The following is a 57671-nucleotide window of genomic DNA, read 5'->3' on the forward strand; positions in this document are numbered from 1 at the left end:
CCGCTGTTGCCGCGCATATTGAGCAAATGCGCGCGCAAATGGTTGATGCAACGAGTATGTTTGATGGGCTTGCTGAGCTACTCCATCAATTGGCATTGACCCAACTGTTGCCTGAGGTCGCTCTCAATGTCAATGAGGCGCAAGCCAAAAACATCTATACACTTGCCCAACATATTAGCCCTGATGTGCTACAGCTATACTATGAAATTGTTGTACAAGCACGTGAAGGCGTCAAGCTTGCTAGTACGCCGATGCAAGCGCTTGAGATGTGCATTTTGCGACTGCTGGCGTTTCGCCCTTTGCCTGTCGATGAAGTGTTGACTGATAACTATGGCAATAATATGGCCTCTATCGCAGCAGCAGAGTCGGTTCCAAATGCTATGACGCATGAAGCCTCAGCCCCATTAGAGGCTTACGATGTTGACTACCATCCACAGCCTCTAGATGAGCCTCAAAGCACTATTGATGATAATGATGTGACACTGTCAGCGGCTACTGGCCCTGAGCCAATTGTTGAGCCTGAACCAATTGTTGAGCCTGAACCAATTGTTGAGCCTGAACCAATTGTTGAGCCTGACGCAAATGATTCTCAGTTAGCAGTACCATCAGATGAAGATCCTCGTACTTTATTACGCTGCGCCCCTCAAGAGCTGACAGGGGGAGTGGAACTCGGAAAAATGGGATTACTGGCTACAGACAGCTCGTGAGGCAGAAGTGTTGGCACAGGACGAGCTGGCACTTGCCCGTCAAGGTACGATGGTAGGTCAATGTAATGGCACAGCCACTTTTTTGACCAGTGTCGATAGTAGACATTTACAAGCGACTTTCCAGCAGTTAGCTGCTAAGCTGCAGCAACAGTTCACAAGTGCAGAGATTGATTTAAAAATTGATAGTAGTATTATGCAAAGCGATAACAAAACACCAGAGCGTCGCCAGCAAAAACGTTTGGAGCAAGCCAAAACGGTTGCTGAGATGAAGTTGCGACATACACCCGTCATGCAATATTTGACTGAGCGCGGTGAAGGAAAAATGGGTAAGGTACAGCTATATTAAGTTTCAAAAAAAGCTGTTATTAACATCATTTAAAAATATAGATATGTTTTAGCAATGGTTTTATATAAAATATCAAGGTGATATTGTGCTATCGCCTTGATATTTTTTTGTTCTTTTGAATAAGCAATTTGCCTTCTTAAAAAATGAAAAATATTTAATAACGATAATATAAATTAAAATTCGTTATAATGGTTAAGTTATATTAAAAACTGAAATGAAGTTTAGGTGAGAATATGTTGGATAATTTACGCGGTATGGCTGTGTTCGCCAGTGTGGTCGGACACGGCTCTTTTAGTGGTTCTGCTCGCGAGCTTGGTATTACTACTAGTGCAGTCAGTCAGCAAATTCGTTCACTAGAGAATGAGCTTGGCGTTGTGCTATTGCATCGCTCGACTCGTAAGCTCAGCTTAACGGAAGCTGGTGAGAGCTTTTATGAGTCGGCAAAGATGTGGTCAGCGCGGCTGAGCAAGGTCGAATCAAAGTTAATCAATTGCGTGATGAGCTAGCAGGTAGTCTACGGGTGTCGACGACGCCTGAGCTTGGCGTAAATCATATATTGCCAGCGCTTTCTACATGGATGGCTGCGCATGATGATCTGAGTGTCACTTATCTCGCAGACAATCATTATATCGATATGATTGATGAACGTATCGACATCGCGATTCGCATGAGTCCATCGATTAATGACTCGAGTCTAAGTAGCTATCCGCTCACCGATGTGCGCCAGTTACTCGTGGCTTCACCCCAATATCTGCGTCAGCATCCTAAGATTAATACACCAAAAGATTTGGCTGATCATCAATTAATTTGTATTGAAATCATGAAAGATGCCAATCAGATTGATATGATTCAGACAGAGACCAACAAAAAAACGCGTGTAAAAATGAACTCACGTATCTACACCAACAATGTCTTCATGGCGACAACCTTAGCTAAAGAAGGTCATGGCTTGGTGAGAATGATGGAAATGGACATCAAAAAAGAGCTTGAGAGTGGAGAGTTGGTAGAGGTATTGACTGGTTATCAGTTGCCGAGCTTTGTACTATATGCCGTTACCTTAAACCGCGACCAACAACCAGCTAAAATCACTCGTTGCCTAGAAGTACTGAAGAAATATTTTCATGCAAACTAAGTGTTATGCAGACTAAATATTGGTTGTTTCAATAATCGGTCAGCAAAAAGCCTATGGATAGAGTTGTCCATAGGCTTTTTTATTACATGCTACATATTCAAGCAAGCTTTAGAATGTTGGCTTTAATAAGTTGATCAATCGTTCAGCGACTTGTGTGCTTTCATCACGGCTCATATTGAGCGGTGGTAGCAAACGTACCACATGGCCACCTGTCACATTGATGATAAGTTTTTGCTCGTCACGGGCACGATCTACCAATTGGCTACAATCCATGTCTTCAGGTAGCGCAATACCAATCATCATACCGGCACCGCGGCTACTTACGCCGTGTTGTCCTAGTGCATTGACGAGACTTTCTCGGATAAACAATCCTTCCGTCACCGCATTCTCCATGATGTCGCTATTTGCAAGTACATCGTACACGCTATGTACCACGCGACTGGCTAATGGCGTACCACCGTAAGTAGAGCCATGACTCCCTGCACCAAATAATCCATTGGCACGCCCACGTACCATACAAGCGCCGACTGGAAATCCATTTCCCAAGCCTTTGGCAGTCGTCAATACATCAGGGCGCGCATTGCTATGCTGATAGGCAAAATATTTACCAGTACGACCATTGCCGGTTTGCACCTCATCAAGCATGAATAACCAGTTATAAGCATCACACTCTGCTTGTAGCTCTTCTAAATAGGTAAAGCCATTGGCCGCAGTATTAAGACCACCTTCACCTTGGATCGGCTCTACAAAAATGGCGCAGATGTCCTCATGGTCTAACGCCGCTTGCTTTATCGCGGCAATGTCACCAAATGGCACACGGATAAAGTCGTCATCTAGAGTATAAAACCCTTCGCGGGCTTTTGGGTTAGCAGTGGCCGATAGTGATAGTAATGTACGGCCGTGGAATGACTGCTCCATCACGATGACTTTTGGGCGTGCAAAGCCTTGTTGCGACGCATACAGGCGTGCAAGCTTTAGTGCCGCTTCATTTGCTTCAGCGCCACTATTGGCAAAAAACACACTATCCATTTGAGCTGACGTACATAGTTTCTCTCCTGCGCGCTCTTGCCAGTCGATACCGAACAGATTGCTGGTATGAACCAAGGTCGCTGCCTGCTGTTGAATAGCGTCGGTCACTTGTGGATGGCAATGTCCTAATCCACATACCGCGATACCAGTTAAGGCATCTAAGTATGGCGTATCGTCTTTTGTATAGAGCCAACTGCCTGCACCGCGGGTAAAGCTGATCGGTTGACGATTATAAGTGGGCATTAGGTAAGTAGCAGACATGTAAAACATCCTTGGTATAATAAATTGAGTAAAGAGGTAGGTTATAGCTCGTCAGAAAAAGGTGTGGTTTCTGCAGGTAACGTGTATTTTTCATTTGCCCAAGCACCTAAGTCGATCAGCTTACAGCGACCACTACAAAATGGCTTATATTTGTTGTCTTGCCAAGCAGTTTGAGTGCCACAACGTGGGCAAGGGTAGGTTTTGGGTGCAGTGTTGGTATTAGAGTCAGTCATAATAAAGGTGGGAGTATCCTTGATGTTATTAGTATCATTTGCGCACGATAGTTATTTATTATCATATAAATTGTGATGAATTGAGGAGTACTAGTTGTCGTTATATTACTATTCAATTAGATTGGCTATATAATAGCATGGGGCAGAATAATGACAAAAGACAAATGCTTTAAGGATAGTAGATGATAGACAATATCGAGTTCACACATCAGCAAGCGCGTGCCTTTCAACCACAACGACTCTCCGCACCGCGCGACTTTATGATTCCAAAAATCATCAGTGATAATAAAGACGAAAAGCCGTTAATCTTGGAGATTGGAGCAGGGAAGGGCAAGCATGCACTTAGCTTTGCCCTGCAAAATCCTGATAAGCATTTGATCGCCATTGAGCGCACACGCAATAAGTTTGATGCTTTCTCAAAGCTGGCTACACTGCAAGACCTATCGAACCTAGATGCGATCCATGCAGATGCGATTGCTTGGACGGTGCATGCGCTAAAACCCAATAGTGTGGCTAAAATATTTATTCTTTATCCCAATCCTGAACAGCATAATCCCAATCAGCAATGGCTAAATATGCCCTTTTTGAGTTTCTACTATCTCGCTTGCAAGTAGGGGGAGAGATAATACTGGCCACCAATATTCAATCTTATATGGACAATGCAGAGCATCAAGCAGCTAAGCTTTGGTGCCTACCAAATAATCGCTACCGAGTGCCTGTCGACAGCCAGCGTACGCATTTTGAAGTGAAGTACCTAGCGCGGCAGGAGGTATGCTGGGAGTTAAGCATCCGTAAGCCAAAATGGTATAAAACCCGGTTTGATAATTGGCAAGCTTAATAATAGGCGAAAAATAGCCTAAGCAGAAAAATATAAATCAGAAAAGCCGTCACTAAAGGACGGCCAAAATTTCGCACTACTAAAAACTATAAATAAGGTTTGACCAAGGTATTAGGGTTGGTATGTGCGTCAAGCACTGTTAAAAAAGTATATGCACCAATAAATTTGCGGCTAATAAACATAAATTCTTTTGGAGGAAGGTTAAATTCAAAAGATTGCATCGCACGAGTAGCTTTAGTGGATAAGCGTGAATGCAATTTGCTATTGGCCCAAATATAGCGATTTTGCTCATCCAAACAATCTGTAGGGATGTCATCGTTTTTCTCAGGATCACTGAATGGCTCGGTAGCCAATAGGAACAATGAGGCAATATCAGAGCGTACTTTATCACTCATACTATCGAAGAAATCATAACCCGTCATCGCTAGAGTCATTGCCTGATGGTTGTGGTGATATCCTGCCCTCAATAGTCCACGGGCAATCGTAAGCAAATTACTATCAAATTGACGAATTGCACCAAAATCTAGCAAAACAAGTTTATCAATATCGTCTGTACTTTCACTAACTCGAACTAAATAGTTACCAAAATTAGGATCCGTCTGCATTTCACCCCAGACAAAAATCTCTTGCATCATAATTTCGATGGCAGCTTGACCAATTGCACTGCGGCGCTCGTGAGGCAATAGCTGTAGTGCTTCAGACACGACAGTGATACCTGGCTCATATGACATACATAGCAGACGTTTTTTTGAATAATTACGATTAATTTTAGGCACGATATAACGTGGATCATTGCTTAAACGATCGTAGAAACGCTCTGTTGTTGCTGCTTCTGCTTCATAATCGACTTCATGGTGGAGTAGGTCCCGTATTTCCTCAAACCAAGCATCGAGAGCGCGCGTTTGGGGGACGATGTTACTTACCTTTAGTAGTCGCTTAAATAGGGCAAGATCAGAGTTGATGGCATCGGCCACCCCGGATACTGAATTTTCAACACGACTTGTTCACCAGTTGCTAATACTGTCGCCCGATGGACTTGGGCAGAGAAGCCGTTCCAATAGGAACAGGGTCAACATCGAGCTCATTTAGTTTTTCACCCAATAGCTGGCGCAATGTTTGCTCAATTGTCGGCCAGGTAAGCGTCGCCGTATCATCATTGAGCGTTTGCAAGGCACGCGTAATCTCTGGTGGCAATATATGTTCACCATAGATGGCTAGCATTTGACCAATTTTGACAACTGAACCTTTCAATTTACCAAGCTCTGATGCCAGATAACTCGCTTGAGCTTCCATAAATGCTTGGTTACGTGCGGTCCGTGCTTCTTTATTCAAAACATGCCAGACACACTATTACCCGCCCAACGACGACCAATATTTAAGGAGGTTTTAGCAATCGACATGCGGCGATCAAACCCTGAGGTTTTTAGACTATCGATTGATTGCTTATTGTTAGAAGGTTTAGACGTATCATTTGCCATAAATATAATCATTCATCCAGTTGGTATTGATTTGCGGGTTCGAGACCTACAATACAAGGGAGATGTGATGCACGGGTATAAAATTGTATCATATAAAGTGCATGGGTTTTATGAGCGCACACAGGCTGTTGATAGTTACTTTGTAAGTCAAAATAATTGCGTGATATTTTACCGATTTAATGTTGAGAGTTGTGCTCATGTCTGGTCTATCATTAAGCCGCCATCTCATTTTTATGAGCATTTCATCAAAAATAGACCTAAAAATGACTGTCAAAAATAAGACCTAGCATGCATGATGCTAGGTCAAATAATGTATAGCGTATCAGTCATATTTGCTTAATCAGACATATGGAGTGAAAACTCACGTTATCTGACAAGGATTAACTCATCAAGCATTTTCACGAGCAATGGCATGATGCCCGATATCACGGCGATATTGCGCACCATCAAAGCTAATCGCAGCAGTGACTGCTAGTGCTGCTTGCTGAGCTTCAGAAATATTATTTGCTAAAGCAGTCACGCACAATACACGACCACCGTTAGTCACAACTTCGTTCTCATTGTCATTCGAGAATGCCGTACCAGCATGAAATACTTTAACAGCATTATCGTTCGTAGTGTCCAGCTCTGGCAAGCCAGCAATCACATCGCCTTTCGATGATGTTTCAGGATAGCCTTTCGATGCAACTACGATACCTAGAGCAGGGCGGTTGTCCCATTTGGCTTCGCTAGGCAGTTGACCTGCCAACCCTTGTGCAACCAAGTCTACCATTGATGACTGCAGGCGCATCAAAATAGGCTGCGTCTCTGGATCACCAAAGCGGCAATTGAATTCAATGACATAAGGATCGCCTGCTTTATCAATCATAAGACCAGCATATAAAAATCCAGTATAAGGGTGTCCTGCGTCTTTCATCGCATCGACGACTGGCTGAATGACTTGTGACATCACTTTGTCATGAACGTCTTTGGTCACGACTGGCGCAGGTGAATAAGCACCCATACCGCCAGTGTTGGGACCCGTATCCCCCTTCAAAAGCACGTTTGTGATCTTGGCTGGTCGCCATTGGCAAGATATTGTCACCATCAATCATGCAAATAAAGCTGGCTTCTTCACCTTGCAAGAACTGCTCGATGACCACACGACTACCAGCATCACCGAATTTGTTGTCCGCTAGCATATCGTCAATCGCTTCATGCGCTTGCTCAATAGTCTCAGCAACAATGACGCCTTTACCAGCAGCAAGCCCGTCAGCTTTGATAACAATAGGCGCGCCTTGCTCATCAACGTAAGCTTTGGCAGCAGTAGCGTCTGTAAATCCTTGATAAGCAGCCGTTGGAATATTGTTTTGTTCCATGAATTCTTTAGCAAAGGTTTTCGAACCTTCTAATTGAGCGCAGTAGGCTGTTGGACCCCATGCTTTGATACCAGCATCACGGCACGCATCAACGATACCAGTGACCAAAGGTGCTTCTGGTCCGACGATGACCATGTCAATATCATTGTTTTGGCAAAATTCGATAACAGCGCTGTGCTCACTGGCATCAGTAGACGTTAAGACAACGTTTTGGCATTTAGGTTCAAGGGCCGTGCCAGCATTACCAGGAGCGATATAGACATTTTCGACATTGTCATCTTTTGCACACTGCCATGCCAGCGCGTGTTCACGACCACCTGAACCAATCACCAAAATATTCATCATACCTCTTGCCCTTAGCATTAAAGTTAATAATGAGCTATTCGTACGCTCGTAGATATATCGGCATATTCTAACAAAAAAACAGTATTGATTACTATGAGTATCCACTTGCCAGCACCTAATCTCGAATGCTAATGCTATGGCATTGAACATCATTGTCTCATTAGCAAAGGTTATCGACATGTCGTTGATTCATGAAATGATGTTGTACGCTTTAGCTCGCGCCGCAGGTGCGTTAAACTTCACTATATTGATGGCATTAAATCCTGATGGCTACATATTCATAAAAATAAGAGTAAAAAGGAGAAAGTCTTTAGACGTCATAATAAAAGAATAAGTCGCGTGACTGGATATATTGCCATTGCATCACAAGTTATAGTCGAACCACTATTAAAGTGTTACAGCGTTAGACTCGTTTAGCCTACTACCGTAGTACTTGCACTCGTCTGCCTTATACCACTTTTAATATTGATTGACTATATAAAGCCCTATATGCAATGACGGTAATTAACACAGATTGATAAACATAAATAGATAAACCAAACCTATAAAAGGACGAAGGACAATGCCAAACTCCCTCAGTATCGCAAAAGAGCGCATTAGCCAGATAAGCGATATTGCTACCAGTTATGTACAAAAAGACAAATCGCTATTTGATCATTTTATCCATAGCTACTATGAGCCGCTGCATCAAGAAACTGCAGAGGCGATCAGTAATGCTGATTTGGCGGGCATGGCGCTACATCACTTTACATTGCTCAAAGCCTATGATTGCAGCAAACCACAACTGGCAGTATTGAATCCCTTAGCAGAAGAGCAGCACTTTCATAGCTCGCACACGGTCATTCAGATCGTGGCATATGATAGACCATTTTTAGTCGATACGATCTTGATGAGCCTTGAAGCTGAAGGTATCGATGTGCATCGTACTTACAATATCATCGTAAGTGTTAAACGCGATGAGGACGGCCAGATTACTTATGTTGAAGGCGCACATGAAAGTGCCACTTCTCATATGTCGTTGATTCATTGTGAAATTGCGTATCAAGATAATGAAAACTTGGAAGCATTACAACAAATGCTTATGTCTAAAATTGACACGCTTGATATTGTCGTTGGTGACTGGAAACAAATGCGTGCGCAGTTAAATGACATTAAAGCTGAGCTGTCTAGCAAACCACTGCCAGAAGTGTTCTACTCACAACAAGAAATCCAAGCATTTTTAGATTGGATATTAGATGACCACTTTATCTTCTTAGGTTATCGCGAGTACCGTTTAGAAGGCGGTCACGAAATCGAAGTCGCCGAACCTACTAATTTGGATTTATTTGCCATTGGTAATAGCGGTCTTGGTCTATTGCGCGGTTCAGAAGAAGACAAAATATCAGAAAGCTTCAATCAACTGCCTAAAGGGCTAAAACAATTATTAACTGAGCCGCGCGTGTTGATGCTGTCTAAATCAAGCCGTGTATCTCCGATACATCGCTCGGTATATATGGACTTTTTGGGTATCCATAAGTTCGATGATAATGGTAAATTGATTGGTGAGTATCGCTTTATCGGTTTGCTGACATCACAAGCGTATCAGCTTACCGTACAGCAAATACCGCTACTACGCGAAAAGGCCAACAAGATTATGGCCATGGCAGAATTGCCACGTGGTGGTCATGCTTATCATAAATTGATGCATGTGATTAATACCTTGCCACGTGATGATCTGTTCCAAGCCAGCGTCGAAGAGCTGTACCCAATTGTCTCAGGTATTAGCCAATTACAAGACAAAAGAGCTTACGCTTATTTAGCCGTATCGACCATTACCAACGTTTTGTCTCGTGCTTGGTTTATATTCCACGTGATAAGTTCAACACTGAGCTACGCATCAAAGTACAAAACGTTCTAAAAGATGCTTATAACGGTCTGTCTTCAGGTTTTACCACTGAATTCAATGAATCTGCGCACGCCCGCGTCCATGTCCATGTGCGTACAGTCCCAGGTCAAGTGAATGACGTTAATATCGCGACACTGGAAGCCAAATTGTCAGCACTTATGCAGTCATGGGATGATAATTATCAAAAATGCTACTCGATAATGTGGGTGAGCAACAAGCCAACGCTTTGACTCGTCGCTTTTTAGACTATATTCCTGCAGCTTACCAAGAGCGTTTTGATGCTCGTACCGCAGTCGAAGATACGAAGCGTCTGGCGGGACTGACCGCAGAAAACCCAATGATTTGGCATTTATACCACTCGACAGGCGATGCACGTAACCAACTTCACCTAAAGCTATACGGTCGCGAGCAGCCTGTTATCTTGTCAAAAGTACTACCAATACTTGAAAACTTTGGTGTATCGGTTATCTCAGCACAAACTTATGAGTTTGATTTGCCAGAGCAGCCTATTTGGATGCAGAGTACGAGCTGACGCTAGAGCATGTCGATACGGTCAATATGCAAGTCGTGCGTGGTCAGTTCGAAGATAGTCTCAAGCAAATTTGGGCAGGCCGTGTTGAGAGCGATTCGTTCAATGAGTTGGTACTAACGACCAAGCTCGACACTTACGATGTCGTCGTATTACGTGCGCTGTCTCGCTATATGCTACAAGCTCGTGCGCCATTCTCCAGTGCTTATATTCAGCAAACTGTTGTTAAAAACAGTGATATCAGTGTGGCATTGGGTAGCTTGTTCGATGCGCGCATGAACCCTGAATATAGTGATGAGACGCGCCAAGAAAAAACAACGAAAATTCAAGAGAAAATCACTGCTGCGTTAGTAGATGTCGATAGCCTAGACGAAGATCGTATCTTGCGCTGGTACTTAGATTTGATCAATGCGATGGTACGTACCAACTTCTATCAAGTAGATTGCGACGGTCAACGCAAAGATCGTTTGTCGTTTAAGTTCTTGGCAGCAGACATTCCAAATCTGCCTAAACCAAAGCTCATGTTTGAGATATTTGTGTATTCACCGCGCGTTGAAGCGGTGCATCTACGTGGTGGCAAAGTCGCCCGTGGTGGTCTGCGCTGGTCAGATCGTATGGAAGATTTCCGTACCGAAGTACTTGGCCTTGTCAAAGCACAGATGGTCAAAAACGCAGTAATCGTCCCTGTTGGCTCTAAAGGCGGCTTTATTGTCAAAACCAAAAGCATGGCTGATGGTCGTGAAGCGTTCCAAGCAGAAGGCATTGCCTGTTATCAGACATTCCTACGCGGTATGCTTGATGTGACTGACAATATCGTTGATGGAACGATCGTCCCGCCAGCCAACACTGTACGCTATGATGAAGATGATCCGTACTTGGTTGTCGCAGCGGACAAAGGCACAGCGACTTTCTCTGATATCGCCAATGCACTCGCAGCAGAGTACAACTTCTGGCTGGATGATGCTTTTGCTTCAGGTGGTTCAGTAGGTTATGACCATAAAGCCATGGGTATCACAGCGCGCGGTGGTTGGGAGTCGGTCAAACGTCACTTCCGTATGCGCGGTATGGATATCCAAAACCGTGATGACTTTACCGTGGTCGGTATTGGTGACATGAGTGGGGATGTATTCGGTAATGGTATGCTGCTCTCAACGCATACTAAGCTCGTTGCTGCCTTTAACCACCTGCATATCTTTATTGATCCTAATCCAGACACGGCGGCCTCATACGCGGAACGCGCACGCTTGTTTGAGCTACCGCGCTCATCATGGGCAGATTATGAAGCATCATTGATCAGTCAAGGTGGTGGGATATTCTCGCGCCAAGACAAGACTATCGCTATCAGTCCTGAGATGAAATCGCTCTTTGATATCAGTGCAGACAGCCTTACACCGAACGATTTGATCAGTGCGTTATTACGTGCGCCTGTCGATCTGATTTGGAATGGTGGTATCGGTACGTATGTCAAAAGTGCAAATGAGACGCATGCCGATGTTGGCGATCGTGCCAATGATTCGCTACGTATCGATGGTAATGAGCTACGTGCAGCCGTCGTTGGTGAAGGTGGTAACTTAGGTCTAACCCAGCAAGGTCGTATCGAATACGCTCAAACGGGCGGACGCATATATACAGATGCCATCGATAATTCAGGCGGTGTAAACTGCTCGGATCATGAAGTCAATATCAAAATCTTACTTGGCAAAGTGGTCGAGCAGGCGATATGACGCTGAAGCAGCGTAATGAATTGCTTGAGAGTATGACTGACACCGTAGCAGAATTGGTACTACGTCAGAACTACTTGCAACCACAAGCCATTGAGCTGAGTCATATTCGCGCCGCAGCCAATCTAAGCGATCATCAGCGCTTCATCCAAATGTTAGAGAGTGAAGGGCGCCTGGATCGTGCAATTGAGTATCTACCATCAGACGAAGAGATTACGAAGCGTCAAAAAGCAGATACCGGTCTGACCAATCCTGAGCTCGCCGTCGTCTTGGCTTATGGCAAAATGTGGGTCTATGACAATCTGTTATCATCTGATTTACCAGATGATCCGTACTTCATTAACGAGCTACGTAAGTACTTCCCAGATGAGCTTGCATCACGCTTTTTGATGAGATGACTGAGCACCGCTTGCATCGTGAAATCATCAGCACTTACTTGACCAACAGTGTGGTCAACCGCTTAGGTATTGAGGCGCTATTCCGTCTGTTTGAGGAAACCGATCAATCCCTAGCGACTATCGTGCGTGGTTATGCGATTAGCCGTGATGTATTCAACGTATCGCGCGCTTGGCAAGCATTAGAAGCACTAGATAACCAAGTTGAAGCAACACTACTGCTGAACCTTGAGCTGCGTCTACGTGATGCGCTTGAGCGCGGTGTGGTCTGGTTCATCAACGCCTTCGGTCAAAACTTGCAAGTTGCTGATATGATTAGCCGCTTTAGCGATAGTGTTGAAAAACTGACTAAGCAAAGTGGCTTTATTGAGCAGCAGTTTGCACAGTATCTGCAAGAAGACACCGAGCGTTTGATGCAAAAAGATCTGTCTGACAACGATGCTACCTTATTTGCGATGCTACCGTATCATGTCGATGCGCTTGATGCTGCATTGCTAGCTGAGCAATATGAGCGTCCTGTTGATGAGATTGCAACCCTATACTTTGAAGCCTATCAAGTGTTGCAGTTAGATTGGATGATGGACAATATTGCCAATTTACCGCAGCAAGACTACTGGGATCGCCGTGCACGCCATGCGTTAGTGAACGAGTTGTCACGTAGCTTGCGCCTACCAATGGATGCGGTACTGTCTAAACCAGATGCCAAGCAAGCATTTAGTGAATGGAAAGCAAGACACGTCGATCAGCTTGCAGCAGTCACGACAGAGATGAATAAGTTAGATGAGCTGCATAGCAACAATGAAGAAGATCAAATTGGTCTGTCAACGCTGTCAGTACTAATGAGTGAGCTGAGTGGTTTAGTCACTAAATAATCAGTTACTCATTAAGAAATAAATATCTGTAAGTTCAAAAAACCACCGTTCTTAATGTTTGGTGGTTTTTATTGTCTAAACAAAATCGTTTAATCGAAAGTAGAGTAGAAAGTAGCAAACTGAATAGCTTAAATTACGAGGCTTTTTCACTGACAACTTTGTGACATCCTTGACCACTAATTCGGCTAAAGCCGCCTGAGAGCTTTTCGACCTTAATTTGGGTTAAGATACGATCTTTTAGCGCCTGTACATGGGATATCACCCCGATTAATTTTCCTTCTTGTTGCAAGTTGGTCAGCGTATCTAGCGCAATATCCAAAGACTCTTCATCCAAGGTACCAAAACCTTCATCCAAAAATAGCGAGTCCACGCGGATATTTTGGCTCGCCATTTGTGACAAGCCTAATGCGAGCGCCAGACTGATGATAAAGCCTTCACCGCCTGAGAGATTTTTGGTACTACGAATCTCGCCACCTTGATAATTGTCAATGACGTTGAGCTCAAGCGGGCTATTGTCATCACGAGCCAGCAGGTAGCGATCACTCATTTTTGCAGCTGAGTGTTGGCATGATTAACCATCAGATCAAAGGTAAGTCCTTGAGCAAAGGTACGATACTTTTGCCATCAGACGAGCCAATCAATTTATGTAGCTGTTGCCACACTTGTAACTTCTCTTTTGGGCATTGATGGCATCAATCTGTGCCTGTTGCGTGCTTTTCTTATCCTCATTGTCTCGTAACTGCTGACTGATTGCACCAATTGACTCAATGCAGCTATTAAACTTCTCTTGGACTTGCGCTTGCTGCTGGATAAGCGTTTCTTTATCGTCTGTTGTCAGCGGATTAGCTTGCTTATCTTCTAATGCTTTCTCGGTTTCTTTCAATAAGGATTGCGCTTGCTTGTGTGCATAATCAATACGTTCTTGCTGCTGTTTGAGTGCATTACGCTCATCCATAGGCAAGCGCGCCGCCAAAAATTCTGCTTCCGTATCAAAGCTGGAGGAGGCAAGTGCCGTTTGGAACTGGTTTTCTAGAACCTGCACGGTATCAGCTGCTGCTTTGATTTGCTGGGTGATCTGCTCTCGTTGGTCTTTTAGCTGCTTGAGCGTGTATTCAGCACTGTCTAGTTGTCTTTGGGCAACGGACTGATCGGTTTTCGCTTGTTCTAATGCCTCGCGCAAACGCTGCTCTTCTGCATCGGGATCTTTGTCGGCGAAGACATTGACTCTGTGTGTTTGTAGCTGCTCAAGCGCCTTTATTTTTTCAATCACGAGTTGAACCAGACTATCAAGCTCCTGTTGGTCTTTATCCAACTGGGTTTGTTTGGTATCGATCTGTATTTCTAGACCGCCTAGTTCTGTCGCTAGCTTTTGCTGATGCTCTTTATAATTATTAAGCTCATTTTTTATGGTTATAAGCGCTGCGTGCTGCTGACGCAATGTCGTGATATGCGTATGATAATCCGCCTCGTTTAGGATAACTTGGCTATCAATACTTTCCATCAGGGGGATGTAAAGTTGGCTTCGAGGCGCGTATCTGCGCGATTGCGTTTGACTGAAACGTGCCAGCCGCGTATCTTTCTAAGAGCTGAATGATGTCATTTTTAAGGGTGGTTAATTCAGAGAAATTATCGTGAATGTGTTTATCTGTATTATTTATACTCACGGATGTTATTTTGATATTCGTCTCAATCCCATTAATATCGCTTGCCAGCTTATGCTGCTGTTGTGCTAATGCGCTAATGTCCTCGCGCATGGTAGCGAGCTTCTCCGCCAAGCCTCTGATAATTGGACAGCGTGCCTTTAAGTGATGCTTTACGTTCGGTCAATTGATGTTGAGTGCTCTTTAACACCGGTATTATATCTACATGTGTCTCAAATTGCTGCAATGGTTGTATCATTGCCGCGATAAAAGGTGAGTAGTTTTCCTTCAGGACTAAACTCACTGACTGCTTGATATCAGCTGCCAGTTTTTGTGCTTGATCTTGTAGTAGGTTTTTCTGATTTTGCTGTCGCTCAAGCTGCTGCTGTTTGGTTGCTTGACTGATACGATGTACAGATAAGCTGTTTTCCAAATCGGATATGGTGGTGTCCAGCTCTATCATTTGTTGCTGAATCTGATCTGCTTCGGTATCTGATATCAAATGCGGGTGGTTTGCGCCATAAGGATGCTCAAGCGATCCGCACAGCGGGCAAGGATGACCGTCTTTTAGATCAGCAATGTGGCTTTCTAGAGTGGCTACTTTTTGTAGTAGATATAACTGTGTTTGTTTGTCTTGCCGCTTGTCTTTAGTGGATTGGATAGTGGATGATTTATTAGTAATGATATCAGCCAGCACTACCAGATCGTCTTGTATTACTGGTAGCTCAGTGTCTATATCTTTGATCTGTGCGCGAAGCTCATTGAGCTTATCTGCTTTTGACTCTATTTGTTCAAGCTGACGATCGAGGCCATCTATCTGTTCTTGTTCGCTGTGTATCTCAGGTAGAGACTGTCTTTCAATTAATTCGGCTTGCTTTTGTTGTAATTCCTCGATCTGAGCTTGCAGAGCTTTTTCTTTAGCCGCTTGATCCTTTTGTAGTGGATACAAGGTTCTAAGATGGCTTTGATACTGGTCTGTATTGTGTTTTTGGTTGGCCTTGTTGATATTTAAATCAGCATTGTCTTGGAGTAGTGCTTTTAAACTGGTGCAATAACTCTTAAAATTAGCAATATCGCCGTCGATGTCATTTAAGTCATTTGCACCATTAAGATTGCGCGCTATATCTGCTAATTGGGATTTATTTTGTACTGCTTGTTGTTGATGGTGATCAATCTCTAGGCGTAAGCGCTGAGTATGGTCCGATAAAGTATTCTCCCTTTGCTGCGCTTCTTTTAATCCCTGCGTTTGCTGCGTAATGTCGATATCTAGCCTACGCGCTTCTCTAATATTAGGTAAGGTGGATCGCAGCGCCTCATCAGCGGCTTGTACGCGAGTTTTTACGGTATCTAGCAGCACGTTCGCTTGGTGTAAGTTATTCTGTGTTTGCGGCAGCGTATCGTTAATTCCTTGCTGTTCATTTTGTAAACGTTTTAGATTATTGCGGTCAGAGGCAAGCTTTCCGTATTGACTATCAATCTCCAACGCCTTATTGGCAGCGGTTAAGCGGGTAGCGTCATGGATAAAGTCTTGCTGAGCTTGCTGAGCCTGCGCTAGATCATTTTGATAAGTGTTCAGTTTTTCTTTTGATTCTGTGACGCTATCTAGCCACTTTATCTTTTCGACCAAATCTTGAATTTCTCGCTGCTGCGTACTCTGGGTGCTTTGATATGACTGCAAATCGGCTCTTAATTGACCTTCTTCTTCGGTATCTAAAAGTGCCAAGCCATCTAAACCATATTGCAGTTTACTCAATATCTCTTCTTCAGTGCGCTTCTTATTATGAACATGTGTTGAAATGGTGGCATAAATATCAGTGCCTGTAATTTTTTCTAAAATATCGGCACGCTCGTCAGCTTTTGCCTTCAAAAAAGCTGAAAAACTGCCCTGAGCCAGCAATATAGAGCGAGTGAACTGCTGAAAGTCCATCCGAGTCAGTTCAATTATTTTATTTTTGGTATGTTTTAGCGTGCTCTCTAACAGCTCATCTTTTTTTGATGAGTCATCAACGTTTATCTTAGCAATTTCATGAGGTGGCGTCTTGCAGATTGCCATCTGCCTTATTATAAGCACGGCGCTGTCCCCAACGGCAGCGGTACTGCTCACCATTTAAATCAATCACGACTTCAGCGAAGCATTCCGCTGTTTGCCGCGTCATTACTTCATTGCTGCTTTTGCTGATACTGTTGATCCTTGGTGTTTCACCATATAGCGCCAGACAAATCGCATCTAAGATGGTGGTCTTGCCAGCGCCTGTTTGCCCAGTAATGGCAAAGATGCCTTCATTCAAAAAAGCAGGATCACTAAAGTCAATGTGCCATTCGCCTTTTAGGGAGTTGAGATTTTTTAGTCGCAGTTCAATCAGTCGCATGAGCAGGTCTTATTTTTAGATAGGTCTATAGAGTGGTTATCAAAGTAGTTGACATGAGCGGCTGTTATTCCGCCTGAGTGTCTTCATGACGCAAGTTATATATGATTTGCTGATAGGCTTCTCGCAGGGCGTTTTTTTGTTCATCTGCGACCTTGTTCAGAAGCAGACAGCGCTCAAACACCTCTTCCCTCATCCAAGTCTTGTAGTGTCTCAGAGGTTTGCTGCTGGTTTAGCACTTTATTATAAGTGCGGGTATTTTTTATTTTTAGTACCTCACACCGCAAGCCATCTACCATCGCCTGGATATGCTCACGTAACTCGCTGACCAGCTCGTCACCTGTGTAAATCACTTCGAGCCAAACAGACTCCGTGTCATCTAAAGACTGAGCAGTACTATCAATTTTCTGTTGGATAGACTGTAGATCACCTGAGACTTGTGCCAGTTTTTGAAACGTGGGAATAGGTAAGGAAGCGATCTGCATCTGACATGATTTGTCAAAATGTAGTCGCTGCGGTGGAGAGGTCATTTTGAGTCAACATCATTTGAATTGAGGTCATCAACCTTGCTTTCTTGCTTTACATGGTGTTCGTCTACATTGCTTTTGTCGCGGCCCTCATTGTTTACTGAATCATCAAAGCCAAACAAATCATCCATAAAACCACTCGTCTGATTGGCTACTTTTTTAGCCGCTTTTTCTACCGATGTTTCAATTGTAGCAACTGTACGGGTGATCTGAGGCGCATTGCTTGCAATGGTACGAGCAGCGGTATTGTTTGACATTGGTTTTTTATCACTAAACTCGTTTTTTACTGCGCCAAACTGTATGAGCAACACTTGTTTTTGCTGGCGCGCCTCACCAAAACCCATGGCAATCGGCGAGCCTGAATAGCGAATGGTCTCACGGCCGCCGACCCGCTGCGGGACATGCAAATGCCCAAGGGCGACATAGTCAAAACCCTCATCAAACATATCAGCGGAGATTTTGCCAAGTGAGCCAACATAGAGATCGCGCACGCCGTCATCATCGGTTGTTTTGCCACCAGCGGCGAATAGATGACCTGTGGCAATGATAGGGATATGCCGTTGATGAGCTTTTATTAATTTGGCCTGCTGTTCTCTAGCAATCGCTGCTACTTCATCATAGTGGGCGCGAATACCTTTGATAACATTGGCGTCTTTGCTATCCGCAGACTCGCCAGCGCTACTGCTACGTACATCACGGTCGCGCAGGTAGGGTACAGCGGCGATAATGCAATGAGGATTGTTATCATCATCACCTAAGACCAATACCTCATCTTCTAAATCATCACAAGCAGTCCCAATCACATGGACATTCAAAAATTTGAGCACATTGCTTGGCGCATCCAAAAATGTCGGTGAGTCATGATTGCCTGCGACGATGATGATATGCTGGCAACAGGAGCGTGAGACTCGCCCCAAAAACTCATAATACAGAGCCTGCGCTCGGTTGCTCGGTGTCATGGTGTCAAAATGTCACCGGCGACAATCAGTACATCGACGTGTTGCTCGCTAATGGTGGTTTCAAGCCAGCCCAAAAACGCTGCAAACTCATCATAACGCATACGGCCATAGAGCCTGCGCCCCAAGTGCCAATCGGACGTGTGCAATATTTTTAAAGGTCTAACAGAGATATATTTAGAAGCAATAGATAGGGGCATAGTTTGGCTTATCATTAAACGTCAGAACATTAATTAGGTAGCTTCCATTCTAGCAAGAATCGTTGAGGTTTTCTCTGTTGCAAAAGAAAACCCTACCAATAGATAATTGACAGGGTCGCTTTGCGGTACAGGTAATAATAAAACACAGAGGATTAATCGATGATGAGGTGCTCTAGATCGTCCCCTGAATTTGTCGCAAGATTTGCAATCATCGATAGCGCATGAGCTTGTTGATCTATGGACTGTTTGACTGCTTCACCTCTTGAGCCTTCACGTAACCAGTTTTTAGCTATATCATCGCTGCTTTGGTTGTGCTGCTGATTTTGTAAATTGTACCAAGCCAAATCATGATGCAAGCTGACCACGTCGCCCATAATAAGCAGGGCAGGCGTCGGCAGCTGAGCGGTTTCTTGCTGACTGACGATGCTGGCAAGCGTACCTGTTAGGACTTGCTGATTGGGCATACTGGCATTAGAGACAATGGCAATTGGCGTATCAGCGCTACGACCAGCGTCAACCAAGCCTTCAGTCAAGCGCGCCAGCGAATGCAGACCATATAAAAGACCACCGTCTCATCGGTGTTCAAGAAGTTTTTAAAGTTGTTGTTGGGCGTGCCTGCCTTCAAGAATCCTGTCACAAAACGTACGGACTGTGAGTGGTCACGGTGAGTTAAGGGTATGCCAGCATAGCTAGCAGCGGCATTGGCAGCGGTGATCCCTGGTACGACCTGATACGGCACACCATGAGCGCGCAGGCTTTCAATTTCTTCACCGCCACGACCAAAGATAAATGGATCGCCACCTTTTAATCGAACCACACGCCGACCTTCTTTGGCGCTATTGACCAATAACTCATTGATGCCAAGCTGCGCGACAGTATGGTTACTGCGTTTTTTACCGACAAACACTTTGTCTGCATCACGGCGGCAAAGATCCAGCACTTGTGGAGATACCAATGCGTCATAGTAGACAATATCTGCTTGCTGCATCAAACGCAGCGCTTTAAATGTCAAAAGCTCTGGGTCACCAGGGCCTGCGCCAACGATATAGACTTCGCCTACGGGGGTGATTTTTTTCTGACTCGTCTGATAGCGTAGGCGTTGTATTTTCCGCAGCATGGGCTTTATCATGAATAGCAGCGGCAGTACTATCTAAATCCGCTTGCAACTGAGCAGCCGCTTCGGTTTCATTACCAGCAAACATCAACTGGCTGACTTGACCCTCAAACGCACGCTCCCAAAATTGGCGGCGTCCCGTCAGCGTTGGTATTTTGGACTTTACCTCGCTGCGAAAATCTCCTGCCAGCTTGGCCAATTTACCATAGCCTTGCGGGATTAAGGTCTCAAGGCGTGCCCGTAATAGCCGTGCCAATACAGGCGCTTTACCATTTGATGAAATGCCGATGACAATAGGGTTACGATCAATAATGGCTGGAAAGATAAAATCGCACAATGGCGGCGTATCGACCACATTGACCGGGATATTTAGCTCAGTCGCATCTGCGTAAATCTCATGGTTAAGCGCTTCATCGTCAGTCGCGGCAATGATCACGCGAGCGCCTGACATATAGGATTTGTGATAGTTTTTTCAATCAACTCGTGCTTATTGTCGCTCAGTAACTCTCGTATTTCGTGGCTGATATCAGGCGCAAGAATCGTAATGCACGCGCCAGCACGGCTGAGCAAGTCCGCTTTACGCAGTGCCACTTCGCCGCCGCCCACGATGAGCACTTTACGGCCTTCTAATTTAAAAAAATAGCGGGAAGGTGTTCATAGTGTCACCATATATTGGATTATTTATTATAAAAGTAGAAAAGATATAAGGAATGCCGCCATTATGAGGTATCACAGACACACTCTCACCTAATGAATTGGCATTAGTATATTCATTTTTGAAATATTAATTGATATTTTTCTGGCTAATAGGAATAGATTAAATGACTTTCTTAAATCAATAAATTATCTAATACTCGCTAACATATCCCAAAATTAGGGTGTGCTAGCATGTCTTAAGATCATTAATCGTATATCAATAATTCACAATATTTAAAAAGAGTAAGCATACTATGAAACTATAAGACAGAGTGGCGATTATATTTGGTGGCACTTCAGGGTTGGGCGCGGCGACGGCAAAGGCGTTTGCTAATGAAGGTGCTAAAGTCGTCGTCACAGGACGCGATGAGGTGGCGGCGCTATTATTTAGGTCGCAAATAGCTTTAGTAGTTGCAAATATGATCGTCAATCATAAAAAAGCCCTCTCTTAAATTAAAGAAAGGGCTTTTTTCATTCAGAAAAACACTAAAATAAAATTACAGCTGCGTGTGCAGACCGCACTCACGGCTTTCTTCTACCTTAGTTGGATCAAAGTAGTCATGCTCGTTTGGCAAGTTGTGCTCATCTAAGTACACGTCCAAATCAGCATCGGTTTTTTCAAACAATGGCGCTACTTTCAATACACCGTCTTTTGATAAGCTAAGTACATCAAGCCCTTGACGGAACTCGGTTTGGTCTTTACGAATCGCGTTAAACCATACGTCAGGCTTTAGCTCAGCAAGGGCGCGGCGGAATGGCTCAAGTTTCACTTGTTCAGTAAACTCGCCATGTTGCGGGTTATCAATGCCTGGGATACCATTCATGGTTGAATCACGGTGTGCAGCGGTTTGTTTTGGGATATAAGTCACGACGTTGAGATCAAGATCACGAATCAATTTGTTGGCAAATTGATAGGTCGCATCGGTGTTATAGCCTGAATCTACCCACAATACCGTGATGTCAGGGCGCTGCTTGGCAACCAAATGCAAGATCGCTGACTCATAAGGACGGAAGTTGGTGGTGATGATTGGGTTTTTGGCTTGCGTCAATGCCCACTCAACGATTTGCTCAGGTGATTTACCTTGCAAATCTTGGTTTGCTTGGTCGATATCTAGGTTTGGGTGTAATTGGCTCATAATACATTCCTTAATAATTGTTAATATAAAAATCGAGTTTAGGTTTTTGAGAACATCGGTAATGCTGAAGCGTCTCGACCATCATAGCTACTGGCTAGGGCAGTGAAGGCTTGGCTAATATCAGATTTAGCATCATGCTCATTGAGTACAAAGCTAGTAGCACCAGCGCGCAGCAAATAAGCGATTTGATCACGACCAAACGCGCCTGCCATGCGAATATCACCTTCATAACCGAGCTGACGCAGAGTCTGTGCAAAACTAAAACCGCGACCATCCACAAAACTTGGGACATGAATGACGATCAAGTCTTGCGTCAATAAAAAGTCTTTTACATCAGACAGATCATCAGCATCGGTGTTGGATGTGATCCACACACCCAATCGGCTGCTGTGCTGCTTGAGGATATCAAATACTTGCGCGAGCAAACCGTTTGCCAGTTTTCCATCAGCATTTAATAAATCTGCTAATGGGACAAGTACATCAACTTTTTCTTGTTTGTGTAACAGCTCAAGTAAGGTCAGGTTTGATAACGCGATACCGTCAGGCAGCTGCGCTGTCGCTAGTGCTTGCCAAGTATCTTCGCCACTGATGTCTGCGCCATGGCTATCGAGCACATGATGATTAGCCATAGACCTTCTCCTTAAAGGGGGCGATACCAACGCGGTCAATCACGTCACCAAAACCCTCAACATCTTGTTCGTTAGTGCCGCGTATATCGAGATACACATCTAAAATGGTTTGTAAGGTGCTGGCCACATCATCCGCTGGCACCGCTTTTCCTAAGATTTTGCCCAATTTGGCGTCATTACTAGAGTTACCGCCAAGGCTAATCTGATACCAGTGCTCGCCTTTTTGTCCACACCCAAGATACCGATATCACCTGTGTGATGGTGGGCGCAGGCATTCATGCAGCCTGACATGTTTAGGCGAATATCACCAAGATCATACAAGTAATCTAAATCATCAAACTGCTTTTCGATTTGCTCAGCGATATTGTGCGTAGTCGCATTGGCCAGTGAGCAATAATCCCAACCTGGGCAGACAATCATGTCGGTTAGGGTGTTGATATTGGCACGTGCTAAATGCAAATCTGACAACTGCTGCCACAATTCATAAAGCTCATTGGTTTGCACATCAGCGAATACCAGATTTTGCTGATACGTACCGCGCAACTCACCAAAGCTATAACGATCAGACAAATCGGCAAGCGCATCCATTTGCGCATCGCTCAAGTCACCTGATGGCACATAACGACCGTCCACCAGTCCGGCTTTTAAAGAGATTACGACCGCACGGTAACCGTCCACCTTATGTGCCACAGTATTCTGGTTATACCAATTGGCAAAGTCTTTATCAGCGTTTAGTTGTTGTTGTAACTCAGACTGTACTGCGAGCGCATCAAATGATTGATAATCAGGCATGCTAAAGTAGCTGGCAGCGGTGTCAAAATTGTCATCCGTCAAGGTCAGCGGACCGTCTTTGGTGTGCGCCTCCCACTCAGCTTCTACCAGTTTGGCAAACTGATCGCCGCCTAAGCTGTCGACCAAAATCTTGATACGGGCTTTGTATTTATTGTCACGACGACCATGCAAATTATAGACGCGCAAAATCGCATCAAGATAACTGAGCAAATGCTCGCGCGGTAAGAACTTGCGAATTGTTTTACCAATAATAGGCGTACGTCCTAAGCCACCACCAACGATCACTTCAAAGCCAAGCTCGCCTGCGTCATTGGTAACGACGTGCAGACCCACATCATGTACTTGCGTTGCCGCACGATCCGCTTCGGTACCGATGACTGCAATTTTAAATTTACGTGGTAAAAAAAGCAAACTCAGGGTGGAAGGTTGACCACTGACGAATGATTTCGCAATAAGGACGTGGATCAGCGATTTCTTCCTTATGGATACCAGCGTAAGGATCGGTTGTGGTATTACGAATACAGTTGCCTGAGGTTTGGATGGCATGCATCTGTACCGTTGCCAATTCTGCCAAAATGTCTGGCACTTCTTCTAGTTTTGGCCAGTTCAGCTGAATATTGGTACGAGTCGTGAAATGCCCGTAGCCTTTGTCGTATTTGCGGGTAATCTCAGCCAATTTGCGTAGCTGATAGCTGGCAAGCAAGCCGTAAGGAATGGCAATACGGAGCATCGGTGCATAACGCTGGATATACAAGCCGTTTTGCAATCGCAGTGGCAAAACTGCTCTTCTGGCAGCTCACCTGCCAAAAATCGTGCGGTTTGGTCGCGAAATTGGGCAACTCGTTCGTCTACTAACGTCTGGTCAGCGTAATTATATTGATACATGACGTAATCTCAGTTTTGTTTTTGGTCTTAAAAGCAGCGATGGCAGCAATCTAATATCTGTGCTCGTAGGTGATAGACTTTACCACAAATCGCAATTTAAACAATTCAGGGTCACATCATATAAGCTTCTATCTATAAACATAAATTCCTTTCAGACATATCCATATCCAAACACAGCATAAATTTTCATAACGAAAGTTAGGTAGCCTATGCTTATCAAATTTAACGCCTGATCACTAGTACGCTACTTCTTATCTATCGACGGCTTTCTTCTCAGTTTTGTATATTTAATCACTTTCGTATTTTTGCTCATCTCTTCCAACCATTCTTTCTAATAAGAGGTTTTAATAACGATATGTCTCAGACCCAGATTCAGACCCAAAGCCAAACTCAATCAAAGTTGGTTCCACCACATGGCAGTGCCGAGCTAAAGCCACTGTTGTTAGAAGGCGAAGCACGCAAGCAAGCCCTAGAGCTTGCCAGCACCTTACCAACCATTACCTTAAGCTCACGCGAGCGTGGTGATCTGATCATGTTCGGTATTGGCGGCTTTACACCATTAAATGGCTTTATGAATAAAGCTGATTGGCAAGGTGTGGTTGACAACATGCGCTTGCAAAGTGGGGATAATAAAGGTTTGTTTTGGCCCATTCCGATCACCTTGTCTGCACCAAAAGCGACGGCGGATAGTTTGAGTCAAGGCGACAAAGTGGCATTGGTCGCACAAGATGGTGAAGTTATGGGCATCTTAACAGTAGAAGAGACCTATACCATTGATAAAGAACACGAGTGTCAGCAAGTATTTACCACCACAGATCCAGAGCATCCAGGCGTCCAGCAAGTGTTGGATCAAGATGAGGTCAATATTGCAGGTAGCGTAGAAGTACTGAGCGAGGGCGAGTTCCCAACGCGTTATCCTGGTATCTATAAAACGCCCGCGCAAACGCGTCAAATCTTTGAAGAGAAAAACTGGAAGACTGTGGCGGCTTTCCAAACGCGTAACCCGATGCACCGCTCACATGAATATCTGGCCAAAATCGCAATTGAGATCTGCGATGGCGTGATGATTCATTCATTGCTCGGCGCACTAAAACCAGGTGATATTCCAGCAGAAGTGCGTCAAGAAGCCATCAAAACCTTGATTGATAATTACTTCAAACAAGACACAGTCATTCAAGCGGGTTATCCATTAGATATGCGCTATGCTGGTCCACGTGAAGCCTTATTACATGCGTTATTCCGCCAAAACTATGGCTGTAGTCATCTGATCGTTGGTCGCGATCATGCTGGTGTGGGCGATTACTATGGCGCGTTTGATGCACAAACCATTTTTGAACAGGTTGGCAAAGACGATCTCATCACCCAGCCGCTAAAAATTGGCTGGACCTTTTGGTGTAATGCGTGTCAAGCGATGGCCTCTGATAAAACTTGCCCGCACGATGCAAGCGAGCACGTCAAAGTCTCAGGCACTAAACTGCGTAAAGCGCTATCAGAAGATCTGGAGGTACCCGACAACTTTAGCCGTCCAGAAGTGCTAGAGATTTTGCGTAATTACTATGCCGGTATTGCTAAAGAAGAACGCGCTGAGGTTAAGCTGACTGGCGCTTCTGCAGTTTAAGATAGTTTTAAAATCTTCAAGCATAAAAAAGGTGTCAGACTTATGGTCTGGCACCTTTTGTTTTTGTCATTTTTAGCATCTCTCACCGCAGTTAGCGTGAGCTATCAAATCGCTAAATCTTCTGTCAGTTTTTGATATTCTCCCGCAAGTGAGGCACCGCCTGAGCAAAAGTAATTCAGCGCATATTTATTTGGGCTATCAATCGTCAGCATATTGTCTTTAAATTGAAAAAGACGGTGCTGTCATTTGCCTGTGCCTGAAAAATTGTACCGTGTGCCGCGTCTTGCCCCATTAATGTCGCCTTACCATCAAACTGACAAGTCTGTTTTTTGATATCGCTACGCGAGCGAACTTTTATATCGATTTGTTGGTCACTCTCTGCACGCACCATGACGCCAACCCAGTCATAGCCTTGTGCGCGTTTGTCATAATCCGCAGAAGCATAATCACCAGAAATATAGTCTTTCATAACATCCACTGGAATTGAATAAACCGCTACAGCATTGTTCGCAGAACTCTTCACCGCGGGCGTCACATTATGACAACCTGTTACGGCAGCTAGGGTAGTGGCTATCAATGTTAATGCTGCAATAGAATGTAAGCGATGGGACGAAAGAGTCATAAAAAGGCCTTTGGTTAAATAAGACGGTAAAATGGATATAGCATTGGCGCATGGGCCCTACCATATAGAATGAGGGTACAGCCTAGCTAAATTATAGCCTATTTAATAAGCCTGCCTGCAATGATTTACCTCACGTTTCCCATAATTTCCTAAAAGCACATGCTAAGTGCTTATGCCAACATCAAGACTTGATAAGCGGATTCGTCACTAAGCGTTTGCTATTTATGCTGCTAGCATAGCTTTCATCATCCGAAAACCGAAATCAACAGAGTAAAAGTCAAAAGAACCAAGCTCAAATGATTGTAAGCCCTATGATGATGGTCAAAATTTTGACAACACGCTTCTACCACCTTTATCGAGAGCATCATGCAAAAAAAATTCCAAAAATTCCGCATGGCTAGCATCCAGCCAACCAATAATAAACACATAAAAGCGCGGGTACTTACCACTAGCGGCATGCTCGCAGCAGCGATCATGATGACAGGTTGTAGTCCAACCGAAGAGGCGCAAAACGAGGCAGAAAACAACGCTAATGGTGAGACGCAGGATGTCAATCTACTCAATGTCTCCTATGATGTATCTCGCGACTTTTATAAAGAATATAACGCGCTATTTAGCACTGACTATCAAAAAGCCCATCCAAACAGCAAAGTAAATATCAATCAGTCGCATGGCGGTTCAAGCAAGCAGGCGCTCTCTGTTGCCAATGGTTTGCAAGCAGATGTGGTCACCTTTAACCAAGAAAGTGATATGAATCTGTTGGTGGAAAAGGTTTAGTCGCTTCTGATTGGCAGCAGGCACTACCCAATAATGCTGTGCCGTACACCAGCACTATGGTGCTACTGGTTCGTGCAGGTAATCCAAAAAACATTCAGGATTGGTCAGATTTAGCCCGTAACGATATCGATGTGGTCACGCCCAATCCCAAGACCAGTGGTACAGCGCGTTATGCCTTTTTGGGTGCTTATGGCTATGGCTTGCACCAATTCAAAGAAAACAGTAGCGACAACCCTGTTAAAACCAATGACTTTATCAAAAAGCTGTTGGCAAACGTGGTCACTTATGACAATGGCGCACGTGCTGCGACGACCAGTTTTACCCAGCGCGGTCTAGGTGATGTACTCATCACCACCGAAAATGAGGCGAATTTGGCCGCTCAGCAATTTGCCATGGGTCAGGTCGATATTGTCTATCCCAGTTACACGATTACGATTGCCAACCCAGTAGCAGTCGTCACGGCAGTGACTGATAAAGCGGGCAAGACCGAAGCGGCAAGTGCCTATCTAAAAGGATTGTGGGACAAGCCTGCACAAGAGCTGATGGCAAAAATGTATATGCGTCCGAGTGATGAGCAAATACTTGCCGCCCACAAGGACACATTACCTGATATTGAAACGTTTGAGCCTGTCGCCGTCTTTGGCCCATGGGCAGAGATTATGGATACTTTCTTTGTAGACGGTGGTCGTTTCGATCAGCTGGCAAGTACTAAGTAGTCGTTAATTTCTGGCTTGTAGAATGATCTGTCTTGGCCGTTATCAGTGAAACACGGACAAGATAGATAAGACGTATCCAATGTTAAAATCAGAAAACAGTTGGTTATGCGTATATAATTTTCATAAATTATTGATATGATTGGCTTTGCCTGCTTGTTATTCCCTTTTGGCAATAACATACGCATATTCATCATTAAACATAATAAGATGGCGCTGTTAGCATACTTGCATTACACAACAGACATCTTTGAGGTATTTATGACAGACGTAGCTCGTTATCAACAAAAGAGTAAAACCCTTAGTGCCTTGAGCATTGCTGGCGTTGCTCTGACATTGGGTCTAGCTGGCTGTAGCAACAGTGAGACTACTGAGGCGGCAGCTGACGGTTCAGCGACGACAGAAGGGCAGAATATTGAGCTACTCAATGTCTCATACGATGTGGCACGTGACTTCTATAAAGACTACAACCCTTTGTTTGTTGAGCACTATAAAGCTGAGCATCCAGACAGCAAGATTCTAATCAAGCAGTCACATGGCGGCTCAAGTAAGCAAGCATTGTCTGTCGCAAATGGTCTACAAGCCGATGTTGCCACCATGAACCAAGGCTCTGATATCGAGCTACTTGAGAAAAAAGGCTTGGTTGAGTCAGATTGGGAAAGCAAATTCCCTGATAACGCAGTGCCGTTTACCAGTACGATCGTATTTTTGGTACGTAAAGACAATCCAGAAAATATCAAAGACTGGGAAGATTTGACCAAAGACGGTGTTGAGATTGTCATGGCCAATCCAAAGGTCACAGGTAACGGTCGTTATGCATTCTTAGGCGCTTACGGTTATGGTCTACATGCTTTTAATCAAGATGAAACAAAAGCTCAAGGCTACGTCAAAGACATGCTAAAAAATGTCAAAGTCTATGAAAACGGCGGACGTGCCGCGACAACGACTTTCGTACAGCGCGGTATCGGTGATGTATTGGTCACTTTTGAAAACGAGGCCAACCTTGCAGCGACTGATTTTGGTGCGGGTCAAGTAGATATCGTTTATCCAAAATACTCAATCAAATCAGAAAGCCCTGTGGCAGTTGTGAAGACGGTAACAGACAAAAAAGGTACCACAGACGCGGCCAAAGCGTATCTTGATTACTTGTGGAGTGAGCCTGCTCAGCAACTAGCAGCCGATTTATACTTACGTCCTAGCGTTAAGAGCGTTCTTGACAAAAACAGTGACAAATTGCCACCTGTTGAAACTTTCCGCCCGAACGATGCCTTTGGCACATGGGATGAGATCATGAGCACCTACTTCAGTGATGGCGGTGTGTTTGATCAGTTGGCTGTTAATGCGCCGCAGTAATCGCCTGCTACGTATATAAGAACTGCTAGTGCGCTAACCACTAAAACTGGTTGAAGCAGTTAATCGTACAGTCAGTCATTAAGCACCCCATAAAGGACATGGTCGTATGCACTATGTCCTTTATATTGTAAGCTCGACCAATAATAATTTTAATAACAGTTGTGATAATAATGGTCTTACGGTGAGCACCCTCGCTAAGTACCATCAGTTAGGCAATAGGACATCACTATGAGTGCAACATCTTCTTCTGCCAGCAAACCCACCAACAAAAAGGGTGGTTGACACGCTTGCGTCAGCGCAATGTGCTACCTGGGTTTGGTCTGAGCATGGGCATCACTGTCTTTAGTTTGTCATTACTAGTGGTGCTACCGTTTGCCATGATGGCCTATACCACAACTCAGATGGGTTGGACGGGTTTTTGGGAAACCATCACCCAGCCGCAAGTCACTGCTGCAATTAAGCTCAGCTTATGGATGTCATTTTTGGCGATGCTGACCAATATGGTCTTTGGTACACTGGTTGCGTGGGTACTTGTCCGCTATGAGTTTTGGGGTAAGTCGTTAATTAATGCCTTGGTTGATTTGCCATTTGCACTACCAACCGCCGTTACAGGTATCTCGCTTGCGACGCTATACGCGCCTAATGGCTTGATTGGTCAATGGTTTGCCAAGTTCGATATTCAGGTCGCCTTTACGCCGATAGGTATTTGGCTAGCATTGGTTGTGGTGAGCTTTCCCTTTATCGTCCGTGCAGTACAACCAGTACTCGCAGAGCTATCGGTTGAGTTTGAAGAAGCCGCAGCCGTATTGGGTGCCAATCGCTTAACCACTTTTCGTAAAGTGATTTTGCCAGAACTACTGCCTGCACTACTAATGGGTGCAGGTATGATGTTTGCCCGTGCTACTGGCGAGTATGGCTCCGTTATTTTTATCGCGGGTAATATTCCGATGCAGTCTGAGATTTTGCCGCTCATCATTATCAGTAAACTTGAGCAGTTCGATGTTCAAGGCGCTTCTGCGGTTGCACTGTTTATGCTACTCATCTCATTTGTGATTTTATTGACCATCAATATCATGCAGTGGAAACTGTCACGCCGCGTAGGAGCTCGCTAATATGCAAATATCTAATAGCTACGACTACCAAAGCAACGCTGCGACCAAAGACACGCCATGGATACGCCGTACCTTTATTGTGATCGCTGTGCTGTTTATGGTCTTAATGCTGGTGGTGCCATTATTGGCTGTGTTTTATGAGGCTTTTAAAAACGGCTGGCAGTTATATCTTGCGTCATTGGTTGACCCTGAGGCATTACAAGCGATCAAACTGACATTGATCACAGCGGCGATTGTTTTACCGATCAACATGGTCATGGGTATTGCGATTGCATGGTTGGTCACACGCTATCAGTTTAAAGGTAAGCAGCTGGTCACCACCTTACTTGATTTACCATTTTCCGTATCACCTGTCGTTGCCGGTTTGATGTTTGTGCTGCTATTCGGAATGAACTCTACGATTGGTGGCTGGCTTGAAAGTATGGGTTTTCAAGTCATCTATGCGGTGCCTGGTATTATTCTGGCGACGCTATTTATCTTCCGTTTGTGGCACGTGAGCTGATACCATTGATGCAGACCCAAGGCGACTCTGAAGAGCAAGCCGCATTAACCTTGGGTGCGACTGGCTGGCAGACTTTTTGGCATGTGACATTGCCTAATATTAAATGGGCGCTGCTGTATGGTTTGATTTTGACCAATGCACGTGCGATGGGCGAGTTTGGTGCGGTCAGTGTGGTATCTGGTCACATTCGCGGTGAGACCAATACCATGCCGCTATTGGTTGAGATTGCCTATAATGATTATAACTTTACCGCTGCATTTGCCTTATCGAGCTTACTTGCCGCACTTGCCTTAGTGACGCTACTGATTCAGCAAGTCATGACCAAAGTACAAGAGCGAAAATTTGCTAAGTCTGAACGTTTGGCGGCTGCCCCTGAGCTACCAGTGAGTGCCAATGCGACGACGTCAACGGCTGAGAGTGCTAGTAAGCTATAAGTTGTTTGGGTAAGTATTCAGGATTGTTCAATCATATTGACACAGTCGTTAAGACATCAGTCTCAATACGACAAAAGATATTATAAGAGATACCATTATGAGCATTGAGATTCGCAACGTTAATAAAAAATTTGGTGACTTTACGGCTTTAGACAATATCAATATTACTGTGCCAACTGGCAAGCTGACGACCTTGCTAGGTCCATCAGGCTGCGGTAAGACCACATTGCTACGTATCATTGCGGGTCTGGAATATGCCGACTCTGGACAGGTACTGTTTGATGAGATGGATGTCACCAATACGCCAGTACAGAAGCGTCATATTGGCTTTATGTTTCAGCATTATGCGTTGTTCCGTCATAAGAACATCGCAGATAACGTTGCCTTTGGATTGACGTTACTACCAAAGAATGAACGTCCTAGCAAAGCGGATATCGATAAGCGCGTGGCAGAGCTGTTAGATCTGGTACAGCTCCCACAAGTTGCCAATGCGTATCCGCACCAACTGTCAGGCGGTCAGCGTCAGCGTATTGCGCTAGCACGGGCACTTGCGGTCAAGCCAAAGCTACTATTGCTGGATGAGCCATTTGGTGCGTTAGATGCCAAAGTACGTAAAGAGCTGCGCACTTGGCTAAAGAATATCCACCACGAGCTTGGTATCACAAGTATCATGGTGACCCATGATCAAGAAGAAGCCCGCGCCGTCTCTGACGAGATCGTCGTCATGAATCAAGGTAGAGTAGAGCAAGTAGGAACGTCAGAGGAGCTGATACACCAGCCAGCCAATGCCTTTATCAGCGACTTCTTAGATTTGGCTTAGCGGCTCAGCTTTTATCTCATTGTCATTCATAACTGATGAGCCAAAAAAAATCCTACTTAGGTAGGATTTTTTTGGCTTGTTGAATCATACAGAATGCAATTAACTACACTTGTCTATCTATAACATTTAAGCAAGTCTCGATTCATCTTTATCTGAATCACTTGGAGAGTTGATCATAAGTGATATTCAAGATGTCTTGACACCATTCTGGTAAGTCATCAGCGACTTCATACCACATCCATGTACCGTCACGTACACAGCTTAAGATACCCAGTTTTTTCCAAATGGTTCAAATGACGCGATATCGTTGGTTGCGGTTGATCAAGCATGTCTACCAAATCACCCACGCAACGTGCTTCTTTTTTAAAAAGAATTTGAAATATTTTTAGGCGTGTTTGATCAGATAGGACTTTGAACAAATCGATAGGTCGTATCGTAAAATTATTATCAGACATAGGAAAATTCCAATGGACTTCGTTTATAGGGGTTCAATATAATAGCAGTTATCTAGAAAATCGATTAAAAAATAAGCAAAATTACAGTTCGTCGTTAATTTACTACCTTCTATAATATTCGGTTACATGGACGCTTATAGCCACTTACATAGGTGAATGGTGCGAAATACAACTGTACCATCACGACCAAAAAAGTTCCGAATGTTATTGAAAATGATAACAATTATCGTTATTATACTGCATGTAATCAGCGTGATGCTAAGCAAGTAGTCGCTATCAAATAGTGGTAATCAGAGGAGCCAATCCATGTACGTATGTATCTGTAATAACGTCAAAGAAAAGCAAATCCAAGCAGCCATTGCTTCTGGTGTAGATACCCTTGATGGTCTAAAAGACACTCTCGACGTTGCAACTTGCTGTGGATGCTGTGAGCCTATGGTCAATGATTACTTAGACGAACATCACGCAGCACTCGATGTCTTAGCGTATGCAGTATAACTACTTTTAGCTTAGTCGATCTTATCTCTAATCCAACCAAATATATTCAATATATTGCATCTATTCTTTTATTATACATAAGGAGTAAATAGCAGGCGTCCATATAACCTCATAGATATGCCAACATCGCTGCTATCAATATGTATCAAGTATCGTAACTGACAACTGTAGCTAATTACAATTCTCAATTAGCATCTTATTCTTAGTTCACAACATTACATGCCAGGTGACGACTGTATGCTACTATATCTGTCAAAGATTGTAAGACGTTTTATTGATTTGACCCTTTACTGATCAGTTTACGTATTTAGGTATCTTTATATATAAAAATATGAATATATAGATCGGCAAAAACATATAGAGAGTGTGCATTATGAAAGGCAGTCAAAAAGTTATTGATTATTTAAATTTCTTGTTAGGCGGCGAGCTGGCGGCACGTGACCAGTATTTTATTCACTCAGAGATGTATGCTGAATGGCATTATGGCAAATTGTACGATCGTATCCATCATGAAATGGAAGACGAAACACTACACGCACAAGCAATTATTCGTCGCATTCTCATGCTGAGTGGTACACCTAACATGACGATCGATCAGGTCAATATCGGCAGCACGGTTCCTGAGATGCTACAGATTGATCTTGATTTAGAATATAAAGTACAAAAACATCTAAAAGAAGGCATTGCGCTTTGTGAAGCAGAGCACGACTATGTCACACGTGAGATGCTTGTTGAGCAGCTAAAAGATACGGAAGAAGACCATGCGCATTGGCTTGAACAACAGTTACGCTTAATTGACATGATTGGTCTGCCTAATTATCTACAGACCCAGATGGCTGAAGTCACTCCTAATCTTGTTTGATATCATCATAGATACGAATAAAAACTATAGTATTTAATATAAATAAGAAAGGGAGAGATTATGAAAGGGGATAAAGAGGTCATTCGTGCATTAAACAAGGTACTTGGTCAATCATTAATTGCGATTAACCAGTATTTCTTGCACGCACGTATCGTCCGTCATTGGGGCTTAGAAGCGCTTAACGACTCACTTTATAAGCAGTCTATCGCTGAGATGAAATGGTCAGATGATTTGATTGCGCGTATCTTGCTGTTAGGTGGTTTACCTAACTTACAGGAATTGGGTAAGGTATTGGTCGGCGAGGATGTGCCAGAAGTGATTGATTGCAACTTGCGTTTAGAAAAACAAAAATTCAGTATCATTACGGATGCGATTACCCTATGCGAGACAAAGTCTGACTATGTGTCTCGTCACCTACTGGTTACGATAAAAGATGGTAATGAAGAATACCAGGATTGGCTAGAGACGCAAGAAGATTTGATAGAAAGTATGGGTGCAGAACGCTATATTCAATCACAAATCAGTGATGATGACGAGCCATAAGTAATTTGTCTTAATTAGCATTCGTCTCAATCAGCAATGAAACAAACTTGCCAGCGTGTGATTGGTTTTTAACCAAAATACACGCTGGCTTTTTACGTTTAGAAACCACTAAAGGCTTATATGCGGCAATCAGCTTTTAAGTATTTACCGAGGTAGTTAGTACAAACCACGCCCATCTTCTGGTTTTAACCGTAAAAAGCCCAATCCTGAGAGAATAGTAAAGCCGCCCAGTATCCAATAAGTGACCTGAAAAGCAAGTAAGGTATCTACTTGAAACCGATCACGTAACAAGTTGAGCAGTGCGGCACCAAAGGCAATACCCAATCCGATTGCCATTTGCTGATTGACGGCCATTAAGCTGTTGCCACTACTGGTCTGTGCCCCTTGTAGATCGCCGATAGTGATGGTATTCATGGCACTGAACTGGATTGAGTTACAAACACCAATCACAATCAGCACCGGAATCATCCATGGCCACTGCGCCGCATCTGAGAACTGTCCTAGTACAATAATCAGTAAACCCAAAATAAGGGTGTTGTATACCAATACCACGCGATAGCTGTAACGCTGGATAATTTTGCTGACAAAGGGTTTTATCCCAAGTGCACCAACTGCAATGGGTGCTAATAACCAGCCTGCCTGCGAAGGCGTGTATTCAAAAACGACTTGTAATAGTAATGGTAATAAAAAAGGCACGGCACTGATGCCAATACGCGTGGATAGATTGCCAGTAATACCAATACGAAAAGTGGGCACATTAAAGAGTGTCAAAGAAAATAGCGGCGCAACATGGCGTTTGGCATGCCATACATAGGCCAGTAAAAAACCAATCGATGCGGCAGCTAGCAATAGCGCATTGTAACCGTGACCCACTTTTGAACCCATCTCAACTGCCAAGGTTAAGGCGCACGCACCCAATGCAAACAGCCCAAAACCGACCCAGTCTAAAGACTGCTTATCCCCAAACAGCGCAGGTATGAGTTTTTTGCCAATGACAAACCCCACCACACCCATCGGAATATTGATCAAAAATATCCAGTGCCAACTGGCATATTGGACCAAATACCCGCCAAGCAAGGGTCCAACCAGCGGCGCGACCAAGGCAGGAATCACTGCAAAATTCATTACCGTCAATAACTGATTACGTGGGTAGGACTTTACTAAAATCAAACGCCCAACTGGGGTCATCATAGCGCCGCCAATACCTTGTATCACCCGTGATGCGACCAAAAATTTAAAGTAGAGGCCATCGCGCACAGCAGTGAGCCGATGCAAAATATCACAATAGCAGAGAAAAACGCGGCGCGTACCGTATTTGTCTGCCAAAAACCCACTAATTGGAATAAAAATTGCCAAGGTCAATGCATAGCTGATAACGGCCCACTGCATTTTTAACGGTGACTCATCTAATGCCAAGGCCATCTGCGGCAGTGCGGTGTTCAGGATAGTGGCATCCAGAATTTGCATGAATAGCGCCACTGCTAACACATAGGGTAGGTATTTATTTTGAGCTGGGGTGAGCGTCAGCATGTCAATCCCATTGGATATCTTATTATAAAATCGTGAGGTTCGCGTCTTTACGAACAGATTGCGCGATATAAGTTGAGTAGTATAAGAAAGCTTAGAGGGTAATTAAAGTGCCTCAAGGTAACGAAGCATTATGGCGGGCTTGGGTCATTGAGTGGTATGTCATTAATCACAGTAAAATCGTAACATTGATTACAAGAGAAGACTTTAATATCAGCAGAGGTTATCGTTATAGTAAAGCCTAGCTAATAAATAGCATGGTAATTAATAGAGAAATTAGCATGGCTATAGTGAATTCAGTATAAAAACGATACAGTGGGACTGGGATAAATTTTTCGCAGCATCGAGCAGCCTAGGCACAGCACGCAAGGAAAATTTAGACCAGTCCCACCTTGATATATAATGTATCTGTTTTATTTAGGATTGACTATATCAAGAAAAACAGTACTAAGATAAGTAAAAGCTAATATAACCAAAAATAATGGCAATAATAACTAAGGATATTTTATGAGTAATGCATCAACCAGTGACACACAAAACGATAAATATGTACCGCCTAAAGTTTGGACACAAGACAAAGACAACGGCGGTAAGTTCGCAAGCATCAATCGCCCAACCTCTGGCGCTCGTTATGATAAAGAGCTACCAGTAGGCGATGCTCCGCTACAGCTATACTCACTGAACACACCCAATGGTGTTAAAGTTAATATCTTATTAGAAGAGCTGGCAGAGCTTGGTATTAGCGGTGCTGAGTACGATGCTTATAAAATTGATATCTCGCAAGGTGAACAGTTTGGCTCAGGGTTTGTAGCGATTAACCCTAACTCAAAAATTCCAGCGTTGGTCGATCATTCTGCTGGTACCGCTGGCGAGCCGATTGCTCTTTTGAGTCGGGCGCTATCTTGATGTATCTGGCAGAAAAATTTGATAGATTCCTACCTTTATCGCTAGGAAAAGCGAGAGCAGACTGTCTGTCGTGGGTGATGTGGCAAATGGGTAGTGCGCCTTTTTTAGGTGGCGGCTTCGGACATTTCTATGCCTATGCACCAGAGCCGTTAGAATATCCAATTAATCGTTACACCATGGAGACTAAACGTCAGCTTGATGTATTAGATACCCATCTAAAAGACAGTGAGTATTTATGCGGTAATGATGAAGCTGATTATAATATTGCCGATATGATTATTTGGGCATGGTATGGACAGTTGGTACTCGGTAAGCTATATGATGCGGCAGAGTTTTTGCAAGTACAAGACTACAAACACATACAGCGCTGGGCGAAAAAATTGCTGAGAGACCTGCCGTCAAGCGTGCTGTGGAGCTAGAGTTAAAACCAATCGATTAATTATTAGCACGAGCATCATTTAATTATTTTCAATGACATTTAGGCTGGTAAGTTTAAGTTACGCACTTATCGGCTTATTTTTATTATATTTAAAATAATAAATATAAAATTGATGACCACTTTCTTTTGTATTTACATAATGGTACATTAGAACAACAGATAGAAACATTAAAGCGTTAAGATAACCGCTTATCACCGTGACAGACAGGTGTTTATACTTATTTGATTGATGAGTAATGGATTATGAAACACAATAATAAAATGCGCTTACCTATGCTTGCAGCAGTTAGTATGGCTTTGTTTGGTACAGCGAGTATGGTGAACGCCAAAACTGAGTTTACCAGCCAAGATTGGCAGGTGGTCTGTGATAATACCCGTACTTGTCGGATAGCAGGCTATCAAGCAGAAAATAATAGTGAATTTCCTGTCTCTGTCTTATTGACCCGCCGTGCAGGGGCAAACGCCGCTGTAGATGGCAAAGTCAAGCTTGGTGGTACCAAAGACAGCTCCTCTAAAGCCTTAATGCAATTAGGTAACCGTCACCGGATATCACTATTTATTAACGATCGAAATTATGGTGAAACCAAGCCGTATTCTGCAGCCGCAGGCAGTGCTGAGCTAACCCAAGCGCAAGTTACCGCCTTAGTTAGCGCCCTTCAGCGATCAAGCAAAATCACATTCGCATTACGTAACTCGCGCTGGCAACTCTCAGACAGAGGAGCTAGTGCGGTCATGTTAAAGGCCGATGATGTCCAAGGACGCGTGGGTACGCCAAGTGCGCTGATGAACCATGATAATGCGACCAAATCTAATAGTAATGTCTTACCCCCTAAAGCAGTACCTGTACTACGTTTTGTAGAGCCTAGTGGTAAGTCTGCTGCTAGCGATAAAAAGTTTGTCATGAGATCCTCTCAATTGGCCTCATTGATGAAAGGAACGATGAAAGATGCCGATGCTGACTGCCCAAATCTATCAGACAAGTCACCTTGGCGTGTCAGTCGCCTAAATGATTCACAGCTGCTGGCACAGCATGATTGTTGGACAGCTGCTTACAATGTGGGTAGTGGGGTGTGGGTGATCAATGATAGCAAACCTTACAAGCCGACATTGGTCACGACTAGCGCCACCAATTACGACAAAGGTAAGCTTAGCTCAGTACAAAAGGTCGCGGTATTGGCGACTGTATGAGTCAAGTCGATTGGGTGTGGACGGGCCGCGCGTTTGAGAAAAGCCATGAAAGCACCACTGGACTGTGCCGTCTTATTGAAGCGGGCGGGGCATGGCAGCTGCCGACTTATGTCACGGATGTTAAAGTAGTCAAATAATCACCGATTTTTTGTTGAATGAGACGTTTAGCATGCTCAATAGAGGACTTATTCGGGCTATTTACTTAGTAATTGAATAAATGGCTACACATAATTTTTTATTGTGCTATACTGCGTCGCCACGCAAGCTTAGGCTTTCGTGAATTATGAGATTGATAACATCGCCTGCGATTTTGGGTCTAGGATGACCATAAGTAATTGTTGCCGATGATTTTGTGTACTTAAATAACGTCTTAAACATATCAGTTATTTTTGACTCATATCTTATCTACTGACCTATATAGGGTCTAGATTGGTTGCTGTTTGCGATTATCTGCTTTGGACAAAGCATTGATAATGCGCGTATATCAAGCATGGATAAGACACTCGGCACTACCACCAAAATACGTCAGACAGCACGAACGCATTTATTATAAAGACGCTAAGCTCTAATGGCTTGGTTTCTGATTATCGACACTTTTATGTTGCTCGGTAACCTTTAATAAAAGCAGCGTAATGAACGGTTATCAGTGGTATGCATCAAGTTTGCTGAATTTACAGCAGCTTATACTTACCAAGGATTCCTATGACTGACATCTTATCTGCAATTGCCGCTGAAAACGGTATCATCGAAAGCAACGACACTACTGCAAACACTGACACCTCTAACAATGACGCTACTGCTCAAGCAGCAACAGATGCGGCCTCAGAAGACAAAAACAACCTTTAGCGATCTTAATATTGCCAAGCCGATTTTGACCGCGCTTGATCGCATCGGTTATACCAATCCAACCCCTATCCAAGAACAAGCCATTCCGTTTGCACTAGCCGGCCGTGACCTTTTATTGTCAGCGCAAACAGGTAGTGGTAAAACAGCAGCATTCGTAATCCCAGTACTCGATCGCTTAAGCCGTGCCACCAGCTTTGATAAACTGACCAAAGCACTTATCCTAACGCCAACGCGCGAGCTTGCTCAGCAGGTGCATGACAGCGTACGCACGTATTCAAAAGACATGCGCGGTTTGTTCTGCGTGCCCTTGGTCGGCGGCGCGCCTTACAACGGTCAAATCACCGCCCTACGTAAAGGTGTACAGGTCATCGTCGCCACGCCTGGTCGTTTGCTTGACCATATAAAAGCAGGCCGTGTGGATTTATCAAACCTTGAAGTGTTGGTACTAGATGAAGCGGACCGTATGCTAGACATGGGTTTTGCTGATGACATCAGTGATATCTTAAGCGCCGCGCCAATCGATCGTCAGACGATCATGTGTTCAGCAACTTGGGATGGCCCAGTCGGTAAAATCGCTGCCAGCTTCACTAAGAACCCTGAGCGCGTATCAATCAAAGTAGAATCTGCACACATCGAAGAAAAAGTGTACTACTGTGATGATTTTGATCACAAAAACCGCTTGCTTGACAAAATCGTTTGCCAACAAGAGATGGATCAAATCATTATCTTTGCTGCAACCAAACGTAGCACTGAAAAATTGGCAAAACAACTACAAGAAGCGGGTCATAAAGCAAGCTTCCTACATGGTGACCTGCCACAGAGCAAGCGTAACCGCATCGTTCAAGATTTGCGTAATGGTAAGGTAAAAATCTTAGTAGCGACTGACGTTGCTGCCCGTGGTCTTGACGTGCCAGCCATCTCGCACGTCATCAACTATGATTTACCACGTCAGACTGAAGATTACGTCCACCGTATTGGTCGTTGTGGCCGTGCTGGCCGTACTGGTGTGGCTATCAGCCTATGCAGCATGGACGATCGTCCACAATTGGCCGCCATCAACCGTTACTTAGATCGCAAGATGGAAGTGTGCGTTATCGAAGGCATGGAGCCTAAGAAAACCTACGTACCAAGCGAAAACAAAGGACGCGGGCGTGGCCGTGGTCGCGGACGCTCAAGCGGTGGTTATGCTGGCAAGTCTACTGGCGGTGGCCGTGGTCGCTCAAACGATCGCGCAGCAACAGGCCAGCGCGCCAGCAATGATAGTGGATACCAAGGCCAAGGTGCTGGCAAGTCACGTGATTCATCAGGTAAGCCAAAAGACCGTTTTGGTGGTAAACCATATCAGGGCAAGCGCGGTGACCGTGCAGCTACAGGCCGTGGTCGTCCAAGTGGCAGCCAAGGTCGCCCAGCAAATCGTTCTGACAGCCGTGGTCAAGGTCGTCCAAACGGTGGCAACCGTGGTAAAAACTCATAATATCGCTATAACGAACGATTAAAGCTACTAATTACTAATTCATTAATCGTCTAAAGTAGTAAAAAGCCAGATACTTGTTATCTGGCTTTTTTGTGTGTGACCATTGTTCGCTGATGGTATAGTTAAGCTTTTGCAGGCATGACTAACTATGATTCGTTTAGAGCTCAGCAGTTATTAAGATCATTGACATGGCTGCTTGCACGAGTTTTTTAGCTTGTCTATACTGATTCACTTTTGCCAGTTGTTTGCCTCGGAGCGCCTTGATGCCTACTACCTCCTCTTTAGCAATTGATAGCCTGCCATTAGCTTTCGGTATCATTATGGCAATCATTGGCCTAGTATTCTATACCCAAGGTTTGCCGGGTAAATTCTGGCGACGGTTTTATGCGGTATTGCCCGGTATTGTGCTGTGCTGCTTTATACCTGCTACTTTAAATAGCTTAGGGATGTTCGCCGATGGGGTGGGTTCACAGATTTATGGATTTACCGCGACGTATCTGCTGCCAGCCAGTTTGCTATTGATGACCTTATCCATGGATGTTCCCAAAATACTAGGATTAGGTTGGAAAGCGATTGCCATGTTCTTTGCCGCCAGTATCGCTATTGTTATTAGCGGTCCCATTAGTTTAGGAATAGCTAAGTGGGTATCGCCTGAAATGTTCCTCGATGATACATTATGGCGTGGATTTTCAGCCGTGGCAGGCAGTTGGATCGGCGGTGCAGCTAACCAAGCGGCAATGAAAGAGCTGTTTGGGGTCAGTGATGATTTGTTTGGCATGATGATCTTGGTGGATGCCACCAATGCCTCATTGTGGTTACTCGCAATCTTGGTGATGGCAAAACACAGCGCAAAGATCGATCGATTCTTGCGCGCTGATACCAGTAGTATTGATAAAGTCATTAAAGCCGTCGAAAGCTATGAGCGCGATCATGCCCGTCCAGCCACCATTAATGATTTGATGGTGATGTTTGGCTTGTGCTTTGCCATGGTAGGAGTGGCGCACTTTGTTGGTGGACAAATTGCTGACTTTTTTGCCCCATATAAATGGGCGGTGCAATATAGTTTTGCCAGTTCATTCTTTTGGATGGTGGTCATTATTACTCTGTTAGGCGTCATTTTTTCTTTTACTAAGATTCGCAGACTCGACCATGTGGGCGCGTCCAAAATGGGTACCGTATTTATCTTCGTGCTGATTGCCGCGATTGGTATGCAGATTAATTTGGCAGGTATTGTCTCGCAGTGGCGGCTATTGCTTATCGGCTTTTTATGGATGAGTATCCATGTGGTGATTATCTTTGGGGTTGCCAGACTTATCCGTGCGCCGTTTTTCTTTTTGGCGGTAGGTTCTAATGCCAATACAGGTGGCGCATCGTCGGCACCGATCGTCGCGACGGCTTTTCATCCATCGCTTGCGCCTGTTGGCGTGTTTTTGGGTATTATGGGCTATGCGGTGGGTACGTTTGGCGGGTATATCAGTACCCAATTGATGCGCTTGGTAGTGGGTTAGTGTTTAGGTTATCCATATTCTGATAGCATTTTTTCCTCAAAAAACCTGCAATGATTGCGGGTTTTTTTATTATAAGGTGCCTAATGACTTAAGTTGTCGTTTTGTCTATCGATGCTATTGATACGTAAGCTTTGCCACACCCCTGCATGAGTACGTGTTAACCTTCCTGCTACTCAGATGAATAATAATAAATACATTAGCAATAAATAGTGTCTCAATAGGAAAAATAGCGTCATGGCCAATCCAAAACAATTAGAAGCAACAGAAAATAAGACAAGTATCGTCAAGAACGCTCTATACAACCCTAATCAAGAAAATATTCAGGTCAGAGGTGCGCGTGTTCATAATTTAAAGAACGTCGATGTGGATTTACCGCGCAATGCCTTAGTGGTCTTTACGGGTATATCTGGATCGGGAAAATCATCACTGGCATTTGGTACGCTATTTGCCGAGTCACAGCGGCGCTATCTTGATTCAGTATCGCCTTATGCCAGAAGGCTCATCGATCAGGTTGATGAACCCGATGTCGATACTATAGAAGGGTTACCGCCAGCAGTTGCCTTACAGCAGCAGCGGGGTACGCCGTCAGTACGCTCGTCCGTCGGTAGTGTAACAACCATATCTAATGGTCTTCGTATGTTGTACTCACGAGCCGGAGAGTATCCCGCCGGCCAAGAGATGCTGTATGCCGATGCGTTCTCGCCCAATACGCCAGATGGTGCCTGTCCCACGTGTTCAGGTATCGGCCGTGTATTTGAGGTCACCGAGGATCTGCTGGTACCAGATAATACCAAAAGCATTCGCGAGCGAGCTATTGCCGCATGGCCACCGGCATGGCAAGGTCAAAACCTGAGCCGTATATTGACCACGCTCGGCTATGATATTGATAAACCTTGGCACACCCTGCCAAAGAAGACCCGCGACTGGATCTTGTTTACCGATGAGACACCAACAGTGCCTGTTTATCCTGAGTATGATATAGAACAGACACGGGAGGCCATTGAGAAAGGGGAAAAGCCAAACTATATGGGTACGTTTACCAGTGCCAAAAACTTTGTTTTGCATTCTTTTGCCACCACTCAAAGCCCGCGCACCAAGAAACGCGTGTCGCAATTTATGCAGATATCCGAGTGTCCAGAATGTCACGGCAAAAAACTTAAGAAAGAATCACTGTCGGTTAAATTTGCAGGACTCGATATCGGTGAGCTGTCACAGCTTACATTGACGGACATGGCCCAAAAACTTGAGAAAACAGCGCATACCAAGATAGCTGATGATACACCAAACCGCGAAAAAGCCATCGTTGCCCAGCGTATTGCCAGTGATATTCTCTCTCGTATTGAGGCACTAACAAGGCTTGGGCTCGGTTATCTGTCACTTGAGCGTACCACACCAACACTATCGCCTGGTGAGCTACAGCGATTGCGATTAGCGACCCAGATTCGCTCGCAACTGTTTGGCGTGGTTTATGTCCTTGATGAGCCATCAGCAGGTCTGCACCCTGCTGACACGCAGGCGCTACTTGGGGCGCTAGATGAGTTGATCGCATCTGGTAACTCGGTGTTTGTGGTTGAGCACGACGTGAGTGTGATTGGGCATGCTGATTGGGTGGTCGATGTCGGGCCACAGGCTGGCACGCATGGCGGCGAGATTGTCTATAGTGGGCCTGTAGAAGGGCTACGTGAGGTTGCGCAGTCGCATACGGGTCAATATCTCTTTGCTAACGACACGGCGAATCATCAGTCAAAATCTGACACAAGGCAACCGACAGCGTGGCTGAAACTCGCAAATATCGAGCGCAATAATATAATCGGCTTGGATGTTGAGTTTCCGCTTGGGGTGATGACTAGTGTCACGGGTGTCTCAGGGTCAGGTAAGTCGAGTCTTATCAGCCAAGCATTGGTAGAGCTTATCAGTGAAGTATTGGGGCAAAAGACGGTTACTGAAGCGCCTGTAGGTGAGGCAGATTTGCTTGAGCAAGAGCTTGAGACAGTCACTGGTGGTGAAATCGTCGCTGGCATGGAGCAAGTCCGTCGTCTTATTAATATCAATCAAAAGGCGATTGGGCGGACACCGCGCTCAAACCTAGCAACCTATACAGGATTGTTCGATGATGTGCGTAAGCTGTTTGCCGCAACTAAGCAAGCAAAAGCACATGGCTATGACGCTGGACGTTTCTCGTTTAACACCAAAAAAGGCCGCTGTCCAAATTGTGAAGGTTTGGGTTTTGTCAGTGTGGAGCTGCTATTTTTACCAAGTGTCTATGCACCTTGCCAGGTCTGTCACGGGCAACGCTATGATGAAGAAACACTTACCATCACGTATCGAGATAAAAACATTGCTGAAGTATTAAATTTAACCGTTGAAGCGGCTCATGAGTTCTTTGTTGATGAAGCGCCTATCTTGCGCGCATTGGATGCGTTGCTGCAAGTGGGGCTTGGCTACTTACGTTTGGGGCAGCCCGCCACTGAGTTGTCAGGGGGTGAAGCACAGCGTATTAAGCTTGCCACTGAACTACAACGCACGCAACGAGGCGATACGCTCTATATCTTAGATGAGCCAACCACAGGTTTACATCCTGCTGATGTATCCATGCTGATGACGCAATTAAACGGTTTGGTCGATGCGGGGAACACCGTCATCATGGTTGAGCATGATATGCAAGTGGCCAGCAATAGCGACTGGGTGATTGATATGGGGCCAGGGGCGGGTGATGAGGGCGGGTTAATTGTCGCTCAAGGTACGCCAGAAGACGTGGCCCAATCAGAAGACAGTCGCACCGCACCGTTTTTATTGGTGTGATTTTATTGATGTGACGACCAGTTTTCAAATTGGGTCTAAGAGTGAAGGGTATCCCCAATAATTATCAGGGCATTTGGGCAATTCAACTAACGTGCGACGCAACGCATCTGACCATTGATGACGGATGGTATTAAAGTACTCATCACCCTCATCAATACGGCGACCTTTGGGTAAGATTAAACTGTCATTACAGTTAGGCTTACAATATCAATTTTAAAACATAATGTATGGATGACAGTCTGCGCCGCTCAGTAATGTATTTATGAGCGGCGTTTTTATACATTTTAATATAGTAATTATCATGGCGTGCTACTGGTTATCGCTATAATATACGTAGAACGGCTGGCCTATATACTAAGAAGAATAGGGATAAAGTGTATGTTTGACATCATAAAAGACTGGCGTGAGCAGCGTATATTGGACAACAGCAAGTTCACGCATGAAGACTGGGCGCGGGCGGCTGAGTGTATCATGATATTGGATAGGTTGACTGAAGACGAGCTAAGCCGCTTGTTTGACTTGGCGACTTTGTTTTTGGATGATAAGTCGATTGTGGGTGCACAAGGTTTTGAGATTACTAATGCGGTCAGACAATCCATTGCACTACAGGCGTGCTTGCCTATCTTAAACCCTCAGCCTTGAGTGGTATAGCGGTTGGTCATCTATTATTATTTATCAAGGTTCGTACAAAAGTGAGAGTACAACGGTAGATGAATTTGGTATCGTCCATGAGGGCAGTCAGCACCGTAGTGGGGAAGCATGGCAGCGAGGTCCTGTCATTCTCTCATGGAAGGATGCCAAGCACTCAGGTGAGCGTGACGGACACAATGTGGTGATTCACGAGTTTGTGCATAAGCTTGATATGATGAATGGCCGCGCTAATGGCTTTCCACCGATGCAGCCTGACATGGATCCTGCACGTTGGACACAAATCATGTCGCGAGATTTCGAAGACTTTCAAACGCATCGTAAGTCAGGTTTAGATCGTTATGGTGCGACCAATCCTGCCGAGTTTTTTGCGGTATTGAGCGAAGTATTTTTGAGACGCCGCAAAAGCTAGTGGATGCTTATCCTGACATTTACGATATTATGGTGAAGTTTTTAAGCAAAGTCCACTTCAGCCAAAAGCATAAAGTAAAATATATATCAAAAATTAAATATAATTCAATATGATAAAGAGACAAAAGGGCAGTGCTTCATATATGACGCATTGCCCTTGTTTAATATAATTTATCTGACCATAAAGATGCTTACGCTGTTATTTAAACCGTCCACTGATCGTTAACGACAGCGACGAGATAACGCTTACCCTGATACTCATCAAACACCAAGCGCAACACCCGCCAGTCTAAACCGCTGTATTCATCACTACCTTTATAGTAAAACTCAACGACATCAGAGTTTTGATATATTTTATTTAGGTTATTGATGCTATTGCCACTTTTTGAAACTCATTGACGCTAAGGGTAGCGTCATTAAAGGTTTTGGCCTTTACCCAAGTGTCTAGGTACTCTGGTAGCGGTATGATTAATGGCTCACCAGAGCCGTCACGTTCACCCCAAGTAAAGCGGATTTTGGACTGCTGCAAATACTGTGCATATTGCGCGCGGCTAAAAACCTTGTCTGACTCCAGGGCGCACGTAGGCATACATCGAAAAACGGACGCCACGTGTGGGATGAATATCATCAGTAATTCTAGCAAAATCCTTATTGGCGAGTGCCCGCTGTATACGCAACGCTTGCTGCTTTAGGGTTTGTTGACTGATATCAGTACTTATAGCCGTTGCTGAGGTGCTGGTAGGTTGAGCGACAATCGCTTCGCTGGACTCAGAAGCGGACTGGCAGCCAGTCGCGGTCAAAGCAAGCAATAAAAGGCTACTAGAGGCCAATGCCGCAGATTTCTCCTTGAAAAGGTAGGTAGTATTATCATAAAAGCATCCTTACCACAGTTATTAGTGAAATAAACGTCACGATAAGCCACTAAAAGTTGTCATCACAATAGATAAAAGAGCATAAAAGCGCTATGTAATCGGAATTTTGATGAGTGAACCTGAATGATACGATAATACAGCAGAGTCGTTATATGGCTATGATGTAATAGACCGTAACACTTATAAGATAAAAGCTCGTAGAGAACGACATGCCAACATACAAATCGCTGATATTACTATCAACCATAGCACTGACAACTGTCGGTACTGCCACAGCAGATGTGACAAAAGCATTTCAGAAACAAGCTGCTGTGGCTGATATGAAAATCACGACCATCACAAAAATGTACCAACAAGATATCGATGACCAAGGTATGAGTAATCCTATAGTGCTACAGCAATATGCCAATGCTGATTTACAAGCAGCCATGCAGCTAGAACAAGATTACTTTGATAAAAATCAAACGTCCTGCAATGTTGATTATGATGTGCTGTGGGATTCTCAAGACCCTGATTATACTCAAGACAAGAAGTTTTCGATGACTGATAAAGGATTGGTTAAAGTCAGCTTGGCGCAAGGTAGCAATATTTATTATGATTTGACATGCAATGATAAAGATTGCCAAATCGCAGATGTTAGCTTAAATGAAGATGGTGGAACTTTGAGTAAGCATTTGCTTGAAACTTGTCGTTAGTAGAAAACTGAATTGATATTAAAAATGTCAGCGCCAAGCTATTTTAAATTTAAAAATACGCAGTTAAATATAGAAACGATATGACGCAGATTGATATTTACTCTTATACTGAAACCGCCGGTATGTTTTCGCATAATGTATATTATGTTAAACTAAGGGTACCATACAATAAGTTCATGGGATTATAATTATATGATAAATCCCTATAAAGATTGGTTGATGATTGATTAATTCTCATACGTATTACCTATTCATAAAGTCATCTTCATCACCACTAATACAGTTACTAGCTGAGCTGTCTTAAGGAGTTAATGTACAGAGCTATCATTAATCCTATTGTATTTGTAATCGAGCTTAACGTATTAAACCATGTCGCTAGTTAACCTGTTTGATAAACTTGTTCTACTCATCATTGCTAAGTTTACTACCTTCATACTGCACAATAAGCCCTCTGAATAATCTGTCACTCCTAATCATCACCTAATAAACAAATCACTCATCAATCGATTGTTGGTAGCTTAGCCGACTTCCTGATTAATGCGAATGTGCTTGAACTACGTTAGGTACAGAAGTATTAGCCACCAAGTGACAATCAGCTCAAAGTAAAAGCAATAACCCTTCTGAATGCCTATTACTCTATATCATTGATAAGAACGTATACAAGCTCTGATAATACTCCTACTTGGCATCTCAGTAAGTCCAAGTCTATATACACCTTATAGCTGCTATTATCATAGCTAACTACGTTTCCATTTAGAGTCACCAAAACAGCCTTCCTGATTAGTGAAACATTCATTGGTCTTTTCTAACATCTCTCGTTCTTACTGAGATATCTTAATCTAAAGCATTGAGTTGATACCTTCCAAATTTGCACAGAACAGTACTATCACCCTGATTAAGGTATTCTGTGCGAGTACAGGAGCACGGTTTTTCGTGCAAATATGTCGAAGGACTCTATTGCCAATAGCAAACAGCACTCTTACTTTTAATCTATATGAAGTTTATTCCTTCAAACGCCATATATATCAACAAAAAAAATAGCTTACTCCCTCTTTCTCCACTATACTATAATTATCCCCAACCTTCACTTGGGGATAATTGTACCTAAAATACTTAATTTTAAAGGGTTTTATGTCTTAATAGATTAATAACCGTGTCCATTTCAGTGTCCAATAACTATCTATATTTTCCAAAAGATACTTTTTCAGAATTTATAAAGTATGTGCAAAGATTATTCTAAATCTCAGTATAGAGTTAATAGATTAACATTCACAATTTACCTTGCTTATAAAACTTACGGATGTGCATTATGGCTGTCGACAATTTAAATGATATTAATATACTTGAATGCCGAGATAAAGATTACTCGGTTAGTGTCTCAGGTATTGCGGGCCTAAGTATTCGTATTTATCCAAATGGTAAAAAAGAATATTACTTGAGGTACGCTCATCCGCATATCGATGGTAAGCGTCCTAGAATGATGCTAGGTAAGGTCGAAGAAATCAGTCTATATGAAGCTAAGCATAAAGCAGAAAGTATACTTAAGATGGTCGCACAAGGCTCTGACCCTAAAGCTATCCATAAAAAGAACAAGTCAATAAGTATGCTCATCTAAAGAACGCCACATTTTCTGAAATTACACAAGCGTGGCGAGACCACAAAACATCAAGTCGTAATCGTAGCAATTCTAGAAAGCGTGCGTTTAGTGAATCTACCCTTAAATTTTGGGATTTATGTCTAGGATATATGTGTCGCGAGATTGGCGACTTAAGAATGAACGATATCACGAGCGAGATGATATTAAGTGTGTGTGAGGCGATTCAGAATAATGAAAATCAAGCAACCTTCGTTGGTGCAAGCACTCGGCTTTATACTGAAAAAGTCTTCTCATTCGCTGTTGCAAGAGGATTATGCGATAGAAACATAGCTATTGATACGCGTGGCGAGCTCGCACCTGCCAGCTCAGGCAACCATTTACCAGCCATCACTAAGCCTGATCAGTTTGCCACTCTCCTAAACGATATGTCTAATTTTGAAGGTGCAAGTAAGATTACATTGGAAGCAATGAACTTATTACCATATGTTTTTGTGCGTAGTATCGATTTGCGGTCTATGCGATGGCAAGATATAGATTGGGATAACAAGCTATGGGAGTTTTCTCCTACTAAAGGCGAAGGTCGTGAGGATATGGTATCGCACTTAGTTGTACCTCTAGCCACTCAGGTTATTGAACGCTTACGAAGAATAAAAGCAATTACAGGTCATAAAGAATATGTGTTTGCATCGATGCGTGCCTCAAGCAATAGCTATATTAGTAAAGCGACTCTAGTACAGATATTCCATAGGCTTGGATACAAAGATGTTCAGTGTGCTCATGGATTTCGAGCATCGGCCAAAACATTGCTTATGGAACAATCTGAACTACGTTACTCAGATATTGTGACTGAGCTGCAATTAGGACATCGAATAAAGGATACGCATGGTGGCGCTTATAACCGATTGGATGAAATCGATACTCGAATACTCATGATGCAAGATTGGGCTGACTATATAGATAAGCTGCGAGACTCTGTATGAAAACTACTTTAAGCTGATTATATCATTCAATTTTCATTGCTTTGTAGAGAGTATTAATATAATATTAAATCATAAGAGACACCTATATAAAAGTTCATATATTCGTAGGATTTGATTCAAATGCTGAAAATAAAATCTATTACTCTAAACAACTCAGCTCAGCTTAGTCTATTGTTTGATAGCACTACTACACTTCCCTGCTTATATCCTATGCTTTATATTAATAGCTCATTGAAGTTTAAAAGTGAATCAACACAACGAGCTTACTTGCAGGGCATTAAGCAGTGGTACGAGTTCTGGGAAGAAAAACATAATCAGTCATTCTGCAAGTATTTCCGTGAACATAAATCTAACCCTAATTTGATGATTAAAGAAATAGACAGCTTTATATTATATTTGGAAAATATGCGGGTAGTTGACCAAAAGCTAATTAGATTAGGGAGCAATCCTTCAATTAATTACAATACGCTTGCACATCGTTTGCGGGCTATCCTCAGCTATTTAAACTATTTATTAGATACCTTTAGTCAAGTACACGGTAAATCTATAAGCCCTCAAATAGTTAGATATAAATCTACACTTTCCCAAAAGTCTGATCTTGTCAAAAACTTGTCCTCTAATCACCATAAAGCCCATAAAAATGGGACAAACTTTAAAAGCCTTACAGAGGAAATAAAAGAAGCTCTATATTCTATTATTTCGCCAAAAGCAATAGAACCTTTATTTAAGAGTAAGGAAGCGCAGTTAAGAAACTTTCTCATTGTACATCTGCTCTTAAACTACGGTTTGAGGACTGGCGAGCTGTTACTTTTAACTCTTAACTCAATTAAGACTGATTTAAAAACATGTAATACTTATCTCGTTATAACTGATACACAAGATAGAACAGATAACCGTATATCGAAGCCGCAGATGAAAAACGTTCAATCCGTTCGAACCATATTATTAGAAAAACGTGATGCTCAATTTATTCACATGTATATCAACAATATCAGATCTCAAGATTCTAAAAGTCACATGCTATTTCTATCGTTACAAGCACCCTACGCACCTCTTAGTAAATCAGGTCTTAAAAAGCTCATAGCTACGATAAATGAGAAGATAAAAGCAAGCATCCTCAATTTTTTGACAAAAATTATGTAGATTCAATTGATAAAATTTCAGCTCATATTCTTCGTCATACATGGGCGTATATGATGCTTAAACATAGTTATCAATCATATTTGGACAGTTACAACAAGGCGCAGGCAATGGAGAATGCTATTGAAAGTTTAAGAAAGATGGCAGGGTGGTCACTCAACAGTACTATGCCATACTTATATGCTAGCCGATTTATCTCGGAAAATGCTAACTTATCTAATATACATCGAATTACAAAAGTGGGTGCACACTATGACTAATAATTTAGCACTAGAGTTTCCTAACTACTCGAGTCATCGTTTATTTTCTGAGGCTCAGATAAGTAAAATTGAAAGTCTACATATTCCTACTATAATTCGATTTATGCTTGCTGATAGATATGAAACGAAATTTATCAATTCTACCTCAAGTACTTGGGAGTTTTTCTACTCCGGTAGAAAAGAGTACATAGACTTTACTGAAGAAAATTATCTAGATAAGCATGAGATTAAGTTATTAAAGTTCTTTTTAGCTTACTACTCCCAAATTAATAGCCCTGCTTATTTATCAAGATACTTTAAACAAGTCAGGTCTGAATTTCATAAGTTAATAAAAATGACAACTCTTTTAGTTATCTAAGTTTCAAAGAAGTGCTTTTAGATTTAGCCGTAGATGAATCTAAATATACAGAATACTATACATTAGACCTCTTGCAAAAGTAGCAAAGGGAATTAAAATAGGAAGACACTCATAACTTTTTAGGAACCATGCCAAACATAAATAAGCTACTCAAACAAAGTGACGCTGGTTTTAAACGCTACACTGGCATTCATAAAGCCACCTTTTATGACATGCTTGAGGCCATGCAAGAGCATGAAGCATCTAAGACCAAATCAGGCAGACCAAGTGTGCTCAGTCTTAAAGCACAAATACTATTAGCCCTGACTTATTGGCGTGAATACCGCACGCTTTATCATATCAGTATGGACTTTGGTATTCATGAGTCTTCTGCTAGCCGTATCATTCGTAAAGTAGAAGACATCCTGATTGACTCTGGCAAGTTTGAATTGCCTAAAAGCTGCCTAGTCGTGTCGATGAGGATACCAATTGGTCAGTCGTCATTGTCGATGCCACCGAAACCCCTATTGAGCGTCCAAAAAAACCAAAGCGACTACTATAGCGGTAAGAAAAACAACACACCTTAAAAGCGCAGGTTATCGTTCATTGGCAAACAGGGTTGATACTTGATGTACAAACCTGCAAAGGGTCAATCCACGATTTTAAGCTGTATAAAGATACTTGTCCTGATTGGTTGCCTGAGAATACTAACTATCTAGCAGACAGTGGTTATCAGGGTATAGCAAATCTACATAAGCAAACCTTCACACCATTTAAGAAACCTCGTGGTGGTCAGTTATTGGAGATATGCAAACAGGCCAATCACTATCTGGCAAAGTTCCGTATTGTGGTTGAGCACAAAATAGGCTTAATCAAGTTGTTCAAAATCGTGGCTCATAAATATCGCAACCGTCGTCAGCGCTATGATCTTAGAATGAAGCTGTTTGCTGGTATCATTAATTCCGAGCTTAGACTATGACTTTTGCAAGAGGTCTAATAAATATGGATTCACTTCTAAGAAGCTAGAGTTCGAAGTTGATTTAAAATATTTTGGTAAACAGAACAGAACACCAAAAGCAAAAATAACCAAAGAGCTTTTGAATATAAAAATATTGATGAAAATGAAATAAACACAGAAAAATTAATCTCGATTCAGACATTTATAAACATTGCTTCGCTCAAAAATTTTTGTCAGAGTGAAGGTGAAAGAATACTTCTAAACTCACTATTTTTATCTATCGTGACAGGATTCCGTTCGACTGAAATAATAATGCTGAAGAAAGACTGTTTAATTGAAAAGCCTATATTAGACCTGCAAACTAATAAGCCTATAAGTGTTAATGATAAAGTGCAATATATGCTTGGGATACAATATTATGGTGCAAAAGGAGCTGGAGAGAGAATTCACTGGGTTGAGCCTTCTTCTACTACGCTGGTTAAAAGCATTATACAAGATACGTTAAAAATTACCGAAAGATATCGAGAGCACCTAGTTTATTTGAGGCAGAAAAATTTAAAAGACCTTCTTCCTAAGGGTATTGATGAAATTCCTGATGATTTAATCGAGCTAGATGACTTAATCGATCATTTATTTATCTCAAGAAAAGAACAAGAGGTCGTGGTGGTCGAAGAGATGCAATATTAAATGTATTCAAACATGCTCAAGTAAAACCTGATAAGACAATTAATGATGGAACAGGTGAGCTAAAGTTTTATAGTAAAAAAACTTTAAGTAAATTTATTAAATCAACAGCAAATTATGCTACCGAAGAACCTATAAACAAAAATTTGAGTTTGAGGGTCGTATAGTCAATATTCCCTATGAGAATCTGTTGTTTATAGTTCAATATGGTAGCACCACCTTATCCCAGGGTATAATCAATAAAGCAAATATTACGATACTAGAGAACCGTGTCATAAATAATTTTTTAGGTACAGGTAGAAATAAATCAGTATTTGAAAAGTACGGCCTTAAAGATAGCGATAATCAAACCTCTAAAATATCGAGCCATATTCCACGCCATAATATTAACACCTTTTTAGCTATTGCTGAGATCTCAGACCACTTGCAAGCAATGTTAATGGGTCGGGTTGATATTGAGCAAAACAAACACTACCAACACTTGAGTATTAAGCAAATCAGCCAAAATGCCAGTTTAGCTAGTAGCAATAGTCAATTTCAAACATCTAAGGAGTTAATGGCAGTTTCAGAACCTGTGCAACCTGCAGAGAATAATGCAAAAAGCCCAATTGATGACATCTTAGAATATGGTTTGATGCTCTTTAGCAACGATAAAGACCTAGAAAACAACTTGAAAAATAATCTACATACGTTTGATAGTACTATTGAAATATCGAATTTTATTGAGCAATCTATGGGTGATGGTTACTTCGAAGATATTGCTAAAGCTTTTAATGAAATAGCTCCTACAGAGCCAGACAAAGCGAAAGAACTTATAGATACCCATGCCTACTTACACCCCCTACCCTTTGGCTCATGTATGCGCAATATAGCGGCTCACGGTTGTCCCAAGCGATTATCCTGCCAATCAGGGGTGTCCTGTGTTAATTTTACGGTAACAGGACGTATGGGCGAGCTTGAAAATTTAAAGCTCACTAAAAACAGACTAATTGAGCAAGCCAAAAACTTAGCTGATAATTCTGAATTTACGCTAAGGATAAAGAGCAAGTTCAAAACCTTGAGCGTTTTGAACAAAAAAATCATGGTTAGCTACAGTAATAAAATTCCAGTAAATATATATAAAGCAATAGATACTGAGCTTTCTCAGCCTAGGGCACTTGCTGAGCTGTTTTCACTGGAATATGAAAAGATTAAAGCTAATAATCAGGAAGAAGGCAAATGCTAAGAGGCAATGAGTTAAACGAAGCTCTTGAGAATGAGCTTAAGGATATGGTACAAGAAGGCATTGAGAAGGCTCCTATTTCAAATACTGCACTACATAAGAGACTTATTGCCAAAGGACATATTAAAGGCGGTCTGAGTACGCTTAGTACGCCAGAACGCAAAGCATTAATCCAAAGATATACCACAGAACAGCTTTTACCATTGAATTTGAATGAAAAGAAGAGCAGCTATACGTCAACAAAAAAACACGTCAGGCTCTTCTTGACACTAATAAAGGATTAAAAGAGAGAATAACTGAACTTGAGGATGAGCTTAATCAGAACACTGTCACTCTTATAGAAATTATTAATCAAGTAAAATTAAAAACTAATCTTGAGCTGGATGATTTACTTGCACCCTACTTAATATCTGAATTCAAAAGTCAGTCTAATTTAAAAAGTTATAGTGACTTGTCATACTCAGATAAAGTGTATGAATATTCAAATCACCAATCTTGAACCTTCACAGTCTTAATTTTTTCCAAGCTTAATGTAATCGATTACGTCTATTTGACTGATATAGCAAGTAGAACTAGCAATGCAAGACTCATAAACGTCCACTCTGAACCGCCCCGACTATATCGGAGAGTGGATTGCTTGAGTCAGGCAGCTTTGTCTGACTCACAAAGACTATCATAGTATCGTCTCTCAAACTCAAAAGGCGACACATAACTAATCGTACTATGAATGCGAGTTTTGTTAAACCAATCGACCCATTCTAGGGTTGCTAATTCAACATCACACGCATCCCGCCACTGCTGTTTTAAATATTCAATCACCTCTGTTTTATAAAGCCCGTTAACCGTTTCAGCCAACGCATTATCGTATGAATCACCCGTTGTACCAACAGATGCAATGACGCCAGAATCAGCCATCTTATCAGTATAGCGAATGGATAAGTACTGAACGCCGCGATCACTATGATGAATCACATCTTTAGGATGGTTTCTGTCTGCAATGGCTTGGTTTAGTGCTGCCATCACCATATCAGTGTTCATACGATTTGATACTTTCCAACCAACGATAGCGCGAGCAAACACATCAATGATAAAGGCAGTATAGACCCAACCACTCAATGTTTTAACGTAAGTAAAGTCAGCAACCCATAGCTGGTTAGGGCGATAGGCATTAAAGTTACGATTAACCAAATCATCAGCACGCTTTTGATCGTCACGAGACTTAGTCGTTATCTTACCTTTACCTCGCCAAACACCCTGCATGCCATGCTGCCGCATTAACCGCTCTACAGTGCAGCGTGCAGGATGTATACCCTCTGCTTTCAACTGTTTCCAGACTTTACGAGCACCATAACGGCATTTGCTGTCCTGCCAGATACGTTTAATCTCATTAAGATAGAAATCGTCATGCTGACTACGCTGTGAACGCTTTTCAGGACTGAATTCTAGCTCTTTGGCACGATAGTATGTGGATGGGGCAATCGGTAGTACTCTACAGATTGGCTCGACTCTATATTGTGGTTTGTGGTCATCTATAAAATCAACCATTACTTGGGTTTGCGGTCGAGCTCCGCCTGGGCGAAAAAAGCAGCAGCTTTCTTTATAATTTCATTGGCTTGCTTTAACTCTCTGTTCTCACGTTCAAGCTCTTTGATATGCTCGGCTTGGCTTTGAGCTTGAATCTTTGCAGGAATGGTTTTATCAATGTGCTTTTTATGCCATGATCGTAGGGTCTCAGGCGTGCAACCTATCTTTGGTGCTATGGCTTTGATGGCTGACCAGGTGGATGGGTAGTCGTCTTTAGCTTCAATTAGCATACGGACGGCGCGCTCTTTCATTTCAGGGGTATAGTTTCGTGTTTTCATTGTCGTATTCTCTTGGAGCGTTGAGTCTCCGACAATCTCGGGGCGGTTCAAAAGTTCTTTAAACTCAGCACTGTAAGTTCTACGTTTGGGTTTGTTAGGTGGTTGTGTTGTCATGTTAGTGTCCACGATTATTAATCGTGGACACTATCTCGCATTTTAAGTGAGGAAAAGATGGGATGGTCGGATGCTTACGGCCAACCTTGAGCACTTTGATGAAGTATGGGGCAAAGAGTACCCGCATGTCATCAAGTCTTGGCGCAATAACTGGGAGGGCTTAACGGTGTTCTTTGGTTATCCTAAAGACATCAGAAGAGTGATCTATACCACCAATGCGATAGAGTCGCTAAACAGTGTGATTCGGACAGCGGTGAATAAGCGTAAGGTCTTCCCGTCTGATCAGGCAGCATTCAAAGTGGTGTACTTAGCAACCCAGCAGGCATCCAAAAGTGGTCGATGCCGATCCGTAACTGGACGTCTGCCCTGAATCGCTTTATGATTATGTTTGATGACCGCATTAGCAAGCATTTAATCTAAATGGCAGTTACACAGAATCTGGGATGGGCTCTATTTTTTATACCCATTATTTAGTCCGATGTCTTGATTCCAACTTTTAAATAATAAATGGTTTCGATGATGAACCGCATTTCTTAGCAGGATTAATAGTGCTGTATCTCCATGAGAAAAATAATCAAAACCGTCTTGTGTAACATCGTATAAACTATGAAATGCTTCTAGCTTTGCCTCGAAAGCGCAATCCAAATTGTTGATAGCTTCCTCACCATCAACTAATTTTAATTTGTGGAACCTCATATGAGCCTCTCCATAGAGTCGCATAGGGTTCGCTAATTTGCTTAATGCTTAATTTCCATTTAAATCCTTAGTAAACTAAAGTTATTTAGCCGTACTTCTAAATTAACACACCGATATTTTACGGTG

The 57671-nt window shown here is 43.1% G+C and carries 48 protein-coding genes, 15 pseudogenes and 1 other annotated feature (1 of these 64 cut by a window edge); of the genes and pseudogenes, 41 read left to right on the top strand and 22 right to left on the bottom strand.

What is annotated here, in order from left to right:
• The 3 genes and pseudogenes from dnaX to PKHYL_RS08000 form a co-directional block, all read left to right on the top strand.
• Nucleotides 1-437: pseudogene (gene dnaX / locus PKHYL_RS07990) on the top strand (DNA polymerase III subunit gamma/tau) (its annotated part extends 790 nt beyond the left edge of the window); the annotation flags it as partial.
• 280 nt (nucleotides 438-717) lie between these two features.
• Nucleotides 718-1053 (top strand): hypothetical protein, encoded by a 336-nt coding sequence (locus PKHYL_RS07995; RefSeq protein WP_093070999.1) that lies wholly within the window; start codon nucleotides 718-720, stop codon nucleotides 1051-1053.
• A gap of 233 nt (nucleotides 1054-1286) precedes the next feature.
• Nucleotides 1287-2185, top strand: a pseudogene (locus PKHYL_RS08000) (LysR family transcriptional regulator).
• A 108-nt stretch (nucleotides 2186-2293) separates the two neighbouring features.
• On the opposite strand, the gene PKHYL_RS08005 reads toward PKHYL_RS08000, so the two are convergent.
• Both PKHYL_RS08005 and PKHYL_RS08010 read right to left on the bottom strand, forming a co-directional pair.
• Complete coding sequence (locus PKHYL_RS08005; RefSeq protein WP_093071001.1) at nucleotides 2294-3475, bottom strand: aspartate aminotransferase family protein; 1182 nt, start codon at nucleotides 3473-3475, stop codon at nucleotides 2294-2296.
• 41 nt (nucleotides 3476-3516) lie between these two features.
• Nucleotides 3517-3708 (bottom strand): DNA gyrase inhibitor YacG, encoded by a 192-nt coding sequence (locus PKHYL_RS08010; protein ID WP_240366420.1) that lies wholly within the window; start codon nucleotides 3706-3708, stop codon nucleotides 3517-3519.
• Between the two features lie 182 nt (nucleotides 3709-3890).
• Here PKHYL_RS08010 and PKHYL_RS08015 point away from each other — a divergent pair.
• Nucleotides 3891-4546, top strand: a pseudogene (locus PKHYL_RS08015) (SAM-dependent methyltransferase).
• 86 nt (nucleotides 4547-4632) lie between these two features.
• Here the strand turns inward: PKHYL_RS08015 and PKHYL_RS08020 are convergent.
• Together PKHYL_RS08020 and purD are read right to left on the bottom strand one after the other, a co-directional pair.
• Nucleotides 4633-6024, bottom strand: a pseudogene (locus PKHYL_RS08020) (ABC1 kinase family protein).
• 388 nt (nucleotides 6025-6412) lie between these two features.
• A pseudogene (gene purD / locus PKHYL_RS08025) lies at nucleotides 6413-7724 on the bottom strand (phosphoribosylamine--glycine ligase).
• A gap of 139 nt (nucleotides 7725-7863) precedes the next feature.
• Here purD and PKHYL_RS08030 point away from each other — a divergent pair.
• From PKHYL_RS08030 to PKHYL_RS17445, 7 genes and pseudogenes are all read left to right on the top strand, one after another.
• The gene (locus tag PKHYL_RS08030; RefSeq protein ID WP_240366421.1) at nucleotides 7864-8061 is read left to right on the top strand and encodes a hypothetical protein; all 198 of its coding nucleotides are present in this window, start codon (nucleotides 7864-7866) and stop codon (nucleotides 8059-8061) included.
• A gap of 228 nt (nucleotides 8062-8289) precedes the next feature.
• Complete coding sequence (locus tag PKHYL_RS17435; RefSeq protein WP_332835951.1) at nucleotides 8290-9624, top strand: hypothetical protein; 1335 nt, start codon at nucleotides 8290-8292, stop codon at nucleotides 9622-9624.
• The gene (locus PKHYL_RS18105) at nucleotides 9561-9842 is read left to right on the top strand and encodes a hypothetical protein (RefSeq protein ID WP_332835952.1); all 282 of its coding nucleotides are present in this window, start codon (nucleotides 9561-9563) and stop codon (nucleotides 9840-9842) included. Before PKHYL_RS17435 ends, PKHYL_RS18105 begins: the two co-directional genes overlap by 64 nt.
• Nucleotides 9800-10144, top strand: coding sequence for a hypothetical protein (locus PKHYL_RS18110; RefSeq protein ID WP_332835953.1), 345 nt, complete (start codon nucleotides 9800-9802; stop codon nucleotides 10142-10144). The genes PKHYL_RS18105 and PKHYL_RS18110 overlap by 43 nt, the downstream gene beginning before the upstream one ends.
• 26 nt (nucleotides 10145-10170) lie before the next feature.
• A pseudogene (locus PKHYL_RS17440) lies at nucleotides 10171-11903 on the top strand (NAD-glutamate dehydrogenase domain-containing protein); the annotation flags it as partial.
• Nucleotides 11904-12146: 243 nt separating this feature from the next.
• Nucleotides 12147-12260 carry a hypothetical protein gene (locus PKHYL_RS18115; RefSeq protein WP_332835967.1) on the top strand — a complete coding sequence of 38 codons (114 nt, stop codon included), beginning with the start codon at nucleotides 12147-12149 and terminating at the stop codon, nucleotides 12258-12260.
• Nucleotides 12257-13129, top strand: a complete 873-nt coding sequence (locus tag PKHYL_RS17445; protein ID WP_269778305.1) for an NAD-glutamate dehydrogenase domain-containing protein — start codon at nucleotides 12257-12259, stop codon at nucleotides 13127-13129. The genes PKHYL_RS18115 and PKHYL_RS17445 overlap by 4 nt, the downstream gene beginning before the upstream one ends.
• 133 nt (nucleotides 13130-13262) lie before the next feature.
• On the opposite strand, the gene PKHYL_RS08040 is transcribed toward PKHYL_RS17445, so the two are convergent.
• From PKHYL_RS08040 to cysG, 7 genes and pseudogenes are all read right to left on the bottom strand, one after another.
• Nucleotides 13263-13676, bottom strand: coding sequence for an SbcC/MukB-like Walker B domain-containing protein (locus PKHYL_RS08040; RefSeq protein WP_240366422.1), 414 nt, complete (start codon nucleotides 13674-13676; stop codon nucleotides 13263-13265).
• A gap of 90 nt (nucleotides 13677-13766) precedes the next feature.
• Nucleotides 13767-14630 carry a hypothetical protein gene (locus PKHYL_RS08045; RefSeq protein WP_240366423.1) on the bottom strand — a complete coding sequence of 288 codons (864 nt, stop codon included), beginning with the start codon at nucleotides 14628-14630 and terminating at the stop codon, nucleotides 13767-13769.
• Nucleotides 14617-14883 carry a hypothetical protein gene (locus PKHYL_RS08050; RefSeq protein ID WP_240366424.1) on the bottom strand — a complete coding sequence of 89 codons (267 nt, stop codon included), beginning with the start codon at nucleotides 14881-14883 and terminating at the stop codon, nucleotides 14617-14619. The genes PKHYL_RS08045 and PKHYL_RS08050 overlap by 14 nt, the downstream gene beginning before the upstream one ends.
• Nucleotides 14867-16822, bottom strand: a complete 1956-nt coding sequence (locus PKHYL_RS08055; protein WP_240366425.1) for a hypothetical protein — start codon at nucleotides 16820-16822, stop codon at nucleotides 14867-14869. The genes PKHYL_RS08050 and PKHYL_RS08055 overlap by 17 nt, the downstream gene beginning before the upstream one ends.
• Nucleotides 16794-17138, bottom strand: a complete 345-nt coding sequence (locus PKHYL_RS08060) for an AAA family ATPase (RefSeq protein WP_240366426.1) — start codon at nucleotides 17136-17138, stop codon at nucleotides 16794-16796. The genes PKHYL_RS08055 and PKHYL_RS08060 overlap by 29 nt, the downstream gene beginning before the upstream one ends.
• A gap of 64 nt (nucleotides 17139-17202) precedes the next feature.
• Nucleotides 17203-18818, bottom strand: a pseudogene (locus PKHYL_RS18750) (exonuclease SbcCD subunit D C-terminal domain-containing protein).
• A gap of 152 nt (nucleotides 18819-18970) precedes the next feature.
• A pseudogene (gene cysG / locus PKHYL_RS18755) lies at nucleotides 18971-20590 on the bottom strand (siroheme synthase CysG).
• Nucleotides 20591-20900: 310 nt separating this feature from the next.
• On the opposite strand from cysG, the gene PKHYL_RS08095 reads away from it, so the two are divergent.
• Entirely contained in the window at nucleotides 20901-21080 is a 180-nt protein-coding gene (locus PKHYL_RS08095; RefSeq protein WP_240366432.1) for an SDR family NAD(P)-dependent oxidoreductase, read from the top strand.
• A 45-nt stretch (nucleotides 21081-21125) separates the two neighbouring features.
• Here the strand turns inward: PKHYL_RS08095 and PKHYL_RS08100 are convergent, their stop codons facing one another.
• The 4 genes and pseudogenes from PKHYL_RS08100 to PKHYL_RS18760 all read right to left on the bottom strand — a co-directional run bounded on the left by PKHYL_RS08100 (nucleotide 21126) and on the right by PKHYL_RS18760 (nucleotide 23963).
• Complete coding sequence (locus tag PKHYL_RS08100) at nucleotides 21126-21764, bottom strand: phosphoadenosine phosphosulfate reductase domain-containing protein (protein WP_058025150.1); 639 nt, start codon at nucleotides 21762-21764, stop codon at nucleotides 21126-21128.
• A 38-nt stretch (nucleotides 21765-21802) separates the two neighbouring features.
• Nucleotides 21803-22393 (bottom strand): DUF934 domain-containing protein, encoded by a 591-nt coding sequence (locus PKHYL_RS08105; RefSeq protein WP_240366433.1) that lies wholly within the window; start codon nucleotides 22391-22393, stop codon nucleotides 21803-21805.
• Nucleotides 22386-23596 (bottom strand): annotated as a pseudogene (locus PKHYL_RS08110) (nitrite/sulfite reductase). Before PKHYL_RS08110 ends, PKHYL_RS08105 begins: the two are co-directional and overlap by 8 nt.
• The gene (locus PKHYL_RS18760; RefSeq protein WP_442966139.1) at nucleotides 23577-23963 is read right to left on the bottom strand and encodes a nitrite/sulfite reductase; all 387 of its coding nucleotides are present in this window, start codon (nucleotides 23961-23963) and stop codon (nucleotides 23577-23579) included. Before PKHYL_RS18760 ends, PKHYL_RS08110 begins: the two are co-directional and overlap by 20 nt.
• Nucleotides 23964-24425: 462 nt before the next feature.
• Here PKHYL_RS18760 and sat point away from each other — a divergent pair, with 462 nt between their 5' ends.
• A complete protein-coding gene (gene sat, locus PKHYL_RS08115) occupies nucleotides 24426-25688 on the top strand; it encodes a sulfate adenylyltransferase (protein WP_071001581.1) in 1263 nt (420 codons plus the stop codon).
• A gap of 205 nt (nucleotides 25689-25893) precedes the next feature.
• On the opposite strand, the gene PKHYL_RS08120 is transcribed toward sat, so the two are convergent.
• A complete protein-coding gene (locus PKHYL_RS08120; RefSeq protein ID WP_240366434.1) occupies nucleotides 25894-26310 on the bottom strand; it encodes a hypothetical protein in 417 nt (138 codons plus the stop codon).
• Nucleotides 26311-26703: 393 nt separating this feature from the next.
• Between PKHYL_RS08120 and PKHYL_RS08125 the strand changes: the two are divergent.
• The 5 genes and pseudogenes from PKHYL_RS08125 to PKHYL_RS08145 form a co-directional block, all read left to right on the top strand.
• Nucleotides 26704-27803 (top strand): annotated as a pseudogene (locus PKHYL_RS08125) (sulfate ABC transporter substrate-binding protein).
• A 258-nt stretch (nucleotides 27804-28061) separates the two neighbouring features.
• Nucleotides 28062-29153 (top strand): sulfate ABC transporter substrate-binding protein, encoded by a 1092-nt coding sequence (locus PKHYL_RS08130; protein WP_093071053.1) that lies wholly within the window; start codon nucleotides 28062-28064, stop codon nucleotides 29151-29153.
• A 326-nt stretch (nucleotides 29154-29479) separates the two neighbouring features.
• Nucleotides 29480-30265: a sulfate ABC transporter permease subunit CysT gene (gene cysT, locus PKHYL_RS08135; protein ID WP_332835968.1), complete on the top strand. Its 786-nt coding sequence runs from the start codon at nucleotides 29480-29482 to the stop codon at nucleotides 30263-30265.
• 1 nt (nucleotide 30266) lies between these two features.
• Nucleotides 30267-31201, top strand: a pseudogene (gene cysW, locus PKHYL_RS08140) (sulfate ABC transporter permease subunit CysW).
• A 97-nt stretch (nucleotides 31202-31298) separates the two neighbouring features.
• A pseudogene (locus PKHYL_RS08145) lies at nucleotides 31299-32018 on the top strand (sulfate/molybdate ABC transporter ATP-binding protein); the annotation flags it as partial.
• Nucleotides 32019-32269: 251 nt separating this feature from the next.
• Here the strand turns inward: PKHYL_RS08145 and PKHYL_RS08150 are convergent.
• Complete coding sequence (locus tag PKHYL_RS08150; RefSeq protein ID WP_442966140.1) at nucleotides 32270-32476, bottom strand: ArsR/SmtB family transcription factor; 207 nt, start codon at nucleotides 32474-32476, stop codon at nucleotides 32270-32272.
• Between the two features lie 306 nt (nucleotides 32477-32782).
• Between PKHYL_RS08150 and PKHYL_RS08155 the strand changes: the two genes are divergently transcribed.
• From PKHYL_RS08155 to bfr (PKHYL_RS08165), 3 genes are all read left to right on the top strand, one after another.
• Entirely contained in the window at nucleotides 32783-32974 is a 192-nt protein-coding gene (locus PKHYL_RS08155) for a (2Fe-2S)-binding protein (protein WP_058025142.1), read from the top strand.
• A 373-nt stretch (nucleotides 32975-33347) separates the two neighbouring features.
• A complete protein-coding gene (gene bfr, locus PKHYL_RS08160) occupies nucleotides 33348-33836 on the top strand; it encodes a bacterioferritin (RefSeq protein WP_093071032.1) in 489 nt (162 codons plus the stop codon).
• A 60-nt stretch (nucleotides 33837-33896) separates the two neighbouring features.
• Nucleotides 33897-34379 (top strand): bacterioferritin, encoded by a 483-nt coding sequence (gene bfr / locus PKHYL_RS08165; protein ID WP_071001574.1) that lies wholly within the window; start codon nucleotides 33897-33899, stop codon nucleotides 34377-34379.
• A gap of 156 nt (nucleotides 34380-34535) precedes the next feature.
• Here bfr (PKHYL_RS08165) and PKHYL_RS08170 read toward each other — a convergent pair whose 3' ends face one another.
• On the bottom strand, nucleotides 34536-35909 hold the full coding sequence (locus tag PKHYL_RS08170; protein ID WP_240366435.1) for an MFS transporter: 1374 nt from the start codon (nucleotides 35907-35909) through the stop codon (nucleotides 34536-34538).
• A 504-nt stretch (nucleotides 35910-36413) separates the two neighbouring features.
• Here PKHYL_RS08170 and yghU point away from each other — a divergent pair.
• The 9 genes and pseudogenes from yghU to PKHYL_RS17460 all read left to right on the top strand — a co-directional run bounded on the left by yghU (nucleotide 36414) and on the right by PKHYL_RS17460 (nucleotide 46129).
• A pseudogene (gene yghU / locus PKHYL_RS08175) lies at nucleotides 36414-37251 on the top strand (glutathione-dependent disulfide-bond oxidoreductase).
• Between the two features lie 243 nt (nucleotides 37252-37494).
• Entirely contained in the window at nucleotides 37495-38439 is a 945-nt protein-coding gene (locus PKHYL_RS08180; protein WP_332835954.1) for a DUF1176 domain-containing protein, read from the top strand.
• On the top strand, nucleotides 38436-38576 hold the full coding sequence (locus PKHYL_RS18120) for a hypothetical protein (protein WP_332835955.1): 141 nt from the start codon (nucleotides 38436-38438) through the stop codon (nucleotides 38574-38576). Before PKHYL_RS08180 ends, PKHYL_RS18120 begins: the two co-directional genes overlap by 4 nt.
• Before the next feature lie 565 nt (nucleotides 38577-39141).
• A complete protein-coding gene (locus PKHYL_RS08185; RefSeq protein ID WP_240366436.1) occupies nucleotides 39142-39285 on the top strand; it encodes a hypothetical protein in 144 nt (47 codons plus the stop codon).
• Nucleotides 39254-40759, top strand: a complete 1506-nt coding sequence (locus PKHYL_RS08190) for a DEAD/DEAH box helicase (RefSeq protein ID WP_240366437.1) — start codon at nucleotides 39254-39256, stop codon at nucleotides 40757-40759. Before PKHYL_RS08185 ends, PKHYL_RS08190 begins: the two co-directional genes overlap by 32 nt.
• Nucleotides 40760-41022: 263 nt before the next feature.
• On the top strand, nucleotides 41023-42267 hold the full coding sequence (locus PKHYL_RS08195) for a DUF819 family protein (RefSeq protein WP_071001570.1): 1245 nt from the start codon (nucleotides 41023-41025) through the stop codon (nucleotides 42265-42267).
• 234 nt (nucleotides 42268-42501) lie between these two features.
• A complete protein-coding gene (gene uvrA, locus PKHYL_RS08200) occupies nucleotides 42502-45069 on the top strand; it encodes an excinuclease ABC subunit UvrA (RefSeq protein WP_071001569.1) in 2568 nt (855 codons plus the stop codon).
• A 378-nt stretch (nucleotides 45070-45447) separates the two neighbouring features.
• Nucleotides 45448-45711 carry a zinc-dependent peptidase gene (locus PKHYL_RS17455; RefSeq protein ID WP_269778308.1) on the top strand — a complete coding sequence of 88 codons (264 nt, stop codon included), beginning with the start codon at nucleotides 45448-45450 and terminating at the stop codon, nucleotides 45709-45711.
• Nucleotides 45712-45739: 28 nt separating this feature from the next.
• Nucleotides 45740-46129, top strand: a complete 390-nt coding sequence (locus PKHYL_RS17460) for a zinc-dependent peptidase (RefSeq protein ID WP_269778316.1) — start codon at nucleotides 45740-45742, stop codon at nucleotides 46127-46129.
• A 357-nt stretch (nucleotides 46130-46486) separates the two neighbouring features.
• On the opposite strand, the gene PKHYL_RS08210 is transcribed toward PKHYL_RS17460, so the two are convergent.
• Entirely contained in the window at nucleotides 46487-46657 is a 171-nt protein-coding gene (locus PKHYL_RS08210; RefSeq protein WP_240366438.1) for a hypothetical protein, read from the bottom strand.
• A 22-nt stretch (nucleotides 46658-46679) separates the two neighbouring features.
• Nucleotides 46680-46958: a hypothetical protein gene (locus tag PKHYL_RS08215; protein WP_240366439.1), complete on the bottom strand. Its 279-nt coding sequence runs from the start codon at nucleotides 46956-46958 to the stop codon at nucleotides 46680-46682.
• 251 nt (nucleotides 46959-47209) lie between these two features.
• Between PKHYL_RS08215 and PKHYL_RS08220 the strand changes: the two genes are divergently transcribed.
• The 10 genes and pseudogenes from PKHYL_RS08220 to PKHYL_RS08265 all read left to right on the top strand — a co-directional run.
• Nucleotides 47210-47695 (top strand): hypothetical protein, encoded by a 486-nt coding sequence (locus PKHYL_RS08220; RefSeq protein WP_071001566.1) that lies wholly within the window; start codon nucleotides 47210-47212, stop codon nucleotides 47693-47695.
• Between the two features lie 1309 nt (nucleotides 47696-49004).
• The gene (locus PKHYL_RS08225; protein ID WP_240366440.1) at nucleotides 49005-49310 is read left to right on the top strand and encodes an Arm DNA-binding domain-containing protein; all 306 of its coding nucleotides are present in this window, start codon (nucleotides 49005-49007) and stop codon (nucleotides 49308-49310) included.
• Between the two features lie 131 nt (nucleotides 49311-49441).
• Nucleotides 49442-50272, top strand: a complete 831-nt coding sequence (locus PKHYL_RS08230) for a tyrosine-type recombinase/integrase (protein ID WP_240366441.1) — start codon at nucleotides 49442-49444, stop codon at nucleotides 50270-50272.
• Nucleotides 50273-50392: 120 nt separating this feature from the next.
• Nucleotides 50393-51415 (top strand): tyrosine-type recombinase/integrase, encoded by a 1023-nt coding sequence (locus PKHYL_RS08235; RefSeq protein ID WP_240366510.1) that lies wholly within the window; start codon nucleotides 50393-50395, stop codon nucleotides 51413-51415.
• 249 nt (nucleotides 51416-51664) lie between these two features.
• The gene (locus PKHYL_RS08240) at nucleotides 51665-52030 is read left to right on the top strand and encodes a hypothetical protein (RefSeq protein ID WP_240366442.1); all 366 of its coding nucleotides are present in this window, start codon (nucleotides 51665-51667) and stop codon (nucleotides 52028-52030) included.
• Nucleotides 52031-52158: 128 nt separating this feature from the next.
• Nucleotides 52159-52596: a helix-turn-helix domain-containing protein gene (locus PKHYL_RS08245; protein ID WP_240366443.1), complete on the top strand. Its 438-nt coding sequence runs from the start codon at nucleotides 52159-52161 to the stop codon at nucleotides 52594-52596.
• Nucleotides 52597-52628: 32 nt separating this feature from the next.
• Nucleotides 52629-52988: a transposase family protein gene (locus PKHYL_RS08250; protein WP_071001768.1), complete on the top strand. Its 360-nt coding sequence runs from the start codon at nucleotides 52629-52631 to the stop codon at nucleotides 52986-52988.
• A 291-nt stretch (nucleotides 52989-53279) separates the two neighbouring features.
• The gene (locus tag PKHYL_RS08255) at nucleotides 53280-53654 is read left to right on the top strand and encodes a hypothetical protein (protein ID WP_240366444.1); all 375 of its coding nucleotides are present in this window, start codon (nucleotides 53280-53282) and stop codon (nucleotides 53652-53654) included.
• Nucleotides 53655-53841: 187 nt separating this feature from the next.
• Nucleotides 53842-54876 carry a hypothetical protein gene (locus PKHYL_RS08260; protein ID WP_240366445.1) on the top strand — a complete coding sequence of 345 codons (1035 nt, stop codon included), beginning with the start codon at nucleotides 53842-53844 and terminating at the stop codon, nucleotides 54874-54876.
• Nucleotides 54870-55300, top strand: a pseudogene (locus PKHYL_RS08265) (hypothetical protein); the annotation flags it as partial. The gene PKHYL_RS08260 and the pseudogene PKHYL_RS08265, both read left to right, overlap by 7 nt.
• Before the next feature lie 215 nt (nucleotides 55301-55515).
• Here PKHYL_RS08265 and PKHYL_RS08270 read toward each other — a convergent pair.
• A protein-coding gene (locus PKHYL_RS08270) for an IS3 family transposase (RefSeq protein WP_240366511.1) occupies nucleotides 55516-56735 on the bottom strand; the annotation gives its coding sequence in 2 pieces (ribosomal slippage) (nucleotides 55516-56450 and nucleotides 56450-56735; 1221 coding nt in all).
• Nucleotides 56344-56460, bottom strand: a sequence feature (AL1L pseudoknot). It overlaps the preceding gene by 117 nt.
• Nucleotides 56736-56934: 199 nt before the next feature.
• Between PKHYL_RS08270 and PKHYL_RS08275 the strand changes: the two are divergent.
• A pseudogene (locus PKHYL_RS08275) lies at nucleotides 56935-57269 on the top strand (transposase); the annotation flags it as partial.
• A gap of 30 nt (nucleotides 57270-57299) precedes the next feature.
• Here PKHYL_RS08275 and PKHYL_RS08280 read toward each other — a convergent pair.
• Nucleotides 57300-57545 (bottom strand): hypothetical protein, encoded by a 246-nt coding sequence (locus PKHYL_RS08280; protein ID WP_201605693.1) that lies wholly within the window; start codon nucleotides 57543-57545, stop codon nucleotides 57300-57302.
• Between the last annotated feature and the right edge of the window lie 126 nt (nucleotides 57546-57671).

The organism is Psychrobacter sp. KH172YL61 (genome assembly GCF_007182895.1).
Taxonomy (GTDB): Bacteria; Pseudomonadota; Gammaproteobacteria; order Pseudomonadales; family Moraxellaceae; genus Psychrobacter; species Psychrobacter pacificensis.

Bases quoted from the DNA above. Each gene is read 5' to 3' on its own strand.
- PKHYL_RS08005 (WP_093071001.1), bottom strand. From the start codon at position 3,475: ATGTCTGCTACTTACCTAATGCCCACTTATAATCGTCAACCGATCAGC.
- PKHYL_RS08010 (WP_240366420.1), bottom strand. From the start codon at position 3,708: ATGACTGACTCTAATACCAACACTGCACCCAAAACCTACCCTTGCCCA.
- PKHYL_RS08030 (WP_240366421.1), top strand. From the start codon at position 7,864: ATGGCATTGAACATCATTGTCTCATTAGCAAAGGTTATCGACATGTCG.
- PKHYL_RS17435 (WP_332835951.1), top strand. From the start codon at position 8,290: ATGCCAAACTCCCTCAGTATCGCAAAAGAGCGCATTAGCCAGATAAGC.
- PKHYL_RS18110 (WP_332835953.1), top strand. From the start codon at position 9,800: ATGCTACTCGATAATGTGGGTGAGCAACAAGCCAACGCTTTGACTCGT.
- PKHYL_RS18115 (WP_332835967.1), top strand. From the start codon at position 12,147: ATGTGGGTCTATGACAATCTGTTATCATCTGATTTACCAGATGATCCG.
- PKHYL_RS17445 (WP_269778305.1), top strand. From the start codon at position 12,257: ATGACTGAGCACCGCTTGCATCGTGAAATCATCAGCACTTACTTGACC.
- PKHYL_RS08040 (WP_240366422.1), bottom strand. From the start codon at position 13,676: ATGAGTGATCGCTACCTGCTGGCTCGTGATGACAATAGCCCGCTTGAG.
- PKHYL_RS08045 (WP_240366423.1), bottom strand. From the start codon at position 14,630: ATGGAAAGTATTGATAGCCAAGTTATCCTAAACGAGGCGGATTATCAT.
- PKHYL_RS08050 (WP_240366424.1), bottom strand. From the start codon at position 14,883: ATGCGCGAGGACATTAGCGCATTAGCACAACAGCAGCATAAGCTGGCA.
- PKHYL_RS08055 (WP_240366425.1), bottom strand. From the start codon at position 16,822: ATGGCAATCTGCAAGACGCCACCTCATGAAATTGCTAAGATAAACGTT.
- PKHYL_RS08060 (WP_240366426.1), bottom strand. From the start codon at position 17,138: ATGCGACTGATTGAACTGCGACTAAAAAATCTCAACTCCCTAAAAGGC.
- PKHYL_RS08100 (WP_058025150.1), bottom strand. From the start codon at position 21,764: ATGAGCCAATTACACCCAAACCTAGATATCGACCAAGCAAACCAAGAT.
- PKHYL_RS08105 (WP_240366433.1), bottom strand. From the start codon at position 22,393: ATGGCTAATCATCATGTGCTCGATAGCCATGGCGCAGACATCAGTGGC.
- sat (WP_071001581.1), top strand. From the start codon at position 24,426: ATGTCTCAGACCCAGATTCAGACCCAAAGCCAAACTCAATCAAAGTTG.
- PKHYL_RS08120 (WP_240366434.1), bottom strand. From the start codon at position 26,310: ATGACTCTTTCGTCCCATCGCTTACATTCTATTGCAGCATTAACATTG.
- PKHYL_RS08130 (WP_093071053.1), top strand. From the start codon at position 28,062: ATGACAGACGTAGCTCGTTATCAACAAAAGAGTAAAACCCTTAGTGCC.
- cysT (WP_332835968.1), top strand. From the start codon at position 29,480: ATGGGCATCACTGTCTTTAGTTTGTCATTACTAGTGGTGCTACCGTTT.
- PKHYL_RS08150 (WP_442966140.1), bottom strand. From the start codon at position 32,476: ATGTCTGATAATAATTTTACGATACGACCTATCGATTTGTTCAAAGTC.
- PKHYL_RS08155 (WP_058025142.1), top strand. From the start codon at position 32,783: ATGTACGTATGTATCTGTAATAACGTCAAAGAAAAGCAAATCCAAGCA.
- bfr (WP_093071032.1), top strand. From the start codon at position 33,348: ATGAAAGGCAGTCAAAAAGTTATTGATTATTTAAATTTCTTGTTAGGC.
- bfr (WP_071001574.1), top strand. From the start codon at position 33,897: ATGAAAGGGGATAAAGAGGTCATTCGTGCATTAAACAAGGTACTTGGT.
- PKHYL_RS08170 (WP_240366435.1), bottom strand. From the start codon at position 35,909: ATGCTGACGCTCACCCCAGCTCAAAATAAATACCTACCCTATGTGTTA.
- PKHYL_RS08180 (WP_332835954.1), top strand. From the start codon at position 37,495: ATGAAACACAATAATAAAATGCGCTTACCTATGCTTGCAGCAGTTAGT.
- PKHYL_RS18120 (WP_332835955.1), top strand. From the start codon at position 38,436: ATGAGTCAAGTCGATTGGGTGTGGACGGGCCGCGCGTTTGAGAAAAGC.
- PKHYL_RS08185 (WP_240366436.1), top strand. From the start codon at position 39,142: ATGACTGACATCTTATCTGCAATTGCCGCTGAAAACGGTATCATCGAA.
- PKHYL_RS08190 (WP_240366437.1), top strand. From the start codon at position 39,254: ATGCGGCCTCAGAAGACAAAAACAACCTTTAGCGATCTTAATATTGCC.
- PKHYL_RS08195 (WP_071001570.1), top strand. From the start codon at position 41,023: ATGCCTACTACCTCCTCTTTAGCAATTGATAGCCTGCCATTAGCTTTC.
- uvrA (WP_071001569.1), top strand. From the start codon at position 42,502: ATGGCCAATCCAAAACAATTAGAAGCAACAGAAAATAAGACAAGTATC.
- PKHYL_RS17455 (WP_269778308.1), top strand. From the start codon at position 45,448: ATGTTTGACATCATAAAAGACTGGCGTGAGCAGCGTATATTGGACAAC.
- PKHYL_RS08220 (WP_071001566.1), top strand. From the start codon at position 47,210: ATGCCAACATACAAATCGCTGATATTACTATCAACCATAGCACTGACA.
- PKHYL_RS08225 (WP_240366440.1), top strand. From the start codon at position 49,005: ATGGCTGTCGACAATTTAAATGATATTAATATACTTGAATGCCGAGAT.
- PKHYL_RS08230 (WP_240366441.1), top strand. From the start codon at position 49,442: ATGTGTCGCGAGATTGGCGACTTAAGAATGAACGATATCACGAGCGAG.
- PKHYL_RS08235 (WP_240366510.1), top strand. From the start codon at position 50,393: ATGCTGAAAATAAAATCTATTACTCTAAACAACTCAGCTCAGCTTAGT.
- PKHYL_RS08240 (WP_240366442.1), top strand. From the start codon at position 51,665: ATGACTAATAATTTAGCACTAGAGTTTCCTAACTACTCGAGTCATCGT.
- PKHYL_RS08245 (WP_240366443.1), top strand. From the start codon at position 52,159: ATGCCAAACATAAATAAGCTACTCAAACAAAGTGACGCTGGTTTTAAA.
- PKHYL_RS08255 (WP_240366444.1), top strand. From the start codon at position 53,280: ATGCTGAAGAAAGACTGTTTAATTGAAAAGCCTATATTAGACCTGCAA.
- PKHYL_RS08280 (WP_201605693.1), bottom strand. From the start codon at position 57,545: ATGAGGTTCCACAAATTAAAATTAGTTGATGGTGAGGAAGCTATCAAC.